This window comes from Bradyrhizobium sp. BRP19 (assembly GCF_020194195.1).
Lineage (GTDB): Bacteria > Pseudomonadota > Alphaproteobacteria > Rhizobiales > Xanthobacteraceae > Bradyrhizobium > Bradyrhizobium yuanmingense.
In genome coordinates this window covers 230687-282020 of record NZ_JADYVZ010000002.1, presented here as the reverse complement: position 1 = coordinate 282020, position 51334 = coordinate 230687, and the positions used below count along the sequence as shown (strand labels likewise).

68 protein-coding genes, 2 tRNA genes and 1 pseudogene (1 of these 71 only partly in view) are annotated in these 51334 nt (G+C 64.0%); 40 read left to right on the top strand and 31 right to left on the bottom strand.

Annotated features, from left to right (window positions below; translation table 11 throughout):
• Both I6F36_RS07100 and I6F36_RS07095 read right to left on the bottom strand, forming a co-directional pair.
• A protein-coding gene (locus tag I6F36_RS07100) for an MBL fold metallo-hydrolase (protein ID WP_225171207.1) crosses the window boundary here: on the bottom strand, nt 1-378 show its beginning. Its footprint begins 594 nt before the window's first position; only the first 378 of its 972 coding nucleotides appear in the window; the start codon lies at nt 376-378; its stop codon lies off the left edge, out of view.
• Nucleotides 379-595: 217 nt separating this feature from the next.
• Entirely contained in the window at nt 596-1261 is a 666-nt protein-coding gene (locus I6F36_RS07095; RefSeq protein ID WP_036022947.1) for a GntR family transcriptional regulator, read from the bottom strand.
• Between the two features lie 117 nt (nt 1262-1378).
• Here I6F36_RS07095 and I6F36_RS07090 point away from each other — a divergent pair, with 117 nt between their 5' ends.
• The 8 genes from I6F36_RS07090 (at nt 1379) to I6F36_RS07055 (ending at nt 9243) form a co-directional block, all read left to right on the top strand.
• On the top strand, nt 1379-2173 hold the full coding sequence (locus I6F36_RS07090; protein ID WP_036022948.1) for an enoyl-CoA hydratase/isomerase family protein: 795 nt from the start codon (nt 1379-1381) through the stop codon (nt 2171-2173).
• Between the two features lie 9 nt (nt 2174-2182).
• Nucleotides 2183-3442 carry a CaiB/BaiF CoA-transferase family protein gene (locus tag I6F36_RS07085; protein ID WP_225171206.1) on the top strand — a complete coding sequence of 420 codons (1260 nt, stop codon included), beginning with the start codon at nt 2183-2185 and terminating at the stop codon, nt 3440-3442.
• 51 nt (nt 3443-3493) lie between these two features.
• The gene (locus I6F36_RS07080) at nt 3494-4486 is read left to right on the top strand and encodes a tripartite tricarboxylate transporter substrate binding protein (protein ID WP_035999871.1); all 993 of its coding nucleotides are present in this window, start codon (nt 3494-3496) and stop codon (nt 4484-4486) included.
• Nucleotides 4487-4663: 177 nt separating this feature from the next.
• A complete protein-coding gene (locus I6F36_RS07075; protein ID WP_225125514.1) occupies nt 4664-5146 on the top strand; it encodes a tripartite tricarboxylate transporter TctB family protein in 483 nt (160 codons plus the stop codon).
• Nucleotides 5147-5158: 12 nt separating this feature from the next.
• Nucleotides 5159-6697 (top strand): tripartite tricarboxylate transporter permease, encoded by a 1539-nt coding sequence (locus I6F36_RS07070; RefSeq protein ID WP_225171205.1) that lies wholly within the window; start codon nt 5159-5161, stop codon nt 6695-6697.
• Nucleotides 6694-7698 carry a 4-hydroxythreonine-4-phosphate dehydrogenase PdxA gene (locus I6F36_RS07065; RefSeq protein ID WP_225171204.1) on the top strand — a complete coding sequence of 335 codons (1005 nt, stop codon included), beginning with the start codon at nt 6694-6696 and terminating at the stop codon, nt 7696-7698. Before I6F36_RS07070 ends, I6F36_RS07065 begins: the two co-directional genes overlap by 4 nt.
• A 136-nt stretch (nt 7699-7834) precedes the next feature.
• A complete protein-coding gene (locus I6F36_RS07060) occupies nt 7835-8050 on the top strand; it encodes a hypothetical protein (RefSeq protein WP_225171203.1) in 216 nt (71 codons plus the stop codon).
• Nucleotides 8051-8181: 131 nt separating this feature from the next.
• Complete coding sequence (locus I6F36_RS07055; RefSeq protein WP_225171202.1) at nt 8182-9243, top strand: glycosyltransferase family 4 protein; 1062 nt, start codon at nt 8182-8184, stop codon at nt 9241-9243.
• 188 nt (nt 9244-9431) lie between these two features.
• Here I6F36_RS07055 and I6F36_RS07050 read toward each other — a convergent pair whose 3' ends face one another.
• Entirely contained in the window at nt 9432-10508 is a 1077-nt protein-coding gene (locus I6F36_RS07050) for a methyl-accepting chemotaxis protein (RefSeq protein ID WP_225171201.1), read from the bottom strand.
• Nucleotides 10509-10791: 283 nt separating this feature from the next.
• Between I6F36_RS07050 and recJ the strand changes: the two genes are divergently transcribed.
• From recJ to I6F36_RS07035, 3 genes are all read left to right on the top strand, one after another.
• Nucleotides 10792-12633: a single-stranded-DNA-specific exonuclease RecJ gene (recJ, locus tag I6F36_RS07045; RefSeq protein ID WP_225171200.1), complete on the top strand. Its 1842-nt coding sequence runs from the start codon at nt 10792-10794 to the stop codon at nt 12631-12633.
• Nucleotides 12634-12715: 82 nt separating this feature from the next.
• The gene (locus I6F36_RS07040; protein WP_225171199.1) at nt 12716-13525 is read left to right on the top strand and encodes an SDR family NAD(P)-dependent oxidoreductase; all 810 of its coding nucleotides are present in this window, start codon (nt 12716-12718) and stop codon (nt 13523-13525) included.
• Between the two features lie 97 nt (nt 13526-13622).
• Nucleotides 13623-14420: an aldolase gene (locus I6F36_RS07035; RefSeq protein ID WP_225141844.1), complete on the top strand. Its 798-nt coding sequence runs from the start codon at nt 13623-13625 to the stop codon at nt 14418-14420.
• A gap of 37 nt (nt 14421-14457) precedes the next feature.
• On the opposite strand, the gene I6F36_RS07030 is transcribed toward I6F36_RS07035, so the two are convergent.
• The gene (locus I6F36_RS07030) at nt 14458-15315 is read right to left on the bottom strand and encodes a LysR substrate-binding domain-containing protein (RefSeq protein ID WP_225171198.1); all 858 of its coding nucleotides are present in this window, start codon (nt 15313-15315) and stop codon (nt 14458-14460) included.
• A gap of 135 nt (nt 15316-15450) precedes the next feature.
• On the opposite strand from I6F36_RS07030, the gene I6F36_RS07025 reads away from it, so the two are divergent.
• Nucleotides 15451-16140 (top strand): FMN-dependent NADH-azoreductase, encoded by a 690-nt coding sequence (locus I6F36_RS07025; protein ID WP_225171197.1) that lies wholly within the window; start codon nt 15451-15453, stop codon nt 16138-16140.
• A 51-nt stretch (nt 16141-16191) separates the two neighbouring features.
• Here the strand turns inward: I6F36_RS07025 and I6F36_RS07020 are convergent, their stop codons facing one another.
• Entirely contained in the window at nt 16192-17421 is a 1230-nt protein-coding gene (locus I6F36_RS07020; protein ID WP_225171196.1) for a lytic murein transglycosylase, read from the bottom strand.
• 191 nt (nt 17422-17612) lie between these two features.
• Here I6F36_RS07020 and I6F36_RS07015 point away from each other — a divergent pair, with 191 nt between their 5' ends.
• Entirely contained in the window at nt 17613-17864 is a 252-nt protein-coding gene (locus I6F36_RS07015) for a hypothetical protein (RefSeq protein WP_035999836.1), read from the top strand.
• A 35-nt stretch (nt 17865-17899) separates the two neighbouring features.
• Here the strand turns inward: I6F36_RS07015 and I6F36_RS07010 are convergent, their stop codons facing one another.
• A complete protein-coding gene (locus I6F36_RS07010) occupies nt 17900-18418 on the bottom strand; it encodes a MarR family winged helix-turn-helix transcriptional regulator (protein ID WP_225171195.1) in 519 nt (172 codons plus the stop codon).
• A 54-nt stretch (nt 18419-18472) separates the two neighbouring features.
• On the opposite strand from I6F36_RS07010, the gene I6F36_RS07005 reads away from it, so the two are divergent.
• Nucleotides 18473-18952, top strand: a complete 480-nt coding sequence (locus tag I6F36_RS07005) for a carboxymuconolactone decarboxylase family protein (RefSeq protein ID WP_225130391.1) — start codon at nt 18473-18475, stop codon at nt 18950-18952.
• A gap of 21 nt (nt 18953-18973) precedes the next feature.
• Complete coding sequence (locus I6F36_RS07000) at nt 18974-19477, top strand: cupin domain-containing protein (RefSeq protein ID WP_036022958.1); 504 nt, start codon at nt 18974-18976, stop codon at nt 19475-19477.
• A 29-nt stretch (nt 19478-19506) separates the two neighbouring features.
• Here I6F36_RS07000 and I6F36_RS06995 read toward each other — a convergent pair whose 3' ends face one another.
• The 3 genes from I6F36_RS06995 to efp all read right to left on the bottom strand — a co-directional run bounded on the left by I6F36_RS06995 (nt 19507) and on the right by efp (nt 22787).
• Nucleotides 19507-20493, bottom strand: coding sequence for a DUF808 domain-containing protein (locus I6F36_RS06995; protein ID WP_225171194.1), 987 nt, complete (start codon nt 20491-20493; stop codon nt 19507-19509).
• Nucleotides 20494-20573: 80 nt separating this feature from the next.
• The gene (locus I6F36_RS06990) at nt 20574-22175 is read right to left on the bottom strand and encodes a M23 family peptidase (RefSeq protein WP_225171193.1); all 1602 of its coding nucleotides are present in this window, start codon (nt 22173-22175) and stop codon (nt 20574-20576) included.
• Between the two features lie 45 nt (nt 22176-22220).
• Nucleotides 22221-22787 carry an elongation factor P gene (gene efp / locus I6F36_RS06985; RefSeq protein WP_028136595.1) on the bottom strand — a complete coding sequence of 189 codons (567 nt, stop codon included), beginning with the start codon at nt 22785-22787 and terminating at the stop codon, nt 22221-22223.
• 162 nt (nt 22788-22949) lie between these two features.
• Between efp and epmA the strand changes: the two genes are divergently transcribed.
• From epmA to I6F36_RS06970, 3 genes are all read left to right on the top strand, one after another.
• Nucleotides 22950-24002, top strand: coding sequence for an EF-P lysine aminoacylase EpmA (epmA, locus tag I6F36_RS06980; RefSeq protein WP_225171192.1), 1053 nt, complete (start codon nt 22950-22952; stop codon nt 24000-24002).
• Nucleotides 23999-25093, top strand: coding sequence for a lysine-2,3-aminomutase-like protein (locus I6F36_RS06975; protein ID WP_225171191.1), 1095 nt, complete (start codon nt 23999-24001; stop codon nt 25091-25093). Before epmA ends, I6F36_RS06975 begins: the two co-directional genes overlap by 4 nt.
• Nucleotides 25094-25161: 68 nt before the next feature.
• Complete coding sequence (locus tag I6F36_RS06970; RefSeq protein WP_035999808.1) at nt 25162-25416, top strand: hypothetical protein; 255 nt, start codon at nt 25162-25164, stop codon at nt 25414-25416.
• Between the two features lie 61 nt (nt 25417-25477).
• Here the strand turns inward: I6F36_RS06970 and I6F36_RS06965 are convergent, their stop codons facing one another.
• From I6F36_RS06965 to I6F36_RS06940, 6 genes are all read right to left on the bottom strand, one after another.
• Nucleotides 25478-26563, bottom strand: a complete 1086-nt coding sequence (locus I6F36_RS06965; RefSeq protein ID WP_225113576.1) for a 3-deoxy-7-phosphoheptulonate synthase — start codon at nt 26561-26563, stop codon at nt 25478-25480.
• Nucleotides 26564-26797: 234 nt separating this feature from the next.
• A complete protein-coding gene (locus I6F36_RS06960) occupies nt 26798-27376 on the bottom strand; it encodes an HdeD family acid-resistance protein (protein ID WP_057029113.1) in 579 nt (192 codons plus the stop codon).
• Between the two features lie 70 nt (nt 27377-27446).
• On the bottom strand, nt 27447-28487 hold the full coding sequence (locus I6F36_RS06955) for a PrsW family glutamic-type intramembrane protease (protein WP_035999770.1): 1041 nt from the start codon (nt 28485-28487) through the stop codon (nt 27447-27449).
• A 294-nt stretch (nt 28488-28781) separates the two neighbouring features.
• A complete protein-coding gene (locus I6F36_RS06950) occupies nt 28782-29024 on the bottom strand; it encodes a hypothetical protein (RefSeq protein ID WP_035999767.1) in 243 nt (80 codons plus the stop codon).
• A 97-nt stretch (nt 29025-29121) separates the two neighbouring features.
• Nucleotides 29122-29748, bottom strand: coding sequence for a PilZ domain-containing protein (locus I6F36_RS06945; protein WP_225171190.1), 627 nt, complete (start codon nt 29746-29748; stop codon nt 29122-29124).
• 149 nt (nt 29749-29897) lie between these two features.
• Nucleotides 29898-30554 carry a hypothetical protein gene (locus I6F36_RS06940; RefSeq protein WP_225171189.1) on the bottom strand — a complete coding sequence of 219 codons (657 nt, stop codon included), beginning with the start codon at nt 30552-30554 and terminating at the stop codon, nt 29898-29900.
• 210 nt (nt 30555-30764) lie between these two features.
• Between I6F36_RS06940 and I6F36_RS06935 the strand changes: the two genes are divergently transcribed.
• Complete coding sequence (locus I6F36_RS06935; protein ID WP_225171188.1) at nt 30765-31181, top strand: hypothetical protein; 417 nt, start codon at nt 30765-30767, stop codon at nt 31179-31181.
• Nucleotides 31182-31785: 604 nt separating this feature from the next.
• On the opposite strand, the gene I6F36_RS06930 is transcribed toward I6F36_RS06935, so the two are convergent.
• Nucleotides 31786-31860, bottom strand: a tRNA-Glu gene (locus tag I6F36_RS06930).
• A 224-nt stretch (nt 31861-32084) separates the two neighbouring features.
• Between I6F36_RS06930 and I6F36_RS06925 the strand changes: the two genes are divergently transcribed.
• From I6F36_RS06925 to I6F36_RS06915, 3 genes are read left to right on the top strand one after another with little or no spacing between them, the layout of a single operon-like run.
• Nucleotides 32085-32339, top strand: coding sequence for a PilZ domain-containing protein (locus I6F36_RS06925; protein ID WP_057029117.1), 255 nt, complete (start codon nt 32085-32087; stop codon nt 32337-32339).
• Between the two features lie 50 nt (nt 32340-32389).
• Nucleotides 32390-32638 (top strand): hypothetical protein, encoded by a 249-nt coding sequence (locus I6F36_RS06920; protein ID WP_225171373.1) that lies wholly within the window; start codon nt 32390-32392, stop codon nt 32636-32638.
• Between the two features lie 5 nt (nt 32639-32643).
• Nucleotides 32644-32811 (top strand): hypothetical protein, encoded by a 168-nt coding sequence (locus I6F36_RS06915; RefSeq protein ID WP_036022969.1) that lies wholly within the window; start codon nt 32644-32646, stop codon nt 32809-32811.
• A 128-nt stretch (nt 32812-32939) separates the two neighbouring features.
• On the opposite strand, the gene I6F36_RS06910 is transcribed toward I6F36_RS06915, so the two are convergent.
• Together I6F36_RS06910 and I6F36_RS06905 are read right to left on the bottom strand one after the other, a co-directional pair.
• Nucleotides 32940-33578, bottom strand: a complete 639-nt coding sequence (locus tag I6F36_RS06910; protein ID WP_225125498.1) for a glutathione S-transferase family protein — start codon at nt 33576-33578, stop codon at nt 32940-32942.
• Between the two features lie 377 nt (nt 33579-33955).
• Nucleotides 33956-34408, bottom strand: coding sequence for a VOC family protein (locus I6F36_RS06905; protein WP_225113580.1), 453 nt, complete (start codon nt 34406-34408; stop codon nt 33956-33958).
• Between the two features lie 600 nt (nt 34409-35008).
• On the opposite strand from I6F36_RS06905, the gene I6F36_RS06900 reads away from it, so the two are divergent.
• Complete coding sequence (locus I6F36_RS06900; RefSeq protein WP_225125497.1) at nt 35009-35155, top strand: hypothetical protein; 147 nt, start codon at nt 35009-35011, stop codon at nt 35153-35155.
• A 40-nt stretch (nt 35156-35195) separates the two neighbouring features.
• Here the strand turns inward: I6F36_RS06900 and I6F36_RS06895 are convergent, their stop codons facing one another.
• From I6F36_RS06895 to I6F36_RS06880, 4 genes and pseudogenes are all read right to left on the bottom strand, one after another.
• Entirely contained in the window at nt 35196-36065 is an 870-nt protein-coding gene (locus I6F36_RS06895; protein ID WP_225171187.1) for an STM4504/CBY_0614 family protein, read from the bottom strand.
• Nucleotides 36066-36072: 7 nt separating this feature from the next.
• Nucleotides 36073-37020, bottom strand: coding sequence for an NAD-dependent epimerase/dehydratase family protein (locus I6F36_RS06890; RefSeq protein ID WP_225125493.1), 948 nt, complete (start codon nt 37018-37020; stop codon nt 36073-36075).
• A gap of 202 nt (nt 37021-37222) precedes the next feature.
• A pseudogene (locus I6F36_RS06885) lies at nt 37223-37509 on the bottom strand (type II toxin-antitoxin system RelE/ParE family toxin).
• On the bottom strand, nt 37506-37814 hold the full coding sequence (locus I6F36_RS06880; RefSeq protein WP_225113584.1) for a type II toxin-antitoxin system RelB/DinJ family antitoxin: 309 nt from the start codon (nt 37812-37814) through the stop codon (nt 37506-37508). The pseudogene I6F36_RS06885 and the gene I6F36_RS06880 overlap by 4 nt, the downstream one beginning before the upstream one ends.
• Before the next feature lie 187 nt (nt 37815-38001).
• On the opposite strand from I6F36_RS06880, the gene I6F36_RS06875 reads away from it, so the two are divergent.
• Nucleotides 38002-38202 (top strand): hypothetical protein, encoded by a 201-nt coding sequence (locus I6F36_RS06875; RefSeq protein ID WP_036033381.1) that lies wholly within the window; start codon nt 38002-38004, stop codon nt 38200-38202.
• Nucleotides 38202-38465: a hypothetical protein gene (locus tag I6F36_RS06870; protein WP_225125492.1), complete on the top strand. Its 264-nt coding sequence runs from the start codon at nt 38202-38204 to the stop codon at nt 38463-38465. The genes I6F36_RS06875 and I6F36_RS06870 overlap by 1 nt, the downstream gene beginning before the upstream one ends.
• A gap of 4 nt (nt 38466-38469) precedes the next feature.
• Here I6F36_RS06870 and I6F36_RS06865 read toward each other — a convergent pair whose 3' ends face one another.
• Both I6F36_RS06865 and I6F36_RS06860 read right to left on the bottom strand, forming a co-directional pair.
• Entirely contained in the window at nt 38470-38622 is a 153-nt protein-coding gene (locus I6F36_RS06865; RefSeq protein ID WP_225125491.1) for a hypothetical protein, read from the bottom strand.
• A gap of 58 nt (nt 38623-38680) precedes the next feature.
• Nucleotides 38681-38872, bottom strand: coding sequence for a DUF3072 domain-containing protein (locus I6F36_RS06860; RefSeq protein ID WP_225125490.1), 192 nt, complete (start codon nt 38870-38872; stop codon nt 38681-38683).
• A gap of 98 nt (nt 38873-38970) precedes the next feature.
• On the opposite strand from I6F36_RS06860, the gene I6F36_RS06855 reads away from it, so the two are divergent.
• The gene (locus I6F36_RS06855) at nt 38971-39204 is read left to right on the top strand and encodes a hypothetical protein (RefSeq protein ID WP_225125489.1); all 234 of its coding nucleotides are present in this window, start codon (nt 38971-38973) and stop codon (nt 39202-39204) included.
• The gene (locus tag I6F36_RS06850) at nt 39201-39425 is read left to right on the top strand and encodes a hypothetical protein (RefSeq protein WP_085974320.1); all 225 of its coding nucleotides are present in this window, start codon (nt 39201-39203) and stop codon (nt 39423-39425) included. Before I6F36_RS06855 ends, I6F36_RS06850 begins: the two co-directional genes overlap by 4 nt.
• A 111-nt stretch (nt 39426-39536) precedes the next feature.
• On the opposite strand, the gene I6F36_RS06845 is transcribed toward I6F36_RS06850, so the two are convergent.
• On the bottom strand, nt 39537-39797 hold the full coding sequence (locus I6F36_RS06845) for a hypothetical protein (protein WP_036022977.1): 261 nt from the start codon (nt 39795-39797) through the stop codon (nt 39537-39539).
• A 138-nt stretch (nt 39798-39935) separates the two neighbouring features.
• On the opposite strand from I6F36_RS06845, the gene I6F36_RS06840 reads away from it, so the two are divergent.
• The 3 genes from I6F36_RS06840 to I6F36_RS06830 all read left to right on the top strand — a co-directional run bounded on the left by I6F36_RS06840 (nt 39936) and on the right by I6F36_RS06830 (nt 41811).
• Entirely contained in the window at nt 39936-40505 is a 570-nt protein-coding gene (locus tag I6F36_RS06840; protein ID WP_225125488.1) for a DUF1236 domain-containing protein, read from the top strand.
• 129 nt (nt 40506-40634) lie between these two features.
• Nucleotides 40635-40847, top strand: coding sequence for a DUF2934 domain-containing protein (locus I6F36_RS06835; RefSeq protein ID WP_225125486.1), 213 nt, complete (start codon nt 40635-40637; stop codon nt 40845-40847).
• A 736-nt stretch (nt 40848-41583) separates the two neighbouring features.
• The gene (locus I6F36_RS06830; RefSeq protein WP_035999684.1) at nt 41584-41811 is read left to right on the top strand and encodes a hypothetical protein; all 228 of its coding nucleotides are present in this window, start codon (nt 41584-41586) and stop codon (nt 41809-41811) included.
• Between the two features lie 57 nt (nt 41812-41868).
• On the opposite strand, the gene I6F36_RS06825 is transcribed toward I6F36_RS06830, so the two are convergent.
• Nucleotides 41869-42171, bottom strand: a complete 303-nt coding sequence (locus tag I6F36_RS06825) for a hypothetical protein (RefSeq protein WP_225125485.1) — start codon at nt 42169-42171, stop codon at nt 41869-41871.
• 115 nt (nt 42172-42286) lie between these two features.
• On the bottom strand, nt 42287-42778 hold the full coding sequence (locus tag I6F36_RS06820) for a hypothetical protein (protein WP_225125483.1): 492 nt from the start codon (nt 42776-42778) through the stop codon (nt 42287-42289).
• A 272-nt stretch (nt 42779-43050) separates the two neighbouring features.
• Here I6F36_RS06820 and I6F36_RS06815 point away from each other — a divergent pair, with 272 nt between their 5' ends.
• From I6F36_RS06815 to I6F36_RS06810, 3 genes are all read left to right on the top strand, one after another.
• Complete coding sequence (locus I6F36_RS06815; RefSeq protein ID WP_008558895.1) at nt 43051-43347, top strand: HU family DNA-binding protein; 297 nt, start codon at nt 43051-43053, stop codon at nt 43345-43347.
• A 402-nt stretch (nt 43348-43749) separates the two neighbouring features.
• On the top strand, nt 43750-43884 hold the full coding sequence (locus I6F36_RS39670) for a hypothetical protein (protein ID WP_260347228.1): 135 nt from the start codon (nt 43750-43752) through the stop codon (nt 43882-43884).
• A gap of 485 nt (nt 43885-44369) precedes the next feature.
• Nucleotides 44370-44567, top strand: coding sequence for a hypothetical protein (locus I6F36_RS06810; RefSeq protein WP_035999739.1), 198 nt, complete (start codon nt 44370-44372; stop codon nt 44565-44567).
• Nucleotides 44568-44580: 13 nt separating this feature from the next.
• On the opposite strand, the gene I6F36_RS39665 is transcribed toward I6F36_RS06810, so the two are convergent.
• The gene (locus I6F36_RS39665) at nt 44581-44706 is read right to left on the bottom strand and encodes a hypothetical protein (RefSeq protein ID WP_035999737.1); all 126 of its coding nucleotides are present in this window, start codon (nt 44704-44706) and stop codon (nt 44581-44583) included.
• A gap of 77 nt (nt 44707-44783) precedes the next feature.
• The gene (locus tag I6F36_RS06805; RefSeq protein WP_036022988.1) at nt 44784-45014 is read right to left on the bottom strand and encodes a hypothetical protein; all 231 of its coding nucleotides are present in this window, start codon (nt 45012-45014) and stop codon (nt 44784-44786) included.
• A gap of 283 nt (nt 45015-45297) precedes the next feature.
• Between I6F36_RS06805 and I6F36_RS06800 the strand changes: the two genes are divergently transcribed.
• Complete coding sequence (locus tag I6F36_RS06800) at nt 45298-45582, top strand: hypothetical protein (protein WP_036045604.1); 285 nt, start codon at nt 45298-45300, stop codon at nt 45580-45582.
• A gap of 98 nt (nt 45583-45680) precedes the next feature.
• Here I6F36_RS06800 and I6F36_RS06795 read toward each other — a convergent pair whose 3' ends face one another.
• Nucleotides 45681-45845, bottom strand: coding sequence for a hypothetical protein (locus I6F36_RS06795; RefSeq protein ID WP_167361660.1), 165 nt, complete (start codon nt 45843-45845; stop codon nt 45681-45683).
• A 253-nt stretch (nt 45846-46098) separates the two neighbouring features.
• On the opposite strand from I6F36_RS06795, the gene I6F36_RS06790 reads away from it, so the two are divergent.
• From I6F36_RS06790 to I6F36_RS06770, 5 genes are all read left to right on the top strand, one after another.
• On the top strand, nt 46099-46860 hold the full coding sequence (locus I6F36_RS06790; RefSeq protein ID WP_225171186.1) for an NAD-dependent protein deacetylase: 762 nt from the start codon (nt 46099-46101) through the stop codon (nt 46858-46860).
• Nucleotides 46861-47058: 198 nt separating this feature from the next.
• A complete protein-coding gene (locus I6F36_RS06785; RefSeq protein ID WP_157284234.1) occupies nt 47059-47721 on the top strand; it encodes a cold-shock protein in 663 nt (220 codons plus the stop codon).
• A gap of 115 nt (nt 47722-47836) precedes the next feature.
• Nucleotides 47837-48322: a DUF192 domain-containing protein gene (locus I6F36_RS06780; RefSeq protein WP_035999663.1), complete on the top strand. Its 486-nt coding sequence runs from the start codon at nt 47837-47839 to the stop codon at nt 48320-48322.
• 92 nt (nt 48323-48414) lie between these two features.
• Nucleotides 48415-48491: transfer RNA gene (locus I6F36_RS06775), tRNA-Pro, on the top strand.
• Nucleotides 48492-49206: 715 nt separating this feature from the next.
• Nucleotides 49207-49401: a hypothetical protein gene (locus I6F36_RS06770; RefSeq protein WP_036027955.1), complete on the top strand. Its 195-nt coding sequence runs from the start codon at nt 49207-49209 to the stop codon at nt 49399-49401.
• A gap of 12 nt (nt 49402-49413) precedes the next feature.
• On the opposite strand, the gene I6F36_RS06765 is transcribed toward I6F36_RS06770, so the two are convergent.
• Nucleotides 49414-50586: an OpgC domain-containing protein gene (locus I6F36_RS06765; protein WP_036027956.1), complete on the bottom strand. Its 1173-nt coding sequence runs from the start codon at nt 50584-50586 to the stop codon at nt 49414-49416.
• A gap of 253 nt (nt 50587-50839) precedes the next feature.
• On the opposite strand from I6F36_RS06765, the gene I6F36_RS06760 reads away from it, so the two are divergent.
• Nucleotides 50840-51145, top strand: a complete 306-nt coding sequence (locus tag I6F36_RS06760) for an ETC complex I subunit (protein WP_024337795.1) — start codon at nt 50840-50842, stop codon at nt 51143-51145.
• Nucleotides 51146-51334 lie beyond the last annotated feature (189 nt).

The following is a 51334-nucleotide window of genomic DNA, read 5'->3' as shown; positions in this document are numbered from 1 at the left end:
CTGCTGCCGTCCGGTGCTGGCGCCGAACATCTTCGATGAGCCCATGCCGGTGTCGAACAGGATGAGCTTGTCACCGGTGTTCACGATCGGAGAGTTCTGTTCGAGCACGACATTGTCCGGCGACAGGAAATTGTCGGCCAGCATCTTCTTGACCTCTTCCTTGGGAACGCCGGTGAAGGTCCCGGAGGGATCGCCGAGCGGAAGCGGTCCGTCGGATACCACGGTCACCTCGGCATCGCCGAGAATGAAGCGGTGCCAGTAGGGCGTCTGAGTGCCGAGCTTGGGCGCCCGCGCCATCGCGCTGCTGCCGAGCATGGCGCTGGCGCCGAGACCGGCCCCAAGTGCGAGTAGGGACCGACGCGAGACATCGAGTGTCATTCTTTTCCTCCGCTTTCGTCTTTTGTTTTGCGCAATCGTTGGCGCGGTAAGCGGCCGCCCGATCGGCCACGTGGCCGGAGGGCGGCGAAAGCATGCTGCGCCGGTTGCGACAAGCTAGCAAGTGGAATCACCCGGTACGGCACGCTGAACGAGAACGATAGCCGGAGCGCGAAAGCGACGTCCAAAGGCAGGCTGCGCCAAGGCGCGGAATTGCGCGTTACGCAATTCTCAACGTGACGTCATTGCCTTCCGTCTCGGCAAAGCCGGCCTGCAGCACCTCTTCGCGCTTGTGACGCAGATGCGCACGCAGGATGTGGGCGAGCCCGACACCGTCGCGGCGCTGAAGCGCGTTCAGGATTGCCTCGTGCTCCTTCACGGCGAGCGCCCAGCGCTGCGCCGTCATCGGCGTGACATAGCGCGCGCGCCGGATGCGCGCGGTCACCGAGGCGTAAAGCCCGGCGAGCACAGGATTTCCCGCTGCGGTCACGATGGCTTCGTGAATGGCGCGATTGCCACGGTAGTACTGGATCAGGTCGCGCTCGCGATAATGCTGCACCATGTCCGCATGTGCGGCGGCGATCGCATCGATCTCGGCGTCGCTGATGCGCTCGCAGGCGAGTTCGCCCGCGAGAGCCTCCAAGCCCTGGCAGACCTCGAACAGGTCGCGCATGTCCTTGTCGGTCAGCTTTGCTGCCCGCGAGCCGCGATGCGGCAGCAACTGCACGAGCCCTTCCGCCGCCAGCACCTTGAGCGCCTCGCGCAGCGGCGTCCGCGAGATCTCGAGCCGCTCGCACAGCTCGCGCTCGGGAATCCGCGCGCCCGGCGGGATTTCGCCGTCGAGCAGGATGGCGCGGATGCGGTTGACGACCTCGTCGTGAAGCATGGCTCTGAGCTCAGTTTTGAATGCAAAAATGAACTTATACGCCCATATGGCCAAGTTCCAGCTTGAAAATCCAACGTTTTGCATTCAAAAATGCAAAAAACAGAAAGGTATGAGGAAATGGACCTGCAAGTGGCGGCAGAAGACCTCGTGTTCGAGCGCGACGGCGGCATCGGGCGGATCACCTTCAACCGTCCGCAGGCCCGCAATGCCTTCACGTTCGCCATGTACGAGCGGCTCGCCGCGATCTGCGAGGAGGCCAATCGCGACCATGACATCAAGGTGCTGGTGCTGCGGGGGGCCGGCGACAAGGCCTTCGCCTCGGGCACCGACATCAATCAGTTTCGCGAATTCAGGACGCCGCAGGACGCCGTCGACTACGAGAACCGCATCGACCGGGTGCTGACCACACTCGAGCAATGCCGGGTCCCCACGATCGCGGCGATCAACGGGTTCTGTACCGGCGGCGGGGCCGGCATTGCCGCGGCCTGCGACCTCCGCATCGGCACAAAAGCTGCGAAGATCGGATTCCCCATCGCCAGGACGCTCGGCAATTGCCTGTCGATGTCCAATGTCAGCCGTCTCACCGCACTGATCGGCGCCGCGCGCGTCAAGGATCTCATCTTCACCGCACGCCTCGTCGATGCCGGGGAGGCCGCAAGCGTCGGGCTGCTCGGCGAGGTCGTCGACGATCTTGCCGCCCTTGAACGACGCGCCGACGAGGTGGCCCGGCTCGTCGCGAGCCATGCGCCGCTGACGCTGAACGCGACCAAGCAGGCTGTCAGCCGTCTGCAGCGCCGGCTGACGCAGGACGAGGGCGAAGACCTCATCCTGATGTGCTACACGAGCCAGGATTTTCGCGAAGGGCTCGATGCTTTCCTCAACAAGCGCGCGCCGCAATGGCGCGGCCAATAGGACGAGCCGATGCAAAGCGATCCATCGCAATCCACCTCCCGCCGTTCGGGACCGCTGGCCGGCCTCAAGGTCATTGATCTCACTCACGTCATGGCGGGACCGACCTGCACCTTGATGCTCGCCGACATGGGCGCCGACGTGATCAAGATCGAGAAATGGCCGAACGGCGACGACACCCGTCATTCGGTGCCGCCGAAGATCGGGGACGAGGCGGCCTCCTTCCTGATGATGAACCGCAACAAGCGCGGCATCGTGCTGGACCTGAAGACCGACGGCGGCAAAGAGGTGCTGCGCCGGCTGATCGCCGATGCCGACGTGCTGGTCGAGAACTTTGCGCCGGGCGCGATGGAGCGCCTCGGCTTCGGCTATGAGGCGCTGCACGCGGAATTCCCGGCGCTGATCTATTGCTCGCTGTCGGGCTTCGGCCGCACCGGCCCCTACAAGCATCGCAGGGGGTTCGATCTCGTCGCGCAAGCCATGAGCGGCATCATGAGTTTTACCGGCGAGCGGCCCGACGGTCCGCCCGTCAAGTGCGGCCCGCCGCTGTCGGACATCACCGCCGGCCTGCTCGCGAGCATGGGCATCCTGGCCGCCTACACCCATCGCCTCAAGACCGGTGAAGGCCAATGGGTCGAGACCTCGCTTTATGAAGCCGCCTTGGTGCAGACCTATTGGCAGTCGACCATCGCGCTCGCCGCGGGCACCGCGCCGCGCGCGATGGGCTCGGCGCATCCGCTCAACGCGCCGTACCAGGCGTTTGAAGCCTCGGACGGCTGGCTCGTGGTCGGCGGCGCCAACAAGAAGCATTGGCTGTTGATGCTGGAAGCGCTCGGCGCGAGCGAGCTCGCCGACGATCCGCGCTTCGTCACCGGTGCCGATCGCATGGTCAACCTGAAGGAGCTCGAAGCCGTCCTGAGCGAGCGCTTCCGTAAGCAATCGCGGGCGCATTGGCTGGCGGCGCTGGACGAGAAGGGCGTGCCGTGCGGCCCCGTGCACGACATGCTGGAGGCGCTGAGCGATCCGCAGACGCTGGCGCGCGAGATGGTCGTCGAGGTCGAGCACTCCACGCTCGGGCCCGTCAAGACGATCGGGCTTCCCATCAAGTTTTCGGAGACCCCGGGCAAAGTGCGATCAGGCGCACCGGTCTATGGAGAGCACACGAAAGAGGTTCTGGCCGAGCATGGGTTCGACCAGTCACGAATCGAAGCGCTCGAAAAAGAAGGCGCAATCGTCTCGGCCCGGGAACGAGGCGAGGAACACGTCGCCTGACCGGACGTCGATACGACAACAACAAAAGATAAAGATCAGCTGGAGGAAATCATGGGTCGGACGTCAACATTTCTGCTCTCCGCAGCCGCAGCCGTGCTCGCCGGCACCATGCCGGCGCTCAGCGCCTGGCAACCGCAAAAGCCGATCGAGTTCGTGGCCACCGCCGGCCCCGGCGGCGGCACCGACAATCTCGCGCGCGCGGTGCAGAACATCATCACCAAGCACAAGCTGATCGAGCAACCGATCGTCGTCGTCAACAAGGGGGGCGGCAGTGGCGCTGAAGGCTATGTCTACGGCAAGGCCTCCGCCGGTGATCCCTACAAGGTGATCTTCGGCACCTCGAATGCCTGGCAGCAGCCGCTCGTCTCCAAGGTCGCCTTCAACTACACCGATCTCACGCCGATCGCGGCGATGGCGCAGGACGAGTTCCTGCTCTGGGTCAAGCAGGACGCGCCGTACAAGACCGCGGGCGATTATCTGAAGGCGGCCGCAGCGGGCGAATTCAAGATGGGCGGCGCGCAGTCCAAGGACACCGACGAGGTGCTGACGCGCATGATCGAGAAGGCCGGCAAGGTCAAGCTGACCTATATCCCGTTCAAGAGCGGCGCCGAGACCGCCGTGCAGCTCGCCGGCGGACACCTCGATTCCCACGTCAACAACCCCAGCGAAAGCCTCGGGCAATGGCGCGGCAGCACGCAGCGCCCGCTCTGCGTGTTCAGCCCGAAACGGCTGCCGCAGGGGCCGAAGGTCACCGCGACGGAAGGCTGGGGCGACGTTCCAACCTGCGTCGAGCAGGGCCTCGACATCAACCAATATGAGCAGCCGCGTACCGTATGGCTGCCCGGCAAGGTCACGCCGGAGCAGGCCGCGTTCTATGTCGACCTCATGAAGAAGGTGCAGGCGACGCCGGAGTGGAAGGACTACATCGAGAAGACCTCCCAGGTCGACACGTTCCTCACCGGTGCCGAGCTCGAAAAATTCATCAAGGAGGACCTCGAGCGCATCAAGCAGGTCGCGGGCGATCAGGGCTGGCTGGTCAAGTGAGGCCGAGGATGGGCTTCGATCGCGCCGCCAACTGTAGCCCTGGTCCTCATCCTGAGGGCCCGCCGGAGGCGGGCGTCTCGAAGGATGGCCGCGGATGCGATGTCGCCTGGAGCCGTCCTTCGACACGCGCGAAAAAGCGCGCTCCTCAGGACGAGGACTGTTTCGCCGGAGCTGCCCATGATCTCCCGTCGCGCCCTTGAACTTGCGACCGCCGTGCTCACCGGCAGCTTCGGCGTGGCCGTCGTCGTCTCCAGCCTCGACAACGGCATCGGCTGGTCGAGCGCAGGCGTGGACGCCGGCACATTCCCGTTCCTGACCGGGATCATCGTCGTGCTCGGCAGCCTCTACAATCTGGTGCGAGGCGTGGTGCCGGCCGCGACGCTCGCAAACGTTCCCATCGCGATCACGTCGATCGAGCTGCGCCGGCTCGTCGGCCTGTTCGTGCCGGCTGCCATCTTCGTCGCTGCGATCCCGCTCGCCGGGATGTACGTCGCCTCCGCTCTCTATGTCTTCGCGGTGCTGGCGATTCCCCGACACCAATCCGTGCCGCGCGCGCTGGCTATGGCAGGAGCTACGGCGCTCGCGCTCTACCTCGTGTTCGAGCGCATGTTCCAGGTCAGTCTGCCGCGCGGCGCACTGGCTTCCGCGCTCGGGTTCTGAGGGAGCAGCGGGATGGACAATCTCCAGGAGCTCCTGCACGGCTTCACCATCGCGGTCACGGTGCCGCATCTGGTCCTGATGGTGGTCGGCGTGCTGCTCGGCATTCTCGTCGGCGTGCTGCCGGGGCTGGGCGCGCCGAACGGCGTGTCGCTGCTCCTGCCGCTCACCTTCGGCATGCAGCCGGTCTCGGCCATCATCCTGCTCTCCAGCATGTATTGGGGCGCGCTGTTCGGGGGATCGGTGACCTCCATCCTGTTCAATATCCCGGGGGAGCCGTCGTCGGTGGCGACCACCTTCGACGGCTATCCGATGGCGCGCGACGGCAGGCCGACCACCGCGCTCGCGACCGCCTTCGGTTCGGCGGCGTTCGGCGCGCTGGTCGGCGTCATCCTGATCACCTTCCTCGCCTCCTGGGTGGCGCAGGCTGCGCTCGCGTTCGGGCCGGCCGAGTATTTTGCCGTCTATTTTCTCGCCTTTGCCAGCTTCGTCGGCATGGGCGGTGCGGCGCCGATCAAGACCGTCGTGGCGCTGGCGCTCGGCTTCGCCATCGCCGCCATCGGCATCGACACGGTCTCCGGCAGCGTACGCCTCACCATGGGCGTGGACGAACTCGTCAAGGGTGTCAGCTTCGTCGTCGCGGTGATGGGCCTGTTCGGCATCGGCGAGCTGCTGGTGGCCGTCGAGGAGGAATTTCACGCCCGCGCCGTCTCATCCAAAATCGATTGGCGCGAGGTGTTTCGCGCCGTCGGCCGCCTGCCGCGGCACGGCATCGCCCTGCTGCGCAGCGCCGCGATCGGCTGCTGGATGGGCATCACGCCGGGCGGCCCGACCGCGGCCTCCTTCATGAGCTACGGCATCGCGCGGCGCTTTTCACGGCGCGGCCGACATTTCGGCACGGGCGAGGTCGAAGGCATCGTCTCGCCGGAGACGGCCGATCATGCCGCCGGCACCAGCGCGCTGCTGCCGATGCTCTCGCTCGGCATTCCGGGCTCGGCAACCGCGGCCGTGATGATGGGCGGGTTGATGATCTGGGGCCTCAATCCCGGGCCCATGCTGTTCGTGGACCAAAAGGATTTTGTCTGGGGCCTGATCGCCTCGATGTATGTCGGCAACATCGTCGCCGTCGCCCTGGTGCTGCTGACGATCCCGGTGTTCGCCGCCCTGATGCGGATTCCCTTCGTGGTGATCGCGCCGCTGATCGTGATCATCTGCGTCGTCGGCGCCTATTCGGTGTCGAACTCCTATCTCGACGTCGTCATGATGCTCGGCTTCGGGGTCGTCGGCTATCTCTTCAAGAAGCTGTTCTATCCGCTGGCGCCGCTGGTGCTCGCGATCGTCATCGGCGACAAGGCCGAGGACGCCTTCCGGCAGTCGATGCTGATCTCCAAGGGATCTCTCGGCATTTTCTTTGCGAACAAGCTGGTGACGTGCTTGATCGTGGGCGGCATCGCGCTGCTGCTGCTTCCGCTTCTGTTGCAGCTGCCGCGGCTCTGGCGCAAACCTGCGTCGCCCGCGACCGATGCGCCAGTCCAGGAAAGGGCGATCATATGACCGCAAAGCCGCTGATTGCGCTGGCCATGGGAGATCCAGCCGGCATCAGCCCGGAGCTGACGGCCAAGCTCGTGGCGCAGGACGACATCCGCGCGCGCTGCCGGCTCGTCGTCATCGGCGACCGCCGCATTTTCGACGAGGGCGCGCGCATTGCCGGCGTCAAGCCGGAGCTGAAGATGCTAGAGCAGGGCGCCGATCTTCGCGCAGCGCAGGAAGATGCGCTGTTCGTCGATCTCCGCCACCTCGACCCCAGAGAGGTCGAGCCGAAGAAAGCGACCCTTGCCGGCGGAAAATTTGCGCTGGCCAATTACAGGCATGCGCTCGAGCTCGGCCGCGACGGCCATGTCGACGCGGTCTGCTTCACCCCCTTTAACAAGCAGGCGATGCGCCTTGCCCGTGCCGAGTACGACGACGAGATCGCGTTCTCCGCCGAGGTCGTCGGTCTCAAGACGCCGGCAAGCGAATTCAACGTGCTGGACCGGCTCTGGAACGCACGGGTCACCTCGCACATCCCGCTCAGGGACGTCGCTGCGAAGCTATCCGGCGAACGCATCCATCGCGCGCTCAGACTAACCGATTCCTGCATGCGCAACGCCGGCTTTGCGCGGCCACGCATCGCGGTCGCAGGCCTCAACCCCCATGCCGGCGACGGCGGCAATTTCGGCCGCGAGGAGATCGACGTGATTGCGCCGGTGGTCGCAGCAAGCCAGAGCGAGGGCATTGCCGCGGACGGACCGTTTCCGGCCGACACCGTGTTCCTGCGCGCCAAGGCCGGCGCCTTCGATGCCGTGCTGACGATGTATCACGACCAGGGCCAGATCGCGATGAAGCTGATGGGTTTCGATCGCGGCGTGACCTTGCTCGGCGGCTTCCCGTTCCCGATCTGCACGCCCGCGCACGGCACCGCCTACGACATCGCGGGTCAAGGTATCGCATCGATTGGCGCCAGCCGCGCGGCGTTGCTGCTCGCCGCGGAGATGGCGGCGCGTCGTCTCGGCTGAACTTGCACGCGCGAAGGGAGCGACCGCTGATTGCGCTCGCCTTGCGCGCAGACCTAGACTTTAGGGAAAAACTGGAAACTTCCGCCGTCGCGAGGAGTTGGCGCCCCATGAACATCTTCCACGTCGGAGCTGGAACATGGTCGACGACGGCCCGCTACGAACAGCGGTGGACACCGCTTGGTGCGTGTACCTTGCCCGGCATCGCAGCGTCGATGCAGCGGATGGCCGTCGTTGCCTGCTCGAGCGTCATCTGCAAGGGAGGCGGGAAGCGCGCGAGAGTAACGGTGATGCCCAGGAACTCGCAGCATTCGGGCTTGCCTATCTCGAGCGGCTTTCCGATGACGAATGTTGAGGCTCATCGAGGGCGGTATCTGTCGGCTGGCTAGCGCGAGCGCAAGGCCGGATTGGACCTTGCTCGCGATTTCGAACCTTCTGTCTGCGGCCATCGTGCTGATCGTGCGTTCAGCGATATAGCGAGCTCCAATGCGTATCGCCCAGCTGGCTCCGCTTGCCGAAAGCGTCCCTCCGAAGCTCTACGGCGGCACCGAGCGGGTGGTAGCCTGGCTTGTGGATGAGCTTGTCGAGCTCGGTCACGACGTCACGCTGTTTGCCAGCGGTGATTCCCGAACGAGAGGCAAACTCCACCCGGTATGGCCACGCGCGCTGCGTCTCGGCCGGAAGGGCGCCGATCCGAACGCAGCCTGCGCGATGCTGCTGGAAGCGATCGCGAGACGAGCCAACGACTTCGACGTGATCCACGCCCATCTCGACTGGCTTCCGCTGCCGTTGCTCAGTCGCGTTGGCGTACCGTTCCTGACGACCATGCACGGCCGCCTTGACTTGCCTGGCTTGCCTGACGTGGTTCGGCAGTTCCCAGAAGCATGCTTCGTGTCGATCTCGGATCACCAGCGCCTGCCGCTTCCGGATGCGAAATGGATTGGGACGATCCAGCACGGGCTGCCGTCGGAGCTGTTGGACCCATCCTATGAGGAGGGATCCTATCTGGCGTTTCTTGGCCGTCTCACGGAGGACAAGGGTCCGGAGGACGCCATCCGCATCGCGCACGCAGCCCGGATGCCTCTTCGCATCGCCGCGAAGATTCCACGCGCCGAGACTGCCTACTTCAGGAAACACCTTGCGCCCCGGATCGACGGCGAGATGATCCAGCTTATCGGCGAAGTCGACGACGTGAAGAAGCAATCATTCCTTGGCGGAGCAGCCGCTCTGCTATTTCCGATCGCTTGGCCGGAGCCTTTCGGGCTGGTCATGATCGAGGCGATGGCGTGCGGAGCGCCCGTGATCGCCTATCGCTCCGGCTCTGTCCCTGAGGTCATCGAGCACGGCCTAACCGGTTTCATCGTCGAGAACGAGGAGCAGGCGGTCAAGGCGGTCGGCGAATTGGGCAAGCTGGATCGAAGGAGAGTGCGCGCCCGCTTCGAGGAACGCTTCACCGCATACCGAATGGCGCGCCAGTACGAAGATCAGTACCGCAAGCTGGCTGCCGCGGCAGCTCGGAAGGTCAACACGCAAATGTCGGAAAGGTGAAGGGAGGCGGCGATGTCGCTGTGCTAGATCGCCGCGCCCGATGAGGTGTCGCCGAGCCGGATTCCTTCTGTTTTGCCCGACGTGTCAAAGAATCTTCGCGCGTGCAAAAACAGCGAGGTAAGACAACCCCTTGGCTACTGTGCATGGGGTTGTTTTCGCGAGTTTTGATCGAGGCGGGCCCGCTCGCCTCACGCGCCGCAGACGATCACGCCGTACCAGCCGAGCCCGCGATAGGTCTCGTAGCCTGGGGTGGCATGGAACGCGACCAGTGTGCCCGTGCGTTCCTGATAGAAGCCGGAGCGCTGGCCGTTCAGCGACAGCGAGATGCGTTCGCTGAGGATGCCCTGGCCGTCGGACGCCGCGATCACGCGAAAATTGGAATCGACCAGCAATACGCGCGCCTTGTCGCTGTCGCCGACGCGCACGCCCTGCACGATGGCGCGGGCCTGCGGCTCCCAGTCGAAATGGATGGCGAGCACCCCGATCGGCGCGCCGTTGGCCTGCCCGCCGGCGCGGACGCTGGCGCAATAGGTCGCGACCTGCGCGTTGCCGAGCAGCGGCTGGTTCTCGACGTCGCCGGCGACATAATCGTCGCCGGAGCGAAGGCCTTTCGCGTCGCGAAACCATCTGGTGTGGGCGACGTTCTGGCCGACGACGCGGAAGCGGTCGGCGCGGCCGTTGGCGATGACGTTGCCGTCGAGGTCGCAGAGCCAGAGATCGAGATAGACGGTGTAGGCCCCGAGGATCACGCCGAGGCGCTGCGAGGCATGGGAGACGGCCGCAGCACTGGGCGAGGCCGCGCAATCGACCACGGCGGAATCGGTCGCCCACCAGCGCACGTCGCAGGTGCGTTCGTAGAGATTGCGGTCGATCAGCTCGATCGCGTTGAGCGACAGGTCGACCATCCGCTCGCCGCGGGAGCGCTGGCTCATGCGGTCGATCGAGGCGACGAGATCGCCGGTGCGTTTCGTCAATTGGGTCTCGAGCTCGCGGGCGATGGTCTCGACCTGCTGGCCGACGCCGCGCACCTCCTGCGCCACCACCGCAAAGCCCGCGCCTTGCGCGCCGGCGCGCGAGCTCTCGATCAGCGCGTTCAGCGCCAGCATCTTCATCTGGTTGGTGATCTGCTGGATCGACTTGGTCTTGTCGACCGCGATCTGGTTGACCTCGGCGGTGAGACGGTTGATCAGCGCGGAGATGTCGGAATCATCGTCCGCGGGCTCGGTGGCGATCGGCTTGGCTTTCAGACCCAGCGCAGCAGACATCGGGGACTTCCCTTGGCAATGAGGTCTGATCTGCAATGAACCCGGAACAACGACTTACAGATCGAATACGATTCTTTTTCGAGGATTCCGCCTAACGCCTGCTTAATTTGCTGTTTGACGGGATGCCTAAATGATAGTCAGTGCGCCCGTCGGGGCGGCCATCCACCGCTTTGTGCGGCCGGACCGTTGCAAATCCGTCCCGGATGCCGACCAATCCCCTGAAGCCAGTGACTCTGCGTTCGCGTGACCGCCTGGCCCTGGTTCCCCAACATCTGCCTCTGTCATGACGCCGCCAGCCACCGCCTTGCCTATCGAAGCGCCCCAGGCCTTCCTGGGCGTGGCGCGCTCGCTCACCGACAAGCTGTGGCGCGACCGGCTTGATGCCCGCGGGGCAGCCCAGGCGCTCGCCATCGTGCAGCGGCACCAATTGCCGGAACTGCTGGCGCGGGTACTGGCGGGCCGCGGTGTCGACATCGACGCGGTGTCCGACTTTCTCGATCCGACCATCCGAAAGCTGCTGCCGGACCCGTTCACGGTGACGGAGATGGAGACCGCCGCCAAACGCATCGCGGATGCCGCGACCAAGGGCGAGAAGGTTGCGATCTTCGGCGATTACGACGTCGACGGCGCGACCTCGGCGGCGCTGCTGGCCTGGCATCTGCGCCATTGCGGGCTCGATCCGCTGATCCATATTCCCGACCGGATTTTCGAGGGCTACGGCCCCAACACAGAAGCGGTGCGCGCGCTCGCGGCCAAGGGCGCCACTCTGCTGATCACAGTCGATTGCGGCACCACCAGCATAGAGCCGCTCGCCGAGGCCAAGCGCCTCGGCATGTCCGTGGTCGTGATCGACCATCACCAGGCTGGCACGGAGCTGCCGGTGGTGGATGCGCTGGTCAATCCGAACCGGCTCGACGATCTCTCCGGCCTCGGTCATCTCGCCGCCGTCGGCCTCGTGCTGGTGACGCTGGTGGCGGTCAATCGCGAGCTGCGCCAGCGCGGCTTCTGGACCAGCGAGATGCCCGAGCCCGATCTCCTGGGCATGCTGCATCACGTCGCGCTCGGCACCGTCGCCGACGTCGCGCCGCTGATCGGTCTCAACCGCGCCTTCGTCGCCAAGGGGCTGATCGCGATGCGGCGGCGCGACCATGTCGGCCACACCGCGCTGATGGACGTGGCGCGGCTCAACGGCCCGCCGGAGGCCTGGCATCTCGGCTTCATGCTGGGCCCGCGTGTCAATGCCGGTGGCCGTATCGGCCGCGCCGATCTCGGCGTGCGGCTGCTGCTCGAAGGTGACAGCGTCGAGGCAGCGCGGATCGCGGCCGAGCTCGACCGTCTCAACAGCGAACGTCGCGTCATCGAGCAGGCGGCGGAAGCCCAGGCCGAAGCCGAGGCGCTGGCCTCGATCGGGCTGGAGGACAAGCTCGCCGTCATCGTCACGGCCTCGGAAGGCTGGCATCCCGGCGTGGTCGGCCTCGTTGCCTCCCGCCTGAAGGAGAAGTTCTCGCGGCCGGCCTTTGCCATTGCGCTGGAGCCGGGGGGGATCGGCACCGGCTCGGGCCGCTCGATCGCCGGCGTCGATCTCGGCAAGGCGGTGCGGCAGGCGGTCGCCGACGGCATCCTGCTCAAGGGCGGCGGCCACGCCATGGCCGCGGGCGTGACGCTGCGCAAGGAGAAGCTCGCCGAATTCCGCGCCTATCTCGAGACCGCGCTGGCGCGCGACGTCGCCGAGGCGCGCCACGTCAACGAGCTCTATATCGACGGCGCGGTCTCGGCGCGTGCGGTGACGCCGGAGCTTGCGACGACGCTCAACCGCGCAGGTCCCTTCGGCAGCGGCAACCCGGAGCCGGTGCTGGCGCTGCCGGCGCATCAACTCGTGTTTGCCGACGAGGTCGGGCAGGCGCATCTGCGCCTGCGCTTCAAGGCGGGTGACGGCGCCATCGTCAACGGCATCGCGTTCCGTTCGGTCGGCCAGAAGCTGGGCAATGCGCTGCTCGCCAATCGCGGCCAGCCGATGCATGTCGCGGGCTCGTTGTCGGTCGACCGCTACCAGGGCGCCGAGCGCGTGCAATTCCGTGTTGTCGACGTCGCGCTACCGGATCAGGGGCCATCCGTGATTAGATGATGCATGATCCGGAAAAGTGCGAAGCGGTTTTCCGACAACGATCAAAGACAACGGTTCCAAACAACAAAAAAAGGGAGTGAGCATGGCAGGGCAGGTTGAGGGCAAGGTCGCGCTGGTGACGGGTGGCGCCTCCGGCATAGGCGAGGCCATCGTCGAGCTGTTCGCGCGCGAGGGCGCGACTGTCGTCATCACCGATATCGACGAGCTGCGCGGCCCGGAGCTCGCCAGGCGCGTAACAAACGTGGGCGGCAAGGCGATCTTCCTGGAGCAGGATGTCACGAGCGAAGAGCGCTGGATCGAGATCGTCGCCGAGATCGCAAAGCGATATGGCCGGCTCGACGTGCTCGTCTCAAATGCCGGGATCGGCATCTCCGTGCCTTCGATCGTCGACATGACCCTCGCCGACTGGCGCAAGCAGAACGCGATCAACCTCGATGGCGTGTTCCTCTCGGTCAAGCATTGCCTGCCTTTGATGCGCAAGATCGGGGGCGGCTCGATCGTCATGATGTCCTCGCTGGCGGGACTGCGCGGCTCGCCCGGATTGTCGGCCTATTCGGCGACCAAGGGCGGCGTGCGGCTGTTCGCCAAATCCATTGCGATGGAGTGCGCGGCGGCGGCCGACGGCATCCGGGTCAACTCGGTTCACCCCGGCATCATCGACACCCCGATCTGGGGCAAGATCCCGACGGGGGCGGCCGGCGCCGGCCAGAATGCCCCGATCGATCCGGAGGAGCGCGCCCGCGTCGTCACGCCGCTTGGCCGCGCCGGCCAGGCCGCGGAGATCGCTTCGGGCGTGCTGTATCTCGCCTCCGATGGCTCGCGCTACGTCACCGGCAGCGAGCTCGTCATCGACGGCGGCATGAATGCCGGCGGCGTGCCGCGGCGCGCTTGAGCTGCGCAGGGCAGGGTGGCGGCCGCAGGGGCTGACGCGCAGGCGCAGTCCCTGTACAACACTGGGCAGCTCCCGACCGAAAGAGGTGTCCTTCGCCATGGCGCACAGCCTTCACGCTTCTTCACCCGCGCCCGCGCCATTCCGTTCCAACCGGCCGGATCTCGCCACCGACGCGATCCGCACCGCGCGCGAGGATCTCGCCGCCTGCTTCCGCATGGCCGCGCGCAACGGCTTTGAGGAGGGCATCTGCAACCACTTCTCGGCCGTGGTGCCCGGTCATGACGATCTGTTCCTCGTCAATCCCTATGGCTACGCCTTTCGCGAGTTGACCGCGTCGAAGCTGTTGATCTGCGACTTCCACGGCAACGTGCTCGACGGCGAGGGCGTGCCCGAGGCGACCGCGTTCTACATCCATGCCGAGATGCACAGGCTGCTGCCGCGCGCCAAGGTCGCCTTCCACACCCACATGCCCTACGCGACAGCGCTGTCGATGACCGAAGGCGAGCCCCTGATCTGGGCCGGCCAGACCGCGCTGAAATTCTACGGCCGCACCGCGGTCGACCGCGACTACAACGGCCTCGCGCTCGACAGCCGCGAAGGTGCCCGCATCGCGTCCGCCGTCGGCGATGCCGACATCGTCTTCATGAAGCATCACGGCGTGATGGTGCTGGCGCCGACCATCGCGGAAGCCTGGGACGATCTCTATTATCTCGAGCGCGCCGCCGAGGTGCAGGTGCTGGCGATGTCGACGGGGCGGAAGGTGCTGCCGGTCGATCCCGCCGTTGCGGCGGAGACCTACAGGCAGATGCGCGAGGGCGATTCCGAATCCGCCCGGCTGCATCTCGCCGCGATCCGGCGGCAGCTCGATGCGGAAGAGCCGCAATATCGGCACTGACCACGATGTCATTCCGGGCGCGCTAGAGCTGCGCGCATCAGCGGGCCGCGTCGAACTCTGACTTCAGCCAGTGTCGTACAGCCTCGACCGGCTCGGTGAGCGGCCGGTCGCGGCTGCGGACCAAGTGCAGCGAAGAGCCTTCCAGCTCCGGCCCGAATGGTGCGACCAGCGTTCCCTGCGAAAGTTCGTCGGCGACGAGCACAAGACTGTGCAAAGCGACACCAGCGCCGGCGACGGTTGCCTGGATGGCATGGGTTTCATCGCTGAAACGCACGCCGGCGCGCGCATCAACGTCGTCAATGCCGGCCGTCTTGAACCAGCGCCGCCAGGTCGGATTTCGGGCATCACGACGGTGCCAGTCGAAATGTAGCAGCGTTGCTGAGCGCAGGTCGCTCGGTCTTCGGATGCCCAAGCGCGGACTGACCACCGGTGCGAAACGATCGACCGTGAGCGGCTCGGCAATCAGATCGGGATAAGGACCGGAACCGTAGCGAAGTGCGAGGTCCGCGGTCGAATTGAGATCGGCCACCTCCAAGCTCGCAAGCAATGTGAGATCAATGTCGGCTCTGCTCTTTCGGAGCCCAGCAAGACGCGGCACCAGCCATTTGGCTGTGAAAGCCGGCGTCGCCGAAAGTGTGACCACCGCCCGGCGTCGCTTCCGGCTCAATCCCTCCAGAACACGCGCAAACGCATCAAAGCCGTCGCGCAGGACCGGAAGCAGGACCTGACCTTCCGCGGTGAGCAGAACCTGCCGCGTCCGGCGCTCGAACAGCCTGACCCCGACCGTCTGCTCCAGCTGTCGCACCTGATGGCTGATCGCGGTCGGCGTGACGTGAAGTTCATCGGCGGCGCGCTTGAAGCTGAGGTGACGTGCCGCCGCTTCAAATGCACGCAATCCCGCCAGCGGAGGAAGCCTTCTCATCGCGAACTCAAGGATGAATGCAGTTCATCCATAGGCTGAGCAACTTTCGTTTGTCAACGACGGGACCTGAACCGATCTATTGGGCAAATAGATGAGAGGAGTGCTGCAATGCAACTGCTACAAATCGATTCAAGCGCGCGGTTCGAGCCTTCAGATGCAAATCCGCGCGGTTCGCACACCAGGCGTCTGACTCAGCGTTTCGTCCAACGATGGCTACAGTCGCGGCCGGGGGATCGCGTCGTCAGCCGCGACCTCGGTCGCTTCGCACCGAGTCCGGTGACGGACGACTGGGTCAAGGCGGCCTTCGCGAAGCCCGATCGGCGCGAGCCATGGATGAGAGAGGCTTTGGCGGAAAGCGATGCGCTGGTCGACGAGTTGATCTCAGCTGATCTGATCGTCGCGGGCGTGCCAATGTACAACTTCGGTGTGCCAGCGCAGTTCAAGGCATACATCGACAACATTGTTCGGGTCGGACGCACGTTCGGCTTCGACCGATCACGCCCGGACAATCCATATTCGCCGCTGCTTGCGGGCATGGACAAGCGTCTTGTCCTGCTCGGCTCGCGCGGAGACTACGGATACGATCCGGGCGGGCGTATGGCCGCCGTCAATCATGTCGAAGGCGCCGTCCGGGACGTGTTTGCTTTCCTCGGGATCACGGCTTTCCACAGCATCGCAGTCGAGTACGACGAATTCGCCGACGATCGATTGCAGGCGTCGATTGCCGCGGCCGAGCGTGCCGTGGATGACCTCGTCGACGAGCTGCTGAAGCTGACAGACCAGCGAAACGCGGCTTAAGGGTTGGCTGCAGCCGCGGTGGAGGCGCCAGCGCCGGCGCTTCCAGCCGTGCTAATTGGTTTGCCGCAGCTTGGCCAGCACTTTGAGTCCGCCGTAGCCATCGGCGGGCACGATCCCGACCTTCTGCTGAAAGTCCTTGACCGCCTTCATGGTGTCGTTGCCGACGCGGCCGTCGGTACCGCCGGTGTCGAAGCCGGCTTTGGTGAGGCGCGTCTGCATCTCCTGCACTTCGGCGAGCGTCAACGCACGCTCGGAGCCAGGGAAGGGTTGGATGAACGGCGGAGCTCCCAGGCAGCGGTCGCCGAGATGGCAGATCGCCAGCGCGTAGTTCATGGAAGGGTTGTAGCTCTTCACCGAGTAGAAGTTCGGCCCGAGCAGGAAGGTCGGCCCGCCCGCAACCGGAGTCCACATCTGTGCGGATGCGGAGGCTTGCGGAAACGGCTGGCCGTCGGCACGAGTCACGCCGGCCGCCTGCCAGGCCGCATAGGTGCGGCTGCCGCTCATGTTGGCGGGCGCGCGCACCTCGTAGCCCCAGTGTTCGCCACGGTGCCACTTGCCGCGATTGACGAGATATTTTGCGGTCGAGCCCAGCGCATCGTCGGGTTTGCCGAATGGCGAGACCTTGCCGTCGCCGTCATAGTCGATGCCGACATTGAGCCAGACCTCCGGCATCCATTGCGAATGGCCCATCGCGCCGGCCCATGATCCCCGCATGTCCTCAGGCGTGGACCAGCCCTTGTCGACGATGCGCAGTGCATTGATCAGCTCGGTCTCCCAATAGGCCTTGCGGCGCGGCTCGTTCCAGGCGAGCGCGGCGAGCGAGGGAAACACCGGCCTCATGTGGTTCTGCTGCACCAGCGGATCGCCATAGGCGGACTCGACGCCCCAAAGCGCCAGCAGCGTGCCGCGCTCGACCCCGAAATCGCGCTCGATGCGGGCGAACAGCGCCTCGTTGTTCTTCAGCGCGATCTTGCCGTTGATGATGCGCCAGTCCGAGACGCGGCGGTTGATGTACTGCCAAACCTGCTCGCGGAATTCGGGCTGGTTGCGCATCTGCGCAAACACGCTCATGTCCGGTTCGACCCGTCCCATCGCGCGCTGCCATGTCGCGGCGGAAATGCCTTTTGCCATCGCGCGCGCACGAAAGCTCTCGCGCCATTCGTCGAAGCCGGGAGGCGCGGCGAGAGCGCGGGTGGGAAGCGCGAGCAAAGCGGCTGCACCGAGCGTCGACTGGAGCAGGGCGCGGCGTGTGTGACGGGGCGAGGAATCAGTGTGCTTCATGGGCACATTCTAGCCGGAAACATGGCACGCGTGAGTCGGTTCCGAAACGGCCGCGTGCGGCAACTCGGCCCGACCCCGTCGGTCGTTCCCACCGGAACAAGTGCCGCACTCCCGCATTCCTCCCACGCCAGGAGGAGAAGAGCCGGCCGTGGTCGGGCCGTCCTTCCTGTTCATCGAAGCATCGGGGTGGAATGAAGATACGCACACATGCCGAAAGCCATATCGTCGAACTCGACGACGGATCGCAATGGAAGATCTTTCCCGGCGACCTCGCGACGACGCTGAGCTGGAAGCCCGAAACCGATCTGCGTCTGGAGCCGAGCGGTGAGCGGGTGAATTCGCACGTGCTGGTCAATCCCGCCGACCAGACCCGCGTGCGGGTGATCGCGGCCGACGAGAGCTGGCCGGACGGCGCAGTCAAGAACGCCTTGAAAGGCGGGTAGCACCAGCGGCCACGACAGCCGCGAATGCCGGCCGGCTAGTCCTCCTGAAGGTCAGCCGCGATTCCGGAAAGCCAACGCCGGATCGTGGTTTCCGCCTTTGAATCCAAATTGCGAGCGAGCCGCTTCTCCAATTCGAGCACACGCTGCCGGCACGCCTTCAGAAGCGTCGCGCCGCGCGGCGTCAGCGTCCATTGCTGGATGCGGCCGTGAACGGGATGAGGCGTCATCGCAATCGCGCCGTCGCGTTCGAGATTGCGGATGATGACGCCGACGGTCTGGGGCGTCAGGAAGGTGAGGCGGGCGACATCGGCCCCCGACAAGCCCGGATAGGCGTTCAGCATCGTCAGCACCGCGAATTGCGGCGAGGTCACGCCGAGATCGGCGAGCGTGCGCTCCATCGTCAGGCGAACCGCGGCGTGGGCCTGGCGCAGCAGGTAGCCGAGATAGCCTTGCTCGCCGCGCTTGCCTTCGCCCGGTGCCGGGACATGCACCGCGCCGGCTGCAACGGCCTTGCGGCCCGATTGCAATGTCATGACATTCGTCTTGCGCGACATATAAGAGCTCTTATAATGTATCCGAGTTCTTATAATAAGCCGAGGTGAATGGCAATGGCACACGCCCGCAGCGAATACGAAGATTTCAAGCGGATCGCGCCCGATGCGTTTGATCTGGTGCTGGCGCTGGGCCAGCTTGCGGCCAAGGCCGGCCTCGACAAGCAGCTGCTCGAGCTGGTCAAGCTGCGCGCCTCGCAGATCAACGGCTGCGCGTTCTGCGTGCAACACCACGTCTTGCTGTCGGAACGGATCGGCGTTCCCCTCGACAAGCTTCATCTGCTCGCGGTCTGGCGCGAGGCGCCGATCTTTTCGCCGCGCGAGCGGGCTGCGCTCGCCTGGGCCGAGGCGCTGACCTGTCTGCCGGACGGCGTCAGCGAGGAGGTCTACGCGGAAGCGTCCGGCGAATTCTCCGAGACTGAACTGACGTATCTGACCTCGGCGGTCGCCTCGATCAACGTCTGGAACCGGTTTGGCGCGGCGTTTCGCTGGACGCCTGCACAGCGGCCGGCGGCCGCCGTCGCAGCTTCGTCCTGACGGAGAGAGGGGAGGATCACGATGACAGTCATGAGCCTTTCGGCCCTGCAGTACCCGTTGCCGTCACGTTCGACAGCGTTCGCCGTCATCGCAGGATTAGTCTGCGCGCTGGCAATCGGCAAAGCTCTGCCGGTGACGATCGACAGCGTGTCCAGCGCCCTCGCGCCGCTCTGCGCGACGGCGGCGGAAGGCTCGCCGCTCGACAAGGTTGAGCCGATCGGCTCCTACGCGCTTCCGAACGTGCCCGGCAAACGCGTTACCATCGTGCGCGTGTCCTACGGTCCGGGCGGGTTTTCGCGGCCGCATCGTCACTCCGGCTCCGTCACCGCCTACATCACCAAGGGCGAGATCCGCTCGCAGCTCGGTGGCGGCCCGGTCGAGACGTTCGGTGTCGGCCAGTCCTTCTTCGAACCGCCGGGCTCGACGCATCTGGTCTCGGCCAATGCCAGCATGACCGAGCCGGCGGAACTGATCGCGGTGTTCGTGGCGGATGAGGGCGCGCAACTGACGACGTTCTTGGAATAGGCTGCGCGCGTCATCCGCAATGGCTGTGCTCAGGCCGATCGCGATCGCCTCAACCGCTTCCAAGCCGGCGCGAGTCCGTATTGGACGACCGGAATGGCGACTGCGCCGACGAGCAGTCCCAGCGCACCCGAGATGGCTGCTTCGACCGACCATTCGACGATGCCGGCAACGGATGGCAGGAGATGTGCGACAGCCTCGATTATGGCATGGACCGTATGGCCGATCGCGGGTGGGCCGTACTTCTCGATGCCGTGCAGGATGATGCCACCGCCGACCCAGATCATGGCGGCGGTGCCGATCGTGCTCAGCACCGCCAGGAAAACGGGCATGCCGCGGACGAGCGCGCGCCCAAGCAATCGGATCGCGCCGCCGGCGAGCGAGGCGCCGTCGAACCGCGCGAGGGCGATGCCGGCATCGTCCGCTTTCACGATCAGGGCCACCACGCCATAGACACCAACGGTGATGAAGAGGCCGACCAGCGCCAGCACCAGCGCCTGCGTCCAGATGCTGCCCGCCGGGAGGGCCGCCAGCGTGATCGCCATGATCTCCGCCGACAGGATGAAATCCGTCTTGATGGCGCCAGCGACCTTCTCGTCCTCGACCGACTGGGCATTCAACGCAATCGGCTCGAGCTGAGCTTCGTGCTGGTGCGCATGATGCGGCATCACGGCTTCGAGTACCTTTTCGGCGCCTTCATAGCAGAGAAAGGCGCCGCCCAGCATCAGCAGCGGCGTGACCGCAGCGGGAAGGAAATAGCCGAGCAGCAGGGCAATCGGCAGCAAGATCAGCAGTTTGTTGCGTAGCGATCCGACCGCGATCTTGCCGACGATCGGCAGCTCGCGTTTCGAAGCGAAACCGATGACGTAGTTCGGCGTGACCGCCGCATCGTCGATGACCACGCCAGCGGCCTTTGTGCCTGCCTTGGCTGCCTGGCTAGCGACATCGTCGAGCGAGGCTGCAGCCACCTTTGCGATCCCCGCGATATCGTCGAGAAGACCGATCAGTCCGACACTCATCAACCCATCCTTCTTCGTTCGAGCGGGGGAGTGCGCGACCAGATGCGTCCTGCCCGCTCCAGCAACGAACCAGCACGCTGTCAGTTCTCCTCGCCGCCCGCTCCCTCGCGCAGGTCAGGCTTGAGCACGTCTTCCGGCAGCGCATGGGCCACCGGCTGCGCCGTGACCGCGATCTCCGGGCCGATCTCGCGGCCGCGCGCGCGGATCAGCCGTTCATAGGCCGAGACCAGCGTCGCGTAGGGGCTGACCCAGATCCAGCCATCGCGGGTGAACACCTGGACGTCGAAATGCAGGTGCATCGAGGTGCCGGCGGGACGGTCGAGGTAGTTCGAGATCACGCCGATCTTCTCGCCTTCGGTGACGATGCGGCCGTTGATGACGCCATCGGCGTTCATCGCATGCGGATTCATGTGCATGTAGCGGAAACGGATGTGCTCGGTGCGGCTATTGACCTGTAGCGTTGCGGCCTGGTCCTTGGCGCCACGGATAACGATCGCGTCACGCACGGCGACGACGCCGCGCCGCTTGGAATCGCAGGGCTCGCGGGCTTCGCCGGGTGGCGGGCAGTCGGCGGCGCGGATGTCCTCGCCCTGGTGGCCGTAACCTCCGCCGCATTGCCACACCTCGAAACTACGCGACTCGCAGAAATTGTCGCGCCAGGGATAAGCGGTCGGGCCTTCGCTCTTGTCGCGCTTGCCGAAGGATTGGGAGCGCACGAAGGCGGGCGCCTTCTCCAAGGGAAAGCGGATCTGGGCATAAGCCATGGCGTCGGGATGACCGCCCTGCTTGCGGTAACCGGTGTTCGGAATGATGTCGCCGCTCGGCCGGTAGCTGAAATCCGGTGAACGCACTGCGGGGCGATCGATGATGTTGGAGGCAACGTCCGCCAGCGGCCGCATGCGCTGGCCGCCTGCGACGCGCAGCGCCTTCAGGAAGCGCTCGGCGACCGGATAGGCCTCCTTGCAGGCGAGCCGCCGTGGCCTCGCGACACTGTCGAGGCACTGGATCGAGACCACATAGGTGGCGCCGAAGCGGGTGAAGGCGTAGCGCACATAGCCTTCCCGGATGAACCTACGCAGATCCGGGTAGGTTGCGGCGAGCGGCTTGACTGGCTCGCCCTTGCCCCCGGCCGGATCGGCGATGTCGTAGATCAGCGCCGAGCCCGTGATCTGCACCTCGACGGGCTTTGCGTACACCCGGCTCGGCATGCCGTCGCCGGCACCCGGATCGAGCGAGAAGGTCGCGCTGTAGCCGGCAGGACCGGCATCGAACATGTCGGCGGGATTGAAGTCGCCCTGGTAGCGCGACAGCGCGAGCGTCGCCGGCGCGCCGCTGCGCTGCGCATCGAGATACGCGGCGGCGTCGAACGGCAGCAGCACGGGGACGGGACTTCGGGTAATGCCGGTGAAGAAGCGCGAGGAGACCGCGTTGAGCTGCACCAGTGCGGGCATCGCGCGCGGATCGTAGCGCGGCACCGAGCGACGGGGCGCGAAGATGAAGTCGCCCGCAATTTGCGGACGGCTGTTGATCTCGCTGCGAAGCTGGTCGAGCGCCCCGCGCCACTCGATGCGCAGGGCCGTCAGCGAGGGGCTGCGGAACTCGTCCGCAGCGATCGGTGCAGCAACGAGGAGCGACGGCAACGCCAGGAGAAGCGAGACGAAGCGGAGACTGTTCCTGCCCACTGCTTCGCCCCCCGGCGGTACCTGTTCCGATCCTCGATGGCTCGTTTAGTCCTTAGCACGCTCGGAGTAGGAGCCGTCTTCGGTCATCACCACAATGCGCGTGCCGACCGAGATGTGCGGCGGCACGGTGGTGCGCACGCCGTTGGACAGCACCGCCGGCTTGTAGGAGGAGGAGGCGGTCTGGCCCTTGGTCACCGGCTCGGTCTCCACCACTTCCAGCGTCACGCGCTGCGGCAGTGCGATCGACACCGGATTGGTGTCATGCATCGACAGTTTGACGGTCATGTCCGGCTGAAGATACGCGGCCGCGTCGCCGACGACGTCCTTGGAAACCTGAACCTGGTCGTAGGTCTCGGGGTTCATGAAGTGGTAGCCATCGCCATCTTCGTAAAGGAAGGTGTAGTTGCGCTCTTCGATGGTGGCCTTTTCGACCTGGTCGGTGGTCTTGTAGCGTTCCGAGATCTTTACCCCGTCCGAGATTCGGCGCATTTCGATCTGGCTGACCGGGGTTCCCTTGCCGGGATGGATGTTCTCGGCGCTCACGACGACATAGAGCTTGCCGTCTTGCTCGATCACGTTGCCCTTGCGAATAGAACTGGCGATGACTCTCAAAGCTGTATTTCCTGCTTGCTTGGCCCGGCACCAGCCAGGACGTGGTCGAATTGCTGGGGGACTTGGGGCCTCAAACCGGACCTCGGCACCCGTTTCGGGCCGCAACATACTGATTTTGCCGTTGGATGCCAGCATTTTGCTGCCGGCCGGGGCGGTCGGTTGATGGCTGGGGACAAGCCGATGTCGCCGTCCTGGTCGCCCGCGCGCCACCTCGACCGACGGCCGTTCCTCCAGGCCAGGGCCGCCGTGACCGGAGCTTTGCGGGGTTTTTTCGCCGAACAGGGGTTTGTGGAGGTTGAAACCTCCGTTCTCCAGGTCTCTCCAGGCAACGAGACCCATCTGCACGCCCCCCGGACCGAGATCATGCGGCCCGACGGCAGCCGGGCCAGCCGATACCTGCGCACCTCGCCCGAATTCGCCTGCAAGAAGCTGCTGGCGGCGGGCGAGACGCGGATTTTCGAGTTCGCACGGGTGTTCCGGGACCGCGAGCGCGGCGACCTGCATCTGCCCGAGTTCACCATGCTGGAATGGTACCGGGCGGGAGCGCCCTATGATGCCATCATGGCCGATTGCGTCGTCGTGATCGCCCGGGCGGCGCAGGCGACCGGGATCGGGACCTTCTCCTTCCGCGGCCGAACCGCCGATCCCTTCGCCGAGCCGGAGCTCCTGACGGTCGCGGGCGCCTTCGCGCAGTTCGCCGGCATCGACCTGCTGTCGACAATCTCGGGCGGCGAGGGTAACCGTGAGGCGTTTGCCGCTGCGGCAGCCGGGAAGGTCCGTGTCGCCGAGGATGACACCTGGTCCGACATCTTCAGCAAGGTGCTGGTCGAACACGTCGAGCCACATCTGGGGCAGGGGCGTTTGACCATCCTGTTCGAATACCCATCTCCAGAGGCGGCGCTGGCGCGGGTGAAGACGGACGATCCGAGGGTCGCCGAACGTTTCGAGATCTATGCCTGCGGCGTCGAGCTCGCCAACGGCTTTGGAGAGCTGACCGATGCCGGGGAGCAGCGCAAACGCTTCACGGAATCCATGACGGAGAAGCAGCGCCGCTACGGCGAAGCCTATCCGCTCGACGAGGATTTTCTGGCGGCGGTCGCCGCAATGCCGGAGGCGAGCGGTGTCGCGCTCGGCTTCGACCGGCTGGTGATGCTGGCGAGCGGCGCCACACGAATTGATCAGGTGGTGTGGACACCGCCTGCGGATGAGAGATGACAAAGACGAACCTTGCACGCACTCTGCGCGAACCTGCCGAGCTGGTAGCCGAGGGCCTGGTCCCCGCATCGGCGCTGCCGGCGCTCGAACGCGTCGCCGCGCGCTATGCCGTGGCGATCACGCCGGATCTGGTCGGGCTGATCGACGCGACGGATCCCGACGATCCCATCGCGCGGCAGTTCGTTCCTGTTTCGGCCGAGCTCGAGGCGCAGCCGGGCGAGAATACCGATCCGATCGGCGATCACCCGCATTCGCCGGTGGCGGGAATCGTGCACCGCTATCCCGACCGGGTGTTGTTCAAGCTCGTGCACGTCTGCGCGGTCTATTGCCGCTTCTGCTTCCGCCGCGAGATGGTCGGGCCCGGCAAGGAGAATGCGCTGTCGGAGAGCGCCTATCGCACCGCGATCGACTACATCCGGTCGCATGACGAGATCTGGGAAGTGATCCTGACCGGCGGCGATCCCCTGATGCTGTCGCCCCGGCGGATGAGCGAGATCATGGCTGACCTTGCGGCCATCGATCACGTCAAGATCATCCGTCTCCACACCCGTGTCCCGGTGGCCGAACCAGCGCGCGTCAGCGCGGAGATGGTTGCAGCCCTGAAGGTTGCGGGCGCGGCCACCTGGGTCGCGGTACACGCCAATCACGCGCGCGAACTGACGGGGGCCGCGCGCGATGCCTGCGCGCGGCTCGTCGATGCTGGAATTCCCCTGGTGAGCCAGTCCGTGCTTTTGCGCGGCGTCAATGACGACATCGCCGCTCTCTCGGATTTAATGCGAGCTTTCGTCGAATGCCGGATCAAGCCCTATTATCTGCACCACGGCGATCTCGCCCCGGGAACGGCGCATCTGCGCACGACGTTGGCAGAGGGGCAGGCCTTGATGCGGCAGTTGCGCGGGCGGGTGTCGGGCCTGTGTCAGCCGGACTATGTCATCGACATTCCCGGCGGTGCCGGCAAGTCGCCGGTGGGTCCGAATTACGTGTCGGCGGTGAAAAATACCGCAAACGAGACAAGTGAAGCGGAATCAGAAACGCGCTATCGTATCGTCGACTATTGCGGCGACGTTCATCTTTATCCGCCCGAGGCATGAGTGGCGATGGCATCGACGCTGACTTGAGTGCTGGGCTTGGACGCTGATTCGAGAATGGAGAAATGGACATGACGAAGATCATGCTGGCAGTATCGCTCGTGGTCTTGCTTGGCGGCGCGGCTGTTGCGCAGACCGGCGGCTCCAAGGGATCGACCTCAAGCGGCGCATCGTCCGGGTCGGTGTTGCCGGCGCCGGTCGGTCATCGCCAGCCGCGTGCCAGCGATGTGCCTAGCGAGAAGAATCTGAGCGATCCCAACGATCCGCTCAGCAAGGAAAACCAGGCGCTCGACAAGAAGATCAAGAGCATCTGCCGCGGCTGCTGAGGCTTTCACCTCTCCCCGTCGGGGAGAGGTGAGGAATGAGCCATCCCAAGCTCGCCATCCGTCAGGCTGATCGCTCGTGCAGTCCGGCGCGCCGGATGTTGCGGCGGATTTCGACCGCGTCGGCGAGCTGCTCGAGCGTCTTCGACGTCGTTGCCCAGTCAATGCAACCGTCCGTGATGCTCTGCCCATAAGTGAGCGGCTTGCCCGGTACGACATCCTGCCGGCCGGCGACGAGGTTGCTCTCGATCATCACGCCCATGATGCGGCTCTCGCCGCCCGAGATCTGGCGGGCGATATCGGCCATCACCAGCGGCTGGTTCTCCGGCTTCTTGCTCGAATTGGCATGGCTGGCATCGACCATCACCAGCGGGGCAACGCCGGATTTGGTCAATTCGTTGCAGGCCGACGCAACGCTTGCCGCGTCGTAGTTCGGTTCAGCTCCGCCGCGCAGGATGATGTGGCAGTCCTCGTTACCGGCGGTCGAGGCGATCGCCGAGCGGCCGAGCTTTGTGACGGCCATGAAATGATGGGGATGCGAGGCTGATTTCACCGCATCGGCCGCGATCCGCACATTGCCGTCGGTGCCGTTCTTGAAGCCGACCGGGCAGGACAGGCCCGAAGCCAGCTCGCGATGGATCTGGCTCTCGGTCGTGCGCGCGCCGATCGCGGCCCAGGAGACGAGGTCGGCGATGTATTGCGGCGTGGTCATGTCGAGGAACTCGGTGCCGGCGGGCAGGCCGAGATTGTTCACCGCCGCGAGCACGTTGCGCGCGAGCCGCAGCCCCTTGTTGATGTCGAAGCTGCCGTCGAGGTCGGGATCGTTGATGAGGCCCTTCCACCCGACCGTGGTGCGGGGCTTCTCGAAATAGACCCGCATCACGATCTCGAGCTGATCGGCGAGATCCTCGCGAAGCTTTGCTAGCCGCTCGGCATAGTCGAGCGCCGCCTTGGGATCATGCACCGAGCAGGGGCCGACGACGACCAGAAGGCGGTCGTCCTGATTGCTCAGGATGGCATGGATGGCGTTGCGCGCGGCCATCACCACACGCGTCGCGGTGAGCGTGCGCGGGACTTCCCGCATCACCTCTTCCGGCGTGCTCAGCTCTTTCAGTTCGCGGATACGAAGATCGTCGGTCGTGCTCAGCACGGCGGGCTCCTGTCTGTTCTAGAACCTGCCGGCAATAAAAAAGCCGCCAGGTCGGGCGGCTGTTCGGACGTTTGCTGCAATGTTTCAGATTGAGCGCGATCCTCCCGCCGCCAGCGAGCTGTCGTAGCTAAAGTACCAAAAATAGCTGGTGGCGACGGTGATCATGGAAAGGCCATATAGCGTGCCGCTGGCGCCTTGTCACCCCCCAATCAGAATGTGGAGCGACGAGGCGCCTCAGGTGTTGCCATTGCGTGCCGCCAGCGCCATGCCGATCAGGGTGGCGCCGCCGAACAGCAGGTTGATGCCGACGAGGACGCCAATGGCCCACTCCGCCGAGCTCGGCAGTCCCGTGATCACCATGAACGAGATCGCGATGTCGACGAGGCCCGAGATCAGCAGCCACGACCAGCGGCCGCTGAGCTCACGGCGGTGCTCCAGCGCGTACATGATGGTGGCGACGCCCTCGGCGAGGAAATAGGCGCCGAGCACGATGGTCAGCGTCAGCACGGCCTGCATCGGCCGGGCCAGCAGCAGCAGGCCGGTGAGCACGGCGAGCGCAGCCGAGATCAGCGACCACCAGAAGCCTGGCGTGCTGCGCGCCCAATAGGTCGCGATCAATCCGCCGATGCCGCCGATCAGGAACATCCAGCCGAGGAAGATCGCGGTCGCAAGACTGGCGAGCGGCGGCACGACGAGCGCGGCAATGCCGAGGACGGCGAGCAGGATCCCTTCGAACAGAAAAGCCTTCCAGTGCGCCTTGACCGCCTGGTTCATCTCGGATTGGAGGCGGGCAAATTCCTCGGGCGATGTCATCGTCTGGCTCCGGAACGAGAGGATTGCGTCCCAATCTAGTGGGCCTGTCGCGCGTTCGCCATGCGTTGGATCAAGTGCCGCCGGGCGCCGACGAAAAGCCTTCCGCGTTGGTGCGAATGCGGTTGCGGCCGAGAATGTAGATAGCCGATGTGACAATCAGAAGCGCAAGGCCGAGCAGGATCGAGACGAAACCGATCGGAATCAGCGCCAGCGTCAGGTTGCGCTCGGGGTTGATCAGCCAGTGATGGATCGAGGTCAGGACGAAGGCGAGCCCGACGAACCCGATGCCGCCGCCGGCGAGCAGCAGCGCCCACATCCGGCGCAGCTGGCTGAGCCGCTCGCGCGCGACATCGGTTCGCGGCGCGTGGTGGCGCGCGACGCGCCGGACCAGGCGGATGGCGAAGGCGATCGAGCCGAAGCCGATCAACAGGCTTGCAGCGCCCAACCACATGCGGAGTGTCGGATCGAGATCGGGCATGCGCTGGAGCGTCAGCAGCGGGAAGTCGAAGGCCGTATGAAGCGCGAGCGGGCCACCGAAGATCAACAGCCGGCTGGAAAGACGGGCCCAATCGCGATGGTGGCGGTTTGCGCCAAGCGCCGTGCCGGCGCGCGCGATGGTCAGGTAGGCGCCGGCGATGATGCCGAGCGCGCCGTGGAACGGCACGGTCAGGACGCTGCGCAGCGCGGCAAGCGAGCGCCACATGTCGGCGTGCTGGACCAGATAGGCGAGATTCTCGTAGGCGGCGAAGCCGAGGCCGACCGCGGCGCCGTAGACCACGGTGTCCATCGGATTGGCAAAGGTGCGTCGCTTGGTCGAGGAGACCAGCACGATGGCGAGCACCTTGACGGCTTCCTCGGGCAGCGCGACGCCGAAGATCGAATGCATCGCCAGCGCCGCCCAGGGATCGTCGGGGGCGGCGATCATCTTGGCGAAGGGGGCGCGGGCGAGGCCCAGGAGCGAAATGCTCGCCGCCCCTAACAGGAATGCGGTCCAGACCTGGGCCGGCGGCCCCGGGCGTTCCTCGGCAGCGATGACGAGCCAGAGCAACAGCAGCGCCGGGGCGATAGCGGCAGTTCCAACGACGGTGGGGAGCGCTTCGATCAGGTACATTGGCGCCGAAAATAAGTTCCCTTGATCCGCTTATCTACGTTCTCCGATGCGACCATGTGTCATGCGCCGGCTTTCGGCTCCCTGAAGGCGCGCGACTGCTGCCGTTCATCCGGGCTCATTGTGGGGAGTAGAATACGAGCGCAATCAATCGCATGATGGCAGAAGCTCGCCAGTCACCGCAACGATTGCCCGGTGCGCTGCGGATCGAGATTTGCAAGCGAGCTCAAGGAAATGCGCGGGATTCCTCGATTCCTGGCGCATCTGCGCAGCGTGCCGGCTGCTGGCCTTGTCTAGTCAGTGCGTCGTGATCGCGGGCGGCGCGTCGGGTGCGACGTCGAAGGCGCCGAGATGGAATTCCTCGCCGGCGGACTCGGGCGACCCGGAACTCTGCGCCAGCAGCGTGAACGCGGCCTGCGGGTATCGTTTCCAGATCTCCAGGTCGCCGGCGGTGATGGTGAGCCAGCCGAACGTGTACATGTAGCGTCCGGGCTCGGTGACCCGTCCGACCCTGTCCCAGGTGATCTTGTCGACTGCCATTCGGTCCCCCGATCGCAAGTCTGCAAAATGACGTCCGGCCCGAGGCACAGACCTGCAAAAGCTGATCCGGCATTGGGGCCGCTATAGGGCGGCGAATTCAGGCCGACTTCAGCAAGGGCGCGCGGACGATCAGGCGGACGAGGTCGTCCCGGTCCAGCTTTTCGGCGAATTTGACCGCAAAGCCGTGCTCGAACTTGCGGATCACCCGCCCGACACAGGCGCCGACCGCAAGCGGGGTTCCGACCACCGGATCATACTCGGAGGACACCGCGACACCGGCCGTCGAGACGTCGATGATGAAGCAGGGATGGCAGCTGCCGTCCGCGAGGGTCAGCACGGTGTGCGAGACTTGCGGAACGAAACGCGCGTCACGCCGCAGCTCCCGAACGCTGGCATACTTCTGCTTCTTCTCGAGCCATGTCAGCTTTTCCGACATCCAGGCGCGCCGCGCCCGCGTCATCTCGAGCTCCATCAGGAAGCCAGCCTTCAGCGTCGCGCTGATGGTGCCCTGGAATTCGCCGAAATCCTCGAAGTAGGAGGTCAAGCGCTCGCCGACCTTGCCGACCACGGGCACGTCCACGATCATCCGGAACGGCGAGACGCGCTTGGTGCGGCAGGCGAAGCTGCGGAGCTTGCCCTCGCAATCGTACCAGCGGGGCAGCGAGTAGCTGCCGCTGACCGTAACATCCACTGCTCGCTGCCTCAGGAAATCTGCGACGGACATGAGCGCTGACCGGGGGTTCGGGTGATTGCCGTAGTTCCACGGTAGCGAGCAAATTCTAAGCAAATGATACTGCTGCCTAATAGCTGGGGTGAATTTTCGGTAAATGGCGCGGGTCGGCAGAGCAGCGGGAAGCGCGGCATAAGCGACGGCTAGCGAGGTCCGAACAGCACCAGGATAGCCAATGCGGCAAAGGCGAACTGGATCATCGTCCATATCAGTCCGTTCGGACGGATTTCCCATCGCAGGCGCGGCAATGCGCGCCGCAGCGCGAGCCCGGTCAATGCTTCGACGAGGGCGAGCAGAATGGCAATGCCGGCCAGGGAAGACCATGACTGGGTCGGAGGCAGCCAAGACGCGAGCCAGGCGGGAACCGAGGCTTTCAGGGGGCCGAGCAACGCGAACCATCCGAACCAGAATACAAAGCGCTTGACGAGGTCTTGGCCGATCATTTCGGGCTCGAGGCGGATACCGATGCTTGCCAGCGCGCTTTCGATGCGCTCGCCATCGGTCAGGAAGAGAAAGGCACCGAGGTAGAGCGGAACGCGCGAATGGAAGAGCAGGGCGATGACACCGAACAGCACGATGTAGCCGAAGGCATCGCCGAGAATGTCAGCGACGGCCTGGCCTGACCGCTCCGGCGAGGGCGGCGTCAACGCCGCCTGGCGCTCCGGCAATGGTTGGAGGTGGGCCATGTGCGCGAGCATCCTGGCGCGCCGGTCCGGCGCATGCTGGCGCGGGTGGCGCAGCCATGTGGGAAGCGCCGGCATCTGCGATGCGTCTGCAATGTCGGCTTTGAGCTGCGGCATGGGCCTCGACCGGTTACGACCTGACATTGGTCGGAGACGAGGGGCGAGGAGGTTCACGCTGCCGCGGCGGCTTTGCGCCTCTGGCGCTCCCTAGCGGAATCGAACCGCTCTCTCCACCGTGAAAGAGATGAGAATAGGTCCATGGCCGTCCACCTCCGTAAAAATAGACATCGACAAGGCACAAACGAAGCTCAGGAAGATCCGCGGGCAGTGGCAAAGGAGAAGCCCATCACCCGCGCTGGCATCACGCGGCGCCGCAACGCCGCCAAGCGTCGGCGGCTACGCCTCCGGACACCGTTGGGGCGGCTCGACGCCGACGGCGCGTCGTCAGCGCAGAACAACAACCCGCGCCTGTTGTGGCTCGCGATCGAATGGGGATTGGAGCGAGCTCCGAAGGTCGGTCCCGCGCCCAGCGCCGAGCTGTGCGACTACTGCCGGAAGCACGGGATCAACGTCGACTGGATACTCGACGGCGATCTAAAGGGCCTCAAGAGGATGATCGACGAACGCCGAGGGCACCAGAGGGCTGGAGCGAGCCCTTTGGCGAGGTATGCCCAGCTCACGCCTGAGCACCAGCTGATCGTGACGGCCGAGATCAACCGCATCCTGGCGGAGCGCGACCAATGAAGCACCATTGAGCAGGGCCCGCCGGTTCACGCTGGCGGGCCGTTCGTTTCAGGCATTTCTGCGTGGAACAACTGCCATTTGCAATGGAACCGGAATTAACATATGATATTTTTATTACAGTTTAGATTATTACAGTTCAGAGTTGTGTTCGTTGAAGCAGATTGCACCCCAGGGGCTCTGTCGGCGCCCCGCTCTCGTCACGCCTGAAATGGTTGCACTCGCGATCCTCGGGGGTCTGGCCCTGCTTGCTGTGCTTTGGGGGTGGTCGAGCCCACGAGTTGAAACGCCCCAGCACGTGGTCACAAAGCCCAATCCTCCTGATTGCTACTCAATCGGCAACAGGGTAGCCGCTGGCTGCTTCGACAAAAATAAATGAGCGATGCCGGCGGCTTGCCTCGCGGCGACCGCAGGTTGCACAGGAGGCGCGACCGGCCGCGGCTGATGACGCACCGCCCCGGGCTCAGGCGGTAAGCACGATGGCCCGCCGGTTCACGCTCGCGAAGCGGGGCGGCGATCGAGCCCCACGTCCATGGGTGTTCGCACGGGTTTATTGGCCACACGTTGGACACGGCGGCAGAGTGGATCTTTGAGTGATTGATTTTGCTGGCGCTCCCTAGCGGAATCGAACCGCTCTCTCCACCGTGAAAGGGTGGCGTCCTAACCGATAGACGAAGGGAGCAAACGCAGGGCCCTGCCGTTTTCCCGGCACGGCCGCTGGCCGGCCGAACAGGGCCCGGCGGCTTGCAGCGGGCGAACGTATAGTGGCCTTTGCGCTCCCGGGCAAGCCGTTCGGGAACGGTCTTTCCGGCCCGGTGGATAGCCCCGGGGCGCGGGATCATTCGGAGGCGATTTCAACGGTTTGTTAGCGTTCCCTACGTAGCGCTGGACGGGGAGATTTTGCCGATGCCACCGCCGAAGAAGCGCGCAGCCCGCAAGCTGCTGTCGCAGCACGCCTGGATCACGCTGGACGGCGGCTTTGCCGCGCGGCACTGCCTGGTTCAGGACATCTCGGATTCGGGCGCCAGGATCACCCTCGACGAGGACGCGAGCCAGCTTCCCGGCGTGATCCGGATGGCCTTCGCACGCGATGCGCGCACCGGGCGGAGCTGCCAAGTGGTCTGGCGCCGCGGCAAGTCGGCCGGCGTCAAGTTCCTCTAGCTGCGGACGGTCCGATGGCGCGCGGGTCCGGTCCGGGCTACAAGGCGGCGATGCGCACGCAGCTCCTCATCCTGCTCTCCTTGCTGGCCACGTCCGCGACTGCGGCTGAGAGCCTGCGCCTGCCGCCTGCCGAGCCGCCACAGGCGGGCAAGGTGCTGCCGCTGAACGGCAGCACGGCCGGCAATGTGAGGGCAGGCGCCTGCGCCGCCTACGGCCGGGGCTTCGTGATGGCCGAGGGCACCGGGACCTGCGTCAAGCTCGGTGGCTCGACCAGCGTCGACGCTGGCATCCGGCGCTGAAGCCCATGCCCGCGGATCTGGTGCGGCTCGACATCATCGTTCCCGTGCTGATGTATTGCGCGCTGCTGTGGTGGGTCGGCCGCGGCCTCAGCTGGACCGCGCGGCTCGCCACGGCTGCCGTGACTCTGGTGCTGATCGTCGTCGTGCTGCTGGTCGAGCGCGGCTGGCGCTAAAGCCTGAAACAAAACCGCGAAAACAACCCCATGCACAGTAGCCGTCAAGCGCGGCGGTGACGCCGCGGGAAGCGCGCCGGAACGAGGATTCCCCGCGCGATCGCCGCAGCTTAAGGCGCGCGAGGGGTTCACGACATCGGCGGTGCGACGAATTGCGCAAATCCGGGCCGCTTGCCGAGCTCGGCGAGCCAGCGCGTCAGGTGCGGCTGGGCCGGCCGGCTGATGCCTTCGACCCCGAGCCAGCGCCGCGCATAGGATCCGACCGCGATGTCGGCGAGCGTGAACGCATCGCCCTCGATGAAGCGGCGCGTGGCGAGCAGGCGGTCGGCGATGGCCCAGACCTCGGCGGCAGCATCGGCATCGCGCTGCACCTGGATCATATCGCGCTCGGCGGGCGCGGTGCGCACGATGCCCCAGAATACCGGGCGGTCGACCGGCTGCACCGTCGCCAGCGTCCAGTCGAGCCAGCGGTCGACCGAGGCGCGCTGCTTCGGCGCCTCGGGATAGATCGGCGTGCCGCGGCCATGCGCCATGCAGAGGTAGCGCATGATCGAATTGGATTCCCACAGCACGAAGTCGCCCTCGACCAGCGTCGGAATCCGCGCGTTCGGATTCATCGCCAGATATTCGGCCTCGCGCGTCTTGCCGTATTGCATGCCGGCATCGATGCGCTCGTAAGCCAGGCCAAGCTCGGTGCAGCACCACAGCACCTTCTGCACGTTGACCGAATTGGCGCGGCCCCAGATCGTCAGCTTGGTATCGGCCATGAAGCGTCTCCCGCGGCATTGTTCGGTGTCGTAGCCTGGATGGAGCGAAGCGCAATCCAGGGCTGACAGTCCCGGATTACGCTTGCGCTCCATCCGGGCTACAGATCCACCTCGCTGCGGGTGATAGCGGAATTCGGCGCGCGGAGCGATGCGCGATTGCATCGCGTCCGTCATGCAAAAAGCTCCGCACGCGGCGGAGCTTTCCTTGCAAAGTTCAAACCGACGCTCAGCGGCCGAAGAACAGCCACAACAGAATGATCACCGGGATCGGCACGCCAAGCATCCAAAGCAACAGCCCTCTCGCCATCGCATCCTCCTCCAAATCGGTTTCGTGAAAGGAGAACGCCGGGCGAGGGGCCTTGTTCCGGCCGGCGCCGTTACCAGTGGCCGGTGTTCGGCATCGACGCCCACGGCTCCTGCGGCGGCTTCGGATCGCCCTTCTGCAGCAGCTCGATCGAGTGCAGGTCCGGCGAGCGGACAAAGGCCATGTTGCCGTCGCGCGGCGGACGGTTGATGGTGACGCCCGCCTTCATCAGCTTCTCGCAGGTGGCGTAGATGTCGTCGACCTCGTAGGCGAGATGGCCGAAGAAGCGATCCTCGCCATACTTCTCCTCGTCCCAATTGTAGGTGAGCTCGACCAGCGGCGCCCCGCGCGTCGGCGGCTGTTTCTTCAGTGCCTCGAGATCGTCCGCCGAGCACAGGAACACCAGCGTGAACCGCCCCTTGTCGTTCTCGATCCGCCGCACCTCCTTCAAGCCCAGCGCATCCTGGTAAAACTTCAGCGCGACATCGAGATTGCGCACGCGCAGCATAGTGTGGAGGTATCGCATGGTTGTTGCTCCCTGGAACGGACGGAGGGTTTTGTGTTGGGCCGGGACGGCGGGGGTAGGAAATAGCAGGAAAATGCAGCGGGGGCACTGCCATACGTGCCGCTGACGTGCGGGTAAAACTCGCTTTGTTTTGATGGCGCTATTGCGGAGTTTGGAGGCGGTAGTTAGTCGAGCCCCTGACTGTGGCCGCACCCCTCTTGAGCCCTCGGGCGGGGGGAGGCATGGCGCCGAAGGCGGGGCGTTCGGTAACTGTCAAGAGAGTGGTCGAGAATGAGTGGGGAAAACCACCGCATTCCCTTAGCTGTGGACAGGACGAATATCCCGGATAACTCAGACGCAGCTACGCGCGCACGCGAACCCAGTGATATTGGTTGGCCGTGAGTTTGCGCTGTCTCACCGGGACGTGACCGGCATCCGTATAGGCCCGGCTTCGTACCGAATCCGAAAACATTAAAATGGCGCCAGGCGAGGTGAATCGCCTGACGCCTGGGGTGGAGATCCCGAAGGACTCTCCGCCTGAACAACTGAGGTTCTCGCTCCCCCCAGGCGCCCTGTCAATCCCGCGAGACATCGGTTCTCGCTACCAAAAGGTGTGCCCTGATGAAACGTACCCGCAAGATCACCATTATCGAGGAAGTCGAGGTAATGCCCTCGGCGCGGCCGCCCAGCGGTCGCGAGCGAGGCCCTTGGTATTTCATCGTTCGTATCGGGTTGGCGATTGCAGCGATCTTCCACGGAGGGCATTAGCCTGCTTGCTCGGTCAGGGTCCGAAGTAAGGGCGCCGCTACTAAGGCAATTTCTTTTCAGCCTCGCTGAGGAAGAGAATAGTTGAAGCAGTCATGTGCAGCACGTAGGACACCAACTCCTCGGGCGGTTCATTATCCGGCAGTGTTCCCGCCCCATGGCCCCCTTGACGGTTGCGAGCGGTGGGAATGCCCGATGAAAGGATGTTTCTCACGCCGGTGAAATGGTTCTCCCAATATGAGGGGATCAAACCATTATCAAGACAGGTCCGAACAAGCTCGGACGCGGTGGAGCGATTGGGGTCAAAGGGCCATCCGCGCTTATGACAGATGACCTTCATCGTGCTCTCGAAGGACTTTGCACAGTCAACCAAAGCTTCTTCATATTTTCCATGCCGGTAATGATCGAAGGCACTGAGAAATTCATCCTGCGCGTTTCTGAATTCCGCTCCTCGCAGAACGGCCAGCGAGGGGACCACTGCCTCGGCATGGACAAACTCAGAGTCCATCCGAATGATCTGACGATTGACAAATTGATAGCCGACGCCGTGCTCCTTAAAGCGGATATTGAGTTCTTCGATAGCCTCGGTGGCGATCTGGTCCGACCTCTGCCGATTAGGCGCATCGGCGTATATTTTTTCGACATCGTCGTACTCGTGAGAAAGAACCTTGAGACGAGTAAGTTGGGTCACAATCTTGTTGGCCTTATCAACGATCCCGTCTGTCAGCGTAGTGGCTGACAACGTGCATTCCTTATAAGATTTGAGATACCAACCTCCTGCGGCTATTGCGGCAGAGATTATCGCCAGGAATGCTCCACTGTTTACGACAGTGAACAAGCGGCGATACCTTGGTTCTTGTAGAACTTCAAGTGCGTCGGGATTTTCCTCTGGAGGCATCTCGTGCGCGTTCATGTTCAACCTACAAATGAATCAAATGGAAGGGTGTAGTATTCCAAAGCTGCAACCAAAATAGAAGCCCTCCTGAGAGGGCTTCATTGGCGGTGGGCCCCATACATCGAACTGATCGCAGGTGGAGAATCCCAAATCCAGGCATCAGCTGGCTACGAAGGATCCATACGGCGCCTGAGACTGTCTTCAGTCCAACACCTAGCTGACTGCGTGCGCCAGCAGCCGAGCAGCGTTGTGAATCCACTGACCGCGTTGAATATTGCGGCGCAAAGCGCGCCGGTTGGGCTTGATCTGCATCACGTTCGAAGCAGCTCCGCCATCTCTTTCCAATGATAGATGCGCACCTTCCCGGTTTGATGCCCCGCGCGGCTTGGGCGATGGCGTGCGCGATGTCGTTGCCGGTGAGCCCGCGATACCGGTCGGCGGGACCGAGGAGCAGCGGATTGAGCACGCCCCATATCGCGGCGATGAGGCGTTCACGCGGGCGATCCTCGTCGCGCGCGCCGAGGATCATTGAGGGGCGGAAAATATGCGTGTGCTCGAAATCGAGCGAGAGAATGTCCCGTTCAACTTCGCCCTTGGTCCTGAGATAGAACACGCTGGAAGCGGCGTTGGCGCCAACGGCTGTGACCAGAAACACCGACCGCGCGCCATTCGCCCTGGCAATCTCGGCTGCCAACACCGGATAATCATGATCGATCTTGTAGTACTCGGCCTCGTCAGGCGTGTGCTTGCGCGTCGTCCCCAGCGCGATGAAGATCTCGTCCGCAACCAATTGGGATTTAAGTGCGGGCAGGGAAGCGAGATCGCCGATCAGCACCGTGAGCTTCGCATCGCTCACCGCCAGCGGCTTGCGGGCCACCGCCACAACCCGCGAATAGTCCGGACTGTCCAAGAGATCGCGCAGCAAATGCGAGCCGATGAAGCCGGATGCGCCGAAGACAAGTGCGGTTTTCATTCAAGCCACCGGTTTGCGTTGAGAGACCAATGCAAGTTGATGAATGCAGATCAGGAGGCCCAAGGCAACTTGGATTAGCTCGTGGGATGGGTAGAGCACTTGCGAAACCCATCATGTTTCGTAACGAGGCGCTCGATGGGTTTCGCTCCATCCTACGCGCTGTCAGTTCATGGAGCCCTGACAGCTTTCCGCAGCCTCAATCTTAGGGAAGCTCATCGGGCCACTTCTGGGCGCCGTGCAGGACGCGCAATATCCGGATCGAGCTTTCCGTTACGGTATAGGCCGCGACGTAGGGAGTGCCGACAATGACGAGCTCGCGTGTGCCGGCGACACGGCCAGGCGCCCACTTTCGGGAAACTCGACAAGTCGATGCGCAGCGGCAGCGATCCTCTCGTCGAGCGCTATGGCTGCCCGAGGATTTTCAGCGACGATGTGGGTGAAGATGCCGTCGCGGTCCGACAGCGCGAACGCGGACCAGACGAGCTTCACGACTTTGGTTCATCCGCCCTGCGCCGAGCCGCCGCCCGCCGCTTTGCGAAATGCGCTTCAGCCTGTTCGTCGGAGGTATCGGGCCGGGTATCGTTCAGCGCCTCCAGAACCTTCGCGCGAAACCAGGCGTCATGAGCCTTGCCGTTCGTGAGGAGCTCGAGCGGTAGCGCGCCCTCATTGGCAGTCCGGGTGAGCAGGATGCGGACCGCGTCCGACACCGTTAGCCCCATCTCCTCAAGGACGGCCGAGGCGCGATCACGGACTTCGGCGTCGATGCGGGTCTGAACAAGGGCATTTGCGGCCATGTTACTTTCTTTACTTTCTCCGAAGCGATACGTCCAAGGTAATTCAATTGAATGACGAGTGCAAGGCGCCCGCGGGAGCGCGGCGCGGTAAGCGTGCTGTGTCATCGCCTATCGGCTCGCGTTCGGCCGATCAGCCACCGCGATGACTGCTCGTGAACCCCGCCAGAGCTGGCGCCGACCAAACGCCATGGCCGCACTCGTTGCAGAACTCCTGTTCGATCTCGTCAGAACCCTGGTGGGTAGCTGGCTGAGACAGGCTGCGGTGGCCATCTGTGCGTGGCTCGATACGAAGATTCACGGCCGCGCGGCACGCTTTGTCGTGGGCGGGCTACTCGGGATCGCCGCCTTTTTCCTCATTCCTGTTATCGCTGGCCTGCTGGGTCTTTGATGCCCTGGCTGAGGACATATCTCGTCATCGCATTGGCCGTGGGGGCGCTCGTCTCGACGGTGCTCCTCGTCCTAGAGCCGCTGACCGACTTCGCGTTGCTTTGGCTGGAGTGGCCGGGCATCAGCGCAGCGTATTTTTTCCGGGGAGCGGTCGGAGGATCGAACCTGCTCGGCATCGGCATTGCCTGGGTCGTGAATGCGCTGACCTATGGTTTCGGTGCTTTCGTCATTCTCAGCGCCTTTAGGGTGTTGAGGGACGCATGATCCCTCACGCCGTCTCCTGGTCATCCTTCGCGACGATCTCGACTTCGAAATAGCCCATGTCGCGGAGCTCGGCGGCTTTCTTCTCGGCCGCTTCCTTTGTGTCTCGCTTCAGGATGATCTGGCCCGCTCCATCGCGGGCACAAACGAAATAAGGCATTCTCGATTCCCAATTTCGTTTGCATACGCATCGAGCCGGGTTCCCGCAACCGGACGGCTCACTCGTCCAGCCCAGCCTTTTGCCGCATCTTGTCGATCAGCTCGGAGGCCTCGGCCTTGGTCAGCTCGTCCGCGGGCGGGCTCTCGTGCGCCTGCTCGGCGAGGGTCTTGAGATAGGATTCCTGGGCTCCGGTCATCGGATCGTCGCCGGAAACCCAGTCCTTCGGGTCCTTTTGAGTGTTATCAGCCATCGCACATCTCCTATTCCGCTTTCCGTAGAACGTCGGACTCGACTCTTCGTTCCGTTTTTGTTCTCATGGGCCCTCTCTAGAATTCGCGAGGCGGAACAATGCCGGACCTGGACTATCTCAGGCGGGAGATCGAACGGATGCGCATCCAGATGGGCAGGCAGCGGAAGGAGATCCTCCAGCTGCAACGGGCGGGGATCGGCACGGCTTCGGCGCAAGCGCTGCTGTCGCGGATGGAGGCGAAGGTCGAGAGCCTGTGCACCGAACGCGACGCGCTGAAGGCGGCAGAGCCGCGCCAGACCAAGGGCAGGGTGCTCGGCGGGAGGACGTGGTGAGCAGGCGGTGGTTCGATGACGAGCGAGACCTGTCGCCCTTCCTGACCGCGCTCGAGGACGTTCGCCGCAGAGCGACGCGGGAAGGGTGGTGCTATGCCCACGTCCAGGCCATCATCGTCGCCATCGACCAATACGCGGAAGCGGCGACGGGCAACCGCGAGTATTTCCTGAACAAGCCGGTTTCGATCGGGGACAACCGCAAGGCCGCGGACATTCCGTGACTGGCGCTGCGGTCTCTGCTGCTGACGTCGGGCGGAGCCGTCGATGCAAGTTGGGCTGCAGCCATGCGCACTCCGTCGCCGGATCGACGTGGCCGCAGAGCGTCGTGCCGACTAGCCCGTGGGACTGATGTTCGGATCATCCGGTTCAGGCAACACGCCGCAACCGGGTGTCTTCTCCGTGTCGGTCAGCTCCGGCGTGGCGTGCGGACCGGCAGGGTGTGGCCTGCGTTCGGCCGAGGCATCCGCCGGGATCGACTGCAGCCTGGTTTCCGAGTTGCTCTGCATTGCTTCTGCCTGACTTGGTTCGAGCGCGAGCGTTCGCGGCGCGAGGCGGGCGATTGACTCACCGCCCTTCAGCCGGCCGTTGCGCAATTGCGGTTGCTGTCGGTACGCCGGTGCGGACGCAACGTTCCAATTTCAAGGACGTGCTCCATTCAGAGCCGTCGCTGAAGCTGTAGGAACGGAGAAGCAAGGCCCGGGTTGGCCCGAAGCAACTGGAGGCATCTCACGATGGTCAAGGATCTTCCTCGGGACGAAGAGCGAGAAGGCACACGCAAGCTGATGATGTGGGGATCGGCGGCCGCTGCAATCCTCTTTGTGGGCTTCGGGCTGTGGTTTGCGGCTCCCCAAATGTTCGGCGTGACCGACTACGTTGGACGCCCCTCGACCGGCGCGGACAACAGCGCGCCTGCGACCACGGTCGGCACGGGAGTTCCAACACAACGCGACGCAGTCAGCACCGCTGCCAAACAAGATCCCGCTGCAAATGAGGATTCGAGCGGCGCTCGCGCTCGCCAGATCAAGGAGAGTAGCCAGCCGGCAAACCTCACCGCGCAACAACGCGAGCAGCTGCGCTCAGTCCTTTCGACATCGCAAAGCCCCGCAATGGATCGGCCGAATTTCGAGATGATGATCGGCACCTCGGTCCCGCGGCAGACCGAGACGGCGGACCTGCCGCCGGAGGTGACGCAGATCCTCAACGGGTTCTGGGGAGATCAGTACCTGATCGCGGGGAAGTCCCTCGTGATCGTCGATCATCATTCCCGCCGCGTCGCTGCGATCATTGCCGACGTGCGATGACGTCCGCGTTTCGCGAAGACGTCAGGGCCCGCAGGCTCGTTGCGATGTTCCGGCTCGGGGAACGTTGGTCGCTTGAGAGCTTGTTAACCGACCGCGCCCAGGATGCCGCTCCGAATTGGAGGGACATCGATGTCAGACCTGGAACAAGCGATCCGCGAGCGCGCATACCAGATTTGGATGGAGAGCGGTGGGGCGGACGGCCACGCCGAGAGGCATTGGCTCGAAGCCCAGCGCGAGGTTCTTTCCGCCTCGCTTGCCGCAGTCGCGCGCGTCTCGAAAGTCGGCGCCGAAAAGCCGAAGGCGAAGCCGGCAGGTGCGCGAAAGAAGCGCCGCGCCGCCTGACGCGTGCAGTCGCTCGGTCGTGACACGCGCGCGCATGCAAGCCATAAGCACGCGCGTTGTCGTCGCCCCGGACTAGCGGGGTGAGACGGAGGAGGGCGCTGACCTCGCACGCCCGGGCGAAGCGGTCCTGCTTCGCGGCGAGGCAGCCGCACGGCTCTTGCCGGACTTCGGACCAGTTCTTGGTGTGATCCCGTTCTGCTCGTCGAACTGCTTCAGCCAGGCCGCGATGTATCGCGGGTCGTCGGGACAAAGCCGCTCGAGCAAACGAAGGTTCTGCGCTCTGAATTCCACAAGGGTTTTCGGCATCACGGCTCCTCAAAACCCTGCCCGTCGCAAAAAGTGCGGCCGGACGGCCGCCGGGTCAACGGCAAAGAGCGCTTGAAATCCCGGGCAAGCTGATGCAGCGCCAAAAGCGAAAACCCCGCCCTTTCAGGAGCGGGGTTCTCTGTCGAGGTGAAGCTTAGGGACGCTTCAACTGTAAGACGCGCGAGCGGCAAGAAAGTTCAAAAGAACATGCGCCAGCTTCGCTGGAGTGGGGAGGCGCTCGCGCCGGGCCATTACAAATCGTAAGTCGGTTGAAAATCGACGCCGAAAAACTATCTCTGCGTCAGGCGGCAGCGTAACAAGCCGCCCCTCAACTGACACCCAGCCGCCGCGCTCAGAAAAAGGCGAAGCTGGGTCCTTTGACATTCTCCCGCTTAAGGTCCCGCCTCATTGGCCTCAGAGGCAAACGTCGATGGCTGCCCGCACCTATAACCACGAACGCTGGTCGGAAGACGACGACCGGCTGCTTCGATCCATGTGCGAAACGGGAAAGAGCCTCACGCTGATGATCGTGAAGCTCAAGCGTCCCATTGCATCGATCAGGTCGCGTGCGATCGAGCTTGGCATCAATCTTCCGGGCACGCGCATCGGTCTGCGACGGAAGCGGCGAACAGCCCGCACGCCCAGACAAAGCCGCTGAAGCGACCACGACAATTCCGCCGCGCCGCTCTACGCGAGCGGAGCGGCTGAACGATGCTCAGGCCGCAATCCGCTGTTCGACCGGCGCCGTCAGGAACTTGAGCGCTTCGGCGTGGGCGAGATCCGGAACCGCGATCGCCGTGTGGCTGTACATCGCGTGTGTGCGCGACGTCGCGATCTGGTCCAGGATCCCCTTGCCCTTGATGACGTGGAGGCCCATGCCGTCATTGACGGGGAAGATCGCCAGCACCACATCGTAGGCCGCGATCACGGCTCTGAGCGCCTCGGCCTTGTCTTCGGCGACATCTACAAAAACACGAACATCTGCCGCGAGTTCACGCAGCTCGTTAAAATCCAGCACTTTGAGGATACTCCAACGCAACCAACCTGACAGAAGCTTGGTCGCGTTAGGTTACTGAAGCGTCAACAACGGATCGCCGGCCACAAGTTTCACGAACGAGGAAGCGCGATGCGATCTAGCGCTTGGCGTCCTCCTTGCGCAGCCTGGCTTCGGCGGCCTCGTCGACGAGAGTCAAGTTGGCGCCGTCATAGCTCAGCTTGAAACCGCGGCCGACGATCCAGATCCAGCCTTCCCGGTCCTTGATGGCCGAGGCGTTGAACTGCTCGGAAATCGATTTGACGGCGGTTTCCTGCGATCCCGGATTGTTCAGCGTCGCATTGACGCGCCAGATCGGATGCCTGGGATCGGTCTCGTCGCCGTCGACGGCGACCTTGGCGCCGTTGATGTCGCATGTGAGCGTGTACGGACCTCGGCTCGGCCGGCAGAGATAGTGGCGTCGCGCGACGAGCTTGTTGGCCTCGTCGAATGTCATCCCGGGCGAGAAGCCGAACATGTCGGACTTTTTCACGAGGGCGAAGGACGCAGGCTTCAAGAAGCTAGGCTGGATCGCGACGAGGGCTGCGACGGCGACCACGATCAAACCTGCGATGACGATAGCGACCTTCATCAGAACCCCATCAGATACCTTTCCTGGCTTATAGCAGCCGCGGCGCTGTGCCAGGTTCGAGAAATTGCGGGTCCTAAAATTGCAGGTCCTCCAACGTCTTGCACGGGAAGTCGGGAACCTCGCGGAGCCCGTGCTTGCGTTTTTGGCCTCGATAGGGTCTAAGCCCGATCGCTTCATGACTTCTGGCATGAATCAGCAGCGCGCACTCGCGGGTCCGGCCGCGTCCCCAGCAGCAGAATTGCTCCGCGCACCCATTCAAAGGAATTCAGACCATGGCGAAGATGACGAAGACCCAATTGATCGATGCAATTGCCGAGGGCACGCAGCTTTCGAAGAACGACGTGAAGTCGGTGATCGAGTACATGGCGACGGTCGGCTACAAGGAGCTCAACGAGTCCGGCGAGTTCGTCATTCCCGGCTTCGTGAAGATGTCGGTCGTGAACAAGCCGGCGACCGAAGCCCGCATGGGCATCAATCCCTTCACCAAGGAGCCGATGCAGTTTGCGGCGAAGCCCGCCAGCAAATCGGTCAAGGCCTCGCCGCTGAAGGTGGCCAAGGACGCCGTCTGACGTGCCGGCGATGTCGGTGCGGTGGGCTCATTGACGCGCCGGCGCAGCAATCGGGGGGCGAGGCTTCGTTCCCTCACCATCCTCATCCGCTTCACAAGAAAAAGCCCCGCGCTTTCGCGCGAGGCTTTTCTGGCTGACGGCGTTGGGATTTCAGCGCCTGGCCGACAGCCATGGCTTTAACCTAAAGTTGAAATCGCAAAAAGCAACAGCGCCGCCACGACGGAGTATGTTCGTCAGGCGGCGCTGCCGTGTAACTGGGCGCTGAAATCCCCAGCTTCCATAGGTGCTTGCCGCGCCGAAAAGGTTCAACGCCGCCCCCACCAAAATTTTACGTCCGGGGCTGGACTTTTTGTTCTCATTTTGTTCTAGGGAGGCGCCTTGATGGACCGTTGGAGGTTGCTCATGACCGTCGAAAAACAGCGCGAAGTGATCAGGCTCTGGAACGAGCTCAGAAAGGTCGAGGGCCCTGCGGCGGAGGAGCTGCGCATCCAGATCCTCGAATGCTTCTCGAAGGAGAAGCCGAAGCGGGCCGCCTGACTTTGTCGACGCCACGCGGCAACGCGCAAGCGCGATCCGCTCCGAGGGTTCGCGCTTGGTCTCTCGCCGCGCTGCTTGCCGGCGAAGAGTCTTCTCGAAGTTTTGTCGATGAAGAGTCTTGTTGCAGAAGAGACTTGTTGCAGAAGACACTCGTCGAAGAAGGGTCCTGCCGCGTCGATGGTGTGAGCGTGCGCGCTTTCATCGATGGTTAGGAGTTGCTCTCCGCGCATTCTTGCGACTCCGATTCGTTCTTCGCGAACGAAACGGAGTCGAAGCTGGAACAAAGCCGGGCGTTCTTGCGCGCTCTCGCCGCGATGGTGCCGGATGCGTCTGGCTAACGATAGCTTATGCGGATGCCGATAACCCTATTCGGTTAGGTTAAAAGCCCAATCGCGTTGCGCTTGCTGCGGCTTGGGGTAGGTGTTCGGCAAAGACAAGCAAGAAACGCCTTTGCCGAAAACGATTTGCCCAAGCAGCAATTTGCCATGATGCCTTTTTCAACTCCGTCCTTTTTCCAAGGCGACCGGCACACCTACCGGCGCGTCGCCGTCGTCGGCACGCTGTTCTGCCTTGCTTTCGTTGTGATCAGCTTCTCGCTGCGGCCGCAGGCCGAGGACACGCGCGTTGCGGTCAAGGCCGACCGGCTGGTCCGCACGGCAGGCCAAGCCGCGCGCGCCAACTAACGCCGCGCGCCAATTAACGCTCGTCGCCGCAACGGCGGTCATCGGCCCGCGCCTGCGGGGATCCGGCGCCGCGCGAGGCGAGCGCCACGAAGCCGGCATAGCCGGACAGGTTGAGCAAGACTTCGAGCCAGGCGGGCATATCTCTTTCTCTCCGCTCAGCAGGGAACGGACTCAACGTCCGCGCGCATTCCTGGTTCCATACTCCTGCGAAGAAACTCAGAGCCGGGTGGTCGGGTCGAGCCGGCGGCCGAGGGTCGCGACGGATTCGCTCGACGGCTGCTCCTTGAGGAACTCGGCGATGGCCTGCGCCAGCTCGCGGTCGCTCATCGGCGTCGGCGGCGGGCGCAGCGTGCCGACACCGAAGCTGCGGACGATCTCGTCGTAATGTTCATCCTCGGATTTTGGAACCAATTTGCGGATACGGGCCAGCAAAGCGGATAAGGGCAAACTCTCCTCCATGATTGTCGTCCCCGATGGCAACCGTCATGGTCTGCTGCCATCTGCTCCCATGAAACTGAAAACCCCGCCAGCACCGCGGAGATGCTGACGGGGTCTTCGTGCTGTCGCCTCGACCCGGATGGCGGAGGCTCCCGCACTTGAGAGGCTAACCCCCGTCTCGCCGTTTCGTTCCCGCTTCATCGACATTTCTCGCCTGCGGGCTGGTTCCATCCATGCGGCAACCATCGCAGGCGCTCGCCGTTGTCTCGGCGACACGCGAAGGAGGACAAGCATGAAGAAGACACTGGCAGTTCTGGCCACCATCGCGGCGGTTGGTGTGACCGCGGTCGCGGCGCCCGCGCCGGCTGAGGCGCGTGGCCGCGGCGGTATCGGCCCGGGCCTCGCGTTCGGCCTCGCCGCCGGCGCGATCACCGCGGGCGCAGTCGCGGCTTCCCAGCCCTATGGCTATTACGGTCCCCGCTACCGCTACTACGACGGTCCCGCCTATTACGGACCGGGTCCGTACGCCTATTACGGCGGGCCGTACTACCGTCACCACCACTACCGTCATTGGTAGTCGGCGAATAGCGAAAAGCCCGGAGCGGAGCTCCGGGCTTTTTTCATTCGCAGGTCTTGTTTACTCGCCCATTTTCGCCCTTGCCGACGCGATGATGCCTACGGCCAGAGCGAGGGCCGCTCGACCTTGCGGGCATTCTCCAGCGTCGCCACGAAATATTCCTCGCGCTCGCGCTTGAACTTTTCCTGCGTGGCACGGAAGGCGGCGACACGGGCGGCGATTTCTTCGCGTTCGCGCTCTTTGCGTTGTTCGTCTTCGGTCATGTCAAATCCCCTCTACACCTGAGTATGTGCACATCCGAAACTCAAGCACTGCCGCCGCAATCACGTTGAGTCGCGTCAACACATCCATTGGCACTTCCGAATGGGGCGTCAATGGGGAGGAGGCATTGCAGGATTGTGATATGCGAAGGTCGGAAGAAATTGCCGAGTGCATTGCATTGGCGCTTGATAAGAGCGTCAACGATCTTGTCGCTTGCGCATGTTGCTGTCAGGCCAAACTATTCGGGAGGCGCGATTGATCGCATCGGATCTTCAGAGCGGTATCGAACGGCTCGGCGACATGATCGCCGAGGCCAGGACCATCGTGCCGTTCACCGGTGCCGGCATCTCGACCGAATGCGGCATTCCCGACTTCCGCTCGCCGGGCGGAATTTGGACGCGTAACCGTCCGATCCCGTTCGACGAGTTCGTCGCGAGCCAGTCAGCGCGGGACGAATCCTGGCGCCGCCGCTTTGCGATGGAGGAGGTCTTCGCCGCAGCGAAGCCCGGCCGCGGCCATCGGGCGCTGGCATCGCTCTACCGCGCCGGCAAGGTTCCCGCCGTCATCACCCAGAACATCGACAACCTGCACCAGGCCTCCGGCTTCGCGCCGGAGCACGTGGTTGAGCTTCACGGAAATACCACCTATGCGCGCTGCATCGGATGTGGGCAGGTTTACCCGCTCGACTGGGTGAAGCGCCGTTTCGATGACGATGGCATCGCGCCCGACTGCACCGCCTGCGACGAGCGGGTGAAGACCGCCACGATTTCCTTCGGGCAGATGATGCCGGACGAGGAGATGCAGCGCGCGACAGCGCTGTCGCAGGCCTGCGATCTCTTCATCGCGATCGGTTCCTCGCTGGTGGTCTGGCCGGCGGCCGGCTTTCCGATGATGGCCAAGCGCGCCGGTGCACGTCTCGTGATCATCAATCGCGAGCCGACCGAGCAGGACAACATCGCCGACCTCGTCATCCACCACGACATCGATGAGACTCTCGGGCCCTTTGTCGGCAATTGAGGCATCAATTTGATTCGCGGCTGTGCAAGCTGTTCATAGGTTCCGGCGAATCTCTTTTTTGTCTATGCGTCGCAACCGGGAGTGTTATCTTTTGAGTCGAAAGATTCGCGTCGCGTCGAATTGAGAACATTCTCTTAAGACGCGTGATTCGAGCGCCGCCAATGTGGCGGGTTGCATGGCAGTGTGGGGTCCGGGGTTATGGGGTCGTCGGACGGATTTGAGTCCAAGAAGCTTGGAGTTCCCGGACAGGGCACCTCGCCAGGGCGATTGACGCCGGGCGAGCACGGCGGAGCCGGCCGCGACAATGCGCTCAATCCCTTCACCGGATTGGGCGAAGCCAGCGCCAACCTCGTCGAGGTCACCGGCGTCATCAAATGGTTCGACGCCTCCAAAGGTTACGGCTTCATCGTTCCCGACAACGGCTGGCCGGACGTGCTCCTGCACGTTACCGTGCTTAGGCGCGACGGCTTCCAGACCGCTTATGAGGGCGCCCGCATCGTCGTCGAGTGCATCCAGCGCGCCAAGGGCTACCAGGCCTTCCGCGTCGTTTCGATGGACGAGTCGACCGCGATCCACCCGGCGCAGATGCTGCCGCCGCGCACCCATGTCACGGTCACCCCGACCAGCGGGCTGGAACGGGCCCAGGTCAAATGGTTCAACCGGCTGCGCGGATTCGGCTTCCTGACTTGCGGCGAGGGCACGCCCGACATCTTCGTGCACATGGAGACGCTACGCCGCTTCGGCATGACTGAGCTGAGACCGGGCCAGTATGTGCTGGTCCGCTTCGGGCCCGGCTCCAAGGGCATGATGGCGGCCGAGATCCATCCCGAGACCGGATCGCCGGGATTGCAGTCGCACTAAGGCTATGACTTCCAGCAATTGTGAGCAGAGGCGCGCTGCAAGTTCGGCGCGCCTCTTCCTTTTCCGGCGGTCGCCGCGTAAGGACTGATTGAAGTCCCACGCCGCGAGAGCCCCGATGAATTCTGATCGAAAGGCCGCCTGGTCCGCTCTGAAGGGCTGGCTGGCCGCCATCCTCGTCATCGCCGGCTGGGCCGTCGCCGGCGCGCCGGCCGGCGCCGCGAGCTTCCAGCCGCTCGAGATCGTCACCAAGAACGGCGTGCAGGTGTTCTCGGTCGAGATGGCAACGACCCCGGAGGAGAAGGAGACCGGCCTGATGTACCGCAAGGAATTGGCCGACGGCAAAGGCATGCTGTTCGACTTCAATCCCGAGCAGGAAATCTCGATGTGGATGAAGAACACTTATGTGTCGCTCGACATGATCTTCATCCGCGCCGATGGCCGCATCCTGCGCATTGCGGAGAATACCGAGCCGTTGTCGACGAAGATCATCTCCTCCCGGGGACCCGCCCGGGCCGTGCTGGAGGTGGTGGCGGGGACGGCGCAGAAGTACGGCATCCGCCCCGGTGATCGCGTCGGCCACCCCCTGTTCGGCGGCAAATAGGACGGGCAGGGGCGATTGCGGCCCAGGCCGGCGGCTTTGGAAAGCTTGCTGGCGCTCCGGGAAGCGTGTATCGACGGGGCTCGCCGGACATTCGGGGTATAGCGCAGCCTGGTAGCGCGGCAGTTTTGGGTACTGCAGGTCGTTGGTTCGAATCCAGCTGCCCCGACCAGTCCCGGGCGGCGCTGGCCTAGAGGTCAGCATCCAACCGGCAATGGCCAGGCATCTACGCGTCCGGCCTCCGCTTCGCGCGGAAATCAGCAAAGCCTCATCGAACCTTCGCCCGTCGCGATAGACAAATCCGTGTTGGGGATTTCAGCGCCCAATGTCTAAACGGACGCCGCCAAGCGATGAATATTCCGCTTGCGCGGCGTTGCGTTTTGTCCGCCGCGCTCGTCAGTTCGAGGCGTACCAGCCGGGCGGAAATGGCACGTACGGCCAGGCCATCTGATTGTCGTTGGCGGCTTGCGGCGGCCGTTGCGACGCCATGCTCACGATTGGCGCGGGCGGGATCACGCGCAACGCGAGGCGCAGACGCGCACATTGCAATTTCATCATTGTCGTCCCCCCAGCAATCTACTTGCTTCCAAACGTCCGATCGTCTGCAAAGTTCAGTCTTAAAATCGCCCTGCGCCGAAACGGCGCGCCCGTCCTCAAATCACGGGCATTCTAGAAAAACCGGCGCGGGCTTTCAACCAAACGCGCCGCTCCATCCCAAGAAGTAAGGTTGATCGGCAAGGTTAAAGGCGAGCGGCTGTTGCGGCCGTTTGGCTGGCTGCTATCAGGTCGGTCCCGGCTCGCGATGGGCTGTCCATTCTGTGCCACCACAGATGATTGTTCGTCGCGGCGCGCGGATCAGCCTAAGTTCTGCGCCAGCGAGTTCTGCCATGTCTATTGACCGCAACATCGGGACCATCGGTCCGCAGTCAAACTGGACCGAGATCTGGCACCTCTGGACGGTGATCGTGCCGCGCCGCTCCATCAACGGGCAGTTCGTGCTCGGCAAGGTCTGGCGCCGCCATGACGGCCGCGACTGGATCTACAAGAAGTTCACCGAGTTCGACGGCGAAGAGGCGGCCTAACTGCCGCCTCTCTCAGGCCGCCTTCGCCTCCGCAGCCGGCTTGGCCGGCGGCGGCTTCAGCGGCTTGTCCTGCTTCTTCGACCACGAGATGTAATAAGCCACCGTCGTCATGATCGCGATGCCGGCGACGCTGACGAAGATCTGCGCGAGCAGCGACCCTGAGCTCATCGACAGCTCGAAATGACCGACGAAGGACAGGAACACGCCGACGCAGAACACGGCGAGCGACTGCTGGCCACAGACGATCAAGGGGTCGAACACCTTCCACTCCAGCCCCGGCCACTCCTTCGGCACGAAGCGGATCACCAGGATCACGATCACCACGAAGTGGAGGAAGCGATACGGTGCGAGGTTGGTCTTGTCATTGGGGTTGAAGGCCGAGAACAGCCATTCCGGGAACATGCCGCCGAAGGTGGGGAAACGGCCGGCCATGGTCATGACCAGCGCGAACAGGAGATAACCGAGGCAGACCCACAGCGTAACAGGCGAATTGATCAGCGTTGCCGAGCGCCGCGCGCCGCCCATCGAGCACCAGGCGCCGAACACGAACAGCACCTGCCAGCAATAGGGGTTGAAGTACCACTGGCCGGCCGGATAGGCGTTCAGGTTCCAGCCGTAATGGCGCGCGGCGAGCCACAGCACGATCGACAGGATCATCGTCAAATCGGGCTTGCGCAGCATAAACCACAGCACCGGCGGAAACAGGCCCATCAGCACGATGTAAAGCGGCAGCACGTCGAGGTTGAGCGGCTTGAAGCGCAGGAACAGACCCTGGCGCAGCGTCTCGGTGGCGTTGTCGACGAGGCCGGCGACGTTGAACTCGTTGATCATCTCGGAATCGCCGAAGCGCAGCGCGAGATAGCTGATTGATGCGATGTAGATCACGAACAGGATGATGTGGGCGACATAGAGCTGCCAGACCCGCTTGGTCAGTCGGGTGGCACCGACGATGAAGCCGCGGTCCAGCATCATCCGTGCATAGACGAAGGAGGCGGTGTAGCCGGAGATGAAGACGAACAGGTCGGCCGCGTCGGAAAAGCCGTAGTTGCGGGTCGTGATCCAGTTCACGACGTTGTCGGGGATATGGTCGAGAAAGATCGCCCAGTTTGCGACACCGCGAAACAGGTCGAGCCGGAGGTCGCGACCCTTGTCGGGAAGTGTGGCGCTGACGTTCAGGAAGGCCATGCGTCGGGAGCTTTCAGAGAGGACAGAAGCACGGAGATCGATGAAACCGGGCCGCCAAACGGGGTCCCAGGATGAAACGCGGGTACGCAATTGTCACGGTGCAGCATAATGACTATACCGTTGGCGAGGGTTGCCGGGCCCGGAATCAGGATCAGTTCCCAACCGGCTTCTCTATACTATCCCCGAGATTTCCACCAACTGCCACCGTGACGCATCGAAATCGAACGGAAAGACCAAGAGGCCCGGACCAGTCATGACCGCACGCATTTTCAAGCCCGCCAAAAACGCGATGCAATCCGGCCGGTCCAAGACCAGGGAATGGCAGCTCGATTACGAGCCGGAGCAGCCGCGCTCGGTCGAGCCGCTGATGGGCTGGACCTCGTCGGCCGACATGAAGCAGCAAATAACGCTGCGCTTCCACAGCAAGGAAGAGGCGATCGCCTATTGCGAGCGCAAGGGCATCGCCTACCAGGTGATCGAGCCCAAGGAGTCGATCCGCCGGCCGGTTGCCTATGCCGACAATTTCTCGTTCCGCCGCGGCGAACCCTGGACGCATTGAGGGGCCATTCTCACCCGAAGCATCCAAAGTGCCGTCATGCCCGGGCTTGTCCCGGGCATCCACATTTTTGGCGGTAGACGAAGAACGTGGATGGCCGGGACGAGCCCGGCCATGAAGAAGGGAGCGGCTGGTCGCCCGCGCCTGAGAACCCTTGGCACCAATTCCGCCCCGTGCTTCGCTGCCTCGCAT

Excerpts from the sequence above, each read along its gene's own strand:
- I6F36_RS06875 (WP_036033381.1), top strand. The coding sequence starts at position 38,002 with ATGGCCGCACTCGTTGCAGAACTCCTGTTCGATCTCGTCAGAACCCTG.
- I6F36_RS06820 (WP_225125483.1), bottom strand. The coding sequence starts at position 42,778 with ATGAAGGTCGCTATCGTCATCGCAGGTTTGATCGTGGTCGCCGTCGCA.
- I6F36_RS07080 (WP_035999871.1), top strand. The coding sequence starts at position 3,494 with ATGGGTCGGACGTCAACATTTCTGCTCTCCGCAGCCGCAGCCGTGCTC.
- I6F36_RS06960 (WP_057029113.1), bottom strand. The coding sequence starts at position 27,376 with ATGACATCGCCCGAGGAATTTGCCCGCCTCCAATCCGAGATGAACCAG.
- I6F36_RS06950 (WP_035999767.1), bottom strand. The coding sequence starts at position 29,024 with ATGGCAGTCGACAAGATCACCTGGGACAGGGTCGGACGGGTCACCGAG.
- I6F36_RS06995 (WP_225171194.1), bottom strand. The coding sequence starts at position 20,493 with ATGAGTGTCGGACTGATCGGTCTTCTCGACGATATCGCGGGGATCGCA.
- I6F36_RS06975 (WP_225171191.1), top strand. The coding sequence starts at position 23,999 with ATGACAAAGACGAACCTTGCACGCACTCTGCGCGAACCTGCCGAGCTG.
- I6F36_RS06865 (WP_225125491.1), bottom strand. The coding sequence starts at position 38,622 with ATGCCTTATTTCGTTTGTGCCCGCGATGGAGCGGGCCAGATCATCCTG.
- I6F36_RS39665 (WP_035999737.1), bottom strand. The coding sequence starts at position 44,706 with ATGCCCGCCTGGCTCGAAGTCTTGCTCAACCTGTCCGGCTATGCCGGC.
- I6F36_RS06860 (WP_225125490.1), bottom strand. The coding sequence starts at position 38,872 with ATGGCTGATAACACTCAAAAGGACCCGAAGGACTGGGTTTCCGGCGAC.
- I6F36_RS07090 (WP_036022948.1), top strand. The coding sequence starts at position 1,379 with ATGGACCTGCAAGTGGCGGCAGAAGACCTCGTGTTCGAGCGCGACGGC.
- I6F36_RS07020 (WP_225171196.1), bottom strand. The coding sequence starts at position 17,421 with ATGAAGCACACTGATTCCTCGCCCCGTCACACACGCCGCGCCCTGCTC.
- I6F36_RS07040 (WP_225171199.1), top strand. The coding sequence starts at position 12,716 with ATGGCAGGGCAGGTTGAGGGCAAGGTCGCGCTGGTGACGGGTGGCGCC.
- I6F36_RS06895 (WP_225171187.1), bottom strand. The coding sequence starts at position 36,065 with ATGAACGCGCACGAGATGCCTCCAGAGGAAAATCCCGACGCACTTGAA.
- I6F36_RS06830 (WP_035999684.1), top strand. The coding sequence starts at position 41,584 with ATGGCTGCCCGCACCTATAACCACGAACGCTGGTCGGAAGACGACGAC.
- I6F36_RS06810 (WP_035999739.1), top strand. The coding sequence starts at position 44,370 with ATGATGCCTTTTTCAACTCCGTCCTTTTTCCAAGGCGACCGGCACACC.
- I6F36_RS06815 (WP_008558895.1), top strand. The coding sequence starts at position 43,051 with ATGGCGAAGATGACGAAGACCCAATTGATCGATGCAATTGCCGAGGGC.
- I6F36_RS06795 (WP_167361660.1), bottom strand. The coding sequence starts at position 45,845 with ATGACCGAAGACGAACAACGCAAAGAGCGCGAACGCGAAGAAATCGCC.
- I6F36_RS06870 (WP_225125492.1), top strand. The coding sequence starts at position 38,202 with ATGCCCTGGCTGAGGACATATCTCGTCATCGCATTGGCCGTGGGGGCG.
- I6F36_RS06910 (WP_225125498.1), bottom strand. The coding sequence starts at position 33,578 with ATGGCCGATACCAAGCTGACGATCTGGGGCCGCGCCAATTCGGTCAAC.
- I6F36_RS06765 (WP_036027956.1), bottom strand. The coding sequence starts at position 50,586 with ATGGCCTTCCTGAACGTCAGCGCCACACTTCCCGACAAGGGTCGCGAC.
- I6F36_RS06940 (WP_225171189.1), bottom strand. The coding sequence starts at position 30,554 with ATGCCGCAGCTCAAAGCCGACATTGCAGACGCATCGCAGATGCCGGCG.
- I6F36_RS07000 (WP_036022958.1), top strand. The coding sequence starts at position 18,974 with ATGACAGTCATGAGCCTTTCGGCCCTGCAGTACCCGTTGCCGTCACGT.
- I6F36_RS06785 (WP_157284234.1), top strand. The coding sequence starts at position 47,059 with ATGGGGTCGTCGGACGGATTTGAGTCCAAGAAGCTTGGAGTTCCCGGA.
- I6F36_RS06880 (WP_225113584.1), bottom strand. The coding sequence starts at position 37,814 with ATGGCCGCAAATGCCCTTGTTCAGACCCGCATCGACGCCGAAGTCCGT.
- I6F36_RS06955 (WP_035999770.1), bottom strand. The coding sequence starts at position 28,487 with ATGTACCTGATCGAAGCGCTCCCCACCGTCGTTGGAACTGCCGCTATC.
- I6F36_RS07055 (WP_225171202.1), top strand. The coding sequence starts at position 8,182 with ATGCGTATCGCCCAGCTGGCTCCGCTTGCCGAAAGCGTCCCTCCGAAG.
- I6F36_RS07005 (WP_225130391.1), top strand. The coding sequence starts at position 18,473 with ATGGCACACGCCCGCAGCGAATACGAAGATTTCAAGCGGATCGCGCCC.
- I6F36_RS06900 (WP_225125497.1), top strand. The coding sequence starts at position 35,009 with ATGAAACGTACCCGCAAGATCACCATTATCGAGGAAGTCGAGGTAATG.
- I6F36_RS07075 (WP_225125514.1), top strand. The coding sequence starts at position 4,664 with ATGATCTCCCGTCGCGCCCTTGAACTTGCGACCGCCGTGCTCACCGGC.
- I6F36_RS06890 (WP_225125493.1), bottom strand. The coding sequence starts at position 37,020 with ATGAAAACCGCACTTGTCTTCGGCGCATCCGGCTTCATCGGCTCGCAT.
- I6F36_RS07085 (WP_225171206.1), top strand. The coding sequence starts at position 2,183 with ATGCAAAGCGATCCATCGCAATCCACCTCCCGCCGTTCGGGACCGCTG.
- I6F36_RS07070 (WP_225171205.1), top strand. The coding sequence starts at position 5,159 with ATGGACAATCTCCAGGAGCTCCTGCACGGCTTCACCATCGCGGTCACG.
- I6F36_RS07060 (WP_225171203.1), top strand. The coding sequence starts at position 7,835 with ATGGTCGACGACGGCCCGCTACGAACAGCGGTGGACACCGCTTGGTGC.
- I6F36_RS06925 (WP_057029117.1), top strand. The coding sequence starts at position 32,085 with ATGCCACCGCCGAAGAAGCGCGCAGCCCGCAAGCTGCTGTCGCAGCAC.
- I6F36_RS06970 (WP_035999808.1), top strand. The coding sequence starts at position 25,162 with ATGACGAAGATCATGCTGGCAGTATCGCTCGTGGTCTTGCTTGGCGGC.
- I6F36_RS06945 (WP_225171190.1), bottom strand. The coding sequence starts at position 29,748 with ATGTCCGTCGCAGATTTCCTGAGGCAGCGAGCAGTGGATGTTACGGTC.
- I6F36_RS07035 (WP_225141844.1), top strand. The coding sequence starts at position 13,623 with ATGGCGCACAGCCTTCACGCTTCTTCACCCGCGCCCGCGCCATTCCGT.
- I6F36_RS07025 (WP_225171197.1), top strand. The coding sequence starts at position 15,451 with ATGCAACTGCTACAAATCGATTCAAGCGCGCGGTTCGAGCCTTCAGAT.
- I6F36_RS06920 (WP_225171373.1), top strand. The coding sequence starts at position 32,390 with ATGCGCACGCAGCTCCTCATCCTGCTCTCCTTGCTGGCCACGTCCGCG.
- I6F36_RS07015 (WP_035999836.1), top strand. The coding sequence starts at position 17,613 with ATGAAGATACGCACACATGCCGAAAGCCATATCGTCGAACTCGACGAC.
- I6F36_RS06855 (WP_225125489.1), top strand. The coding sequence starts at position 38,971 with ATGCCGGACCTGGACTATCTCAGGCGGGAGATCGAACGGATGCGCATC.
- I6F36_RS06905 (WP_225113580.1), bottom strand. The coding sequence starts at position 34,408 with ATGCGATACCTCCACACTATGCTGCGCGTGCGCAATCTCGATGTCGCG.
- I6F36_RS07050 (WP_225171201.1), bottom strand. The coding sequence starts at position 10,508 with ATGTCTGCTGCGCTGGGTCTGAAAGCCAAGCCGATCGCCACCGAGCCC.
- I6F36_RS06770 (WP_036027955.1), top strand. The coding sequence starts at position 49,207 with ATGTCTATTGACCGCAACATCGGGACCATCGGTCCGCAGTCAAACTGG.
- I6F36_RS07095 (WP_036022947.1), bottom strand. The coding sequence starts at position 1,261 with ATGCTTCACGACGAGGTCGTCAACCGCATCCGCGCCATCCTGCTCGAC.
- I6F36_RS06780 (WP_035999663.1), top strand. The coding sequence starts at position 47,837 with ATGAATTCTGATCGAAAGGCCGCCTGGTCCGCTCTGAAGGGCTGGCTG.
- I6F36_RS06915 (WP_036022969.1), top strand. The coding sequence starts at position 32,644 with ATGCCCGCGGATCTGGTGCGGCTCGACATCATCGTTCCCGTGCTGATG.
- I6F36_RS06760 (WP_024337795.1), top strand. The coding sequence starts at position 50,840 with ATGACCGCACGCATTTTCAAGCCCGCCAAAAACGCGATGCAATCCGGC.
- I6F36_RS39670 (WP_260347228.1), top strand. The coding sequence starts at position 43,750 with ATGACCGTCGAAAAACAGCGCGAAGTGATCAGGCTCTGGAACGAGCTC.
- I6F36_RS07065 (WP_225171204.1), top strand. The coding sequence starts at position 6,694 with ATGACCGCAAAGCCGCTGATTGCGCTGGCCATGGGAGATCCAGCCGGC.
- recJ (WP_225171200.1), top strand. The coding sequence starts at position 10,792 with ATGACGCCGCCAGCCACCGCCTTGCCTATCGAAGCGCCCCAGGCCTTC.
- I6F36_RS06840 (WP_225125488.1), top strand. The coding sequence starts at position 39,936 with ATGGTCAAGGATCTTCCTCGGGACGAAGAGCGAGAAGGCACACGCAAG.
- I6F36_RS06800 (WP_036045604.1), top strand. The coding sequence starts at position 45,298 with ATGAAGAAGACACTGGCAGTTCTGGCCACCATCGCGGCGGTTGGTGTG.
- I6F36_RS06835 (WP_225125486.1), top strand. The coding sequence starts at position 40,635 with ATGTCAGACCTGGAACAAGCGATCCGCGAGCGCGCATACCAGATTTGG.
- I6F36_RS07010 (WP_225171195.1), bottom strand. The coding sequence starts at position 18,418 with ATGTCGCGCAAGACGAATGTCATGACATTGCAATCGGGCCGCAAGGCC.
- epmA (WP_225171192.1), top strand. The coding sequence starts at position 22,950 with ATGGCTGGGGACAAGCCGATGTCGCCGTCCTGGTCGCCCGCGCGCCAC.